This window comes from Helicobacter pylori NQ4053 (genome assembly GCF_000274605.1).
Taxonomy (GTDB): Bacteria; Campylobacterota; Campylobacteria; order Campylobacterales; family Helicobacteraceae; genus Helicobacter; species Helicobacter pylori_CV.
The window spans coordinates 403,701-461,371 of sequence record NZ_AKNV01000006.1 but is presented as its reverse complement, the minus strand read 5'-3'; the positions used below and the strand labels follow the sequence as shown (position 1 = coordinate 461,371).

Annotated in this window: 42 protein-coding genes, 1 tRNA gene and 5 pseudogenes (2 of these 48 cut by a window edge); 20 read left to right on the top strand and 28 right to left on the bottom strand. The window is 38.5% G+C overall.

Going from position 1 to position 57,671, the window contains the following annotated elements:
* The 3 genes in view from AYS37_RS07360 to AYS37_RS07350 are tightly spaced (at most 13 nt apart) and all read right to left on the bottom strand, a layout consistent with a single transcriptional unit that may run on beyond the window.
* Positions 1-209, bottom strand: the 5' portion of a protein-coding gene (locus AYS37_RS07360) for an NFACT family protein (protein ID WP_000667868.1). The gene continues 1,099 nt to the left of window position 1, outside the view; only the first 209 of its 1,308 coding nucleotides appear in the window; the start codon lies at positions 207-209; the stop codon falls past the left edge of the window.
* A 2-nt stretch (positions 210-211) separates the two neighbouring features.
* Positions 212-1,780: a DNA repair protein RecN gene (locus tag AYS37_RS07355; RefSeq protein WP_001204485.1), complete on the bottom strand. Its 1,569-nt coding sequence runs from the start codon at positions 1,778-1,780 to the stop codon at positions 212-214.
* A 13-nt stretch (positions 1,781-1,793) separates the two neighbouring features.
* Complete coding sequence (locus tag AYS37_RS07350; RefSeq protein ID WP_001874794.1) at positions 1,794-2,648, bottom strand: NAD(+)/NADH kinase; 855 nt, start codon at positions 2,646-2,648, stop codon at positions 1,794-1,796.
* 185 nt (positions 2,649-2,833) lie between these two features.
* Here AYS37_RS07350 and AYS37_RS07345 point away from each other — a divergent pair, with 185 nt between their 5' ends.
* The gene (locus tag AYS37_RS07345; RefSeq protein WP_000713155.1) at positions 2,834-3,562 is read left to right on the top strand and encodes an outer membrane protein; all 729 of its coding nucleotides are present in this window, start codon (positions 2,834-2,836) and stop codon (positions 3,560-3,562) included.
* A 10-nt stretch (positions 3,563-3,572) separates the two neighbouring features.
* On the opposite strand, the gene AYS37_RS07340 is transcribed toward AYS37_RS07345, so the two are convergent.
* Positions 3,573-5,279: a DUF262 domain-containing protein gene (locus AYS37_RS07340; protein ID WP_001062386.1), complete on the bottom strand. Its 1,707-nt coding sequence runs from the start codon at positions 5,277-5,279 to the stop codon at positions 3,573-3,575.
* A 121-nt stretch (positions 5,280-5,400) separates the two neighbouring features.
* A complete protein-coding gene (locus AYS37_RS07335) occupies positions 5,401-6,543 on the bottom strand; it encodes an alanine dehydrogenase (protein WP_000152140.1) in 1,143 nt (380 codons plus the stop codon).
* A gap of 203 nt (positions 6,544-6,746) precedes the next feature.
* Between AYS37_RS07335 and rocF the strand changes: the two genes are divergently transcribed.
* Positions 6,747-7,715 carry an arginase gene (rocF, locus tag AYS37_RS07330; RefSeq protein WP_000604435.1) on the top strand — a complete coding sequence of 323 codons (969 nt, stop codon included), beginning with the start codon at positions 6,747-6,749 and terminating at the stop codon, positions 7,713-7,715.
* A gap of 349 nt (positions 7,716-8,064) precedes the next feature.
* Positions 8,065-10,590 (top strand): TonB-dependent receptor family protein, encoded by a 2,526-nt coding sequence (locus AYS37_RS07325; protein ID WP_000549154.1) that lies wholly within the window; start codon positions 8,065-8,067, stop codon positions 10,588-10,590.
* Positions 10,591-10,677: 87 nt separating this feature from the next.
* Here AYS37_RS07325 and AYS37_RS07320 read toward each other — a convergent pair whose 3' ends face one another.
* Together AYS37_RS07320 and AYS37_RS07315 are read right to left on the bottom strand one after the other, a co-directional pair.
* Positions 10,678-11,385, bottom strand: coding sequence for a YgjP family zinc-dependent metalloprotease (locus AYS37_RS07320; RefSeq protein WP_000995251.1), 708 nt, complete (start codon positions 11,383-11,385; stop codon positions 10,678-10,680).
* Positions 11,385-14,362: pseudogene (locus AYS37_RS07315) on the bottom strand (type I restriction endonuclease subunit R). Before AYS37_RS07315 ends, AYS37_RS07320 begins: the two are co-directional and overlap by 1 nt.
* A gap of 69 nt (positions 14,363-14,431) precedes the next feature.
* Here AYS37_RS07315 and AYS37_RS07310 point away from each other — a divergent pair.
* Together AYS37_RS07310 and AYS37_RS08380 are read left to right on the top strand one after the other, a co-directional pair.
* Positions 14,432-16,899 (top strand): annotated as a pseudogene (locus AYS37_RS07310) (type I restriction-modification system subunit M).
* 34 nt (positions 16,900-16,933) lie between these two features.
* Positions 16,934-17,467, top strand: a pseudogene (locus AYS37_RS08380) (restriction endonuclease subunit S); the annotation flags it as partial.
* Between the two features lie 81 nt (positions 17,468-17,548).
* Here the strand turns inward: AYS37_RS08380 and aapA3 are convergent.
* The 5 genes from aapA3 to AYS37_RS07285 form a co-directional block, all read right to left on the bottom strand.
* Positions 17,549-17,641 carry a hypothetical protein gene (aapA3, locus tag AYS37_RS09095; RefSeq protein WP_000042563.1) on the bottom strand — a complete coding sequence of 31 codons (93 nt, stop codon included), beginning with the start codon at positions 17,639-17,641 and terminating at the stop codon, positions 17,549-17,551.
* Positions 17,642-17,790: 149 nt separating this feature from the next.
* Entirely contained in the window at positions 17,791-18,417 is a 627-nt protein-coding gene (thyX, locus tag AYS37_RS07300; RefSeq protein ID WP_000451923.1) for an FAD-dependent thymidylate synthase, read from the bottom strand.
* Positions 18,418-18,438: 21 nt separating this feature from the next.
* The gene (gene glmS, locus AYS37_RS07295) at positions 18,439-20,232 is read right to left on the bottom strand and encodes a glutamine--fructose-6-phosphate transaminase (isomerizing) (protein WP_000334414.1); all 1,794 of its coding nucleotides are present in this window, start codon (positions 20,230-20,232) and stop codon (positions 18,439-18,441) included.
* Positions 20,233-20,472, bottom strand: coding sequence for a DUF2443 domain-containing protein (locus AYS37_RS07290; protein WP_000461837.1), 240 nt, complete (start codon positions 20,470-20,472; stop codon positions 20,233-20,235).
* Positions 20,473-20,516: 44 nt separating this feature from the next.
* Complete coding sequence (locus AYS37_RS07285; protein WP_000922967.1) at positions 20,517-21,059, bottom strand: phosphorylase family protein; 543 nt, start codon at positions 21,057-21,059, stop codon at positions 20,517-20,519.
* 152 nt (positions 21,060-21,211) lie between these two features.
* On the opposite strand from AYS37_RS07285, the gene dnaA reads away from it, so the two are divergent.
* Together dnaA and AYS37_RS07270 are read left to right on the top strand one after the other, a co-directional pair.
* The gene (dnaA, locus tag AYS37_RS07280) at positions 21,212-22,585 is read left to right on the top strand and encodes a chromosomal replication initiator protein DnaA (protein ID WP_000380639.1); all 1,374 of its coding nucleotides are present in this window, start codon (positions 21,212-21,214) and stop codon (positions 22,583-22,585) included.
* Positions 22,586-22,813: 228 nt separating this feature from the next.
* A complete protein-coding gene (locus AYS37_RS07270; protein ID WP_000748986.1) occupies positions 22,814-24,241 on the top strand; it encodes a hypothetical protein in 1,428 nt (475 codons plus the stop codon).
* 1 nt (position 24,242) lies between these two features.
* Here the strand turns inward: AYS37_RS07270 and AYS37_RS07265 are convergent.
* Positions 24,243-24,318 (bottom strand) — tRNA-Phe (locus AYS37_RS07265).
* Between the two features lie 101 nt (positions 24,319-24,419).
* Between AYS37_RS07265 and AYS37_RS07260 the strand changes: the two genes are divergently transcribed.
* Positions 24,420-25,172: an exodeoxyribonuclease III gene (locus tag AYS37_RS07260; RefSeq protein ID WP_000767532.1), complete on the top strand. Its 753-nt coding sequence runs from the start codon at positions 24,420-24,422 to the stop codon at positions 25,170-25,172.
* Here the strand turns inward: AYS37_RS07260 and AYS37_RS07255 are convergent.
* The gene (locus AYS37_RS07255; protein WP_000668061.1) at positions 25,169-25,804 is read right to left on the bottom strand and encodes an outer membrane protein; all 636 of its coding nucleotides are present in this window, start codon (positions 25,802-25,804) and stop codon (positions 25,169-25,171) included. The two genes, AYS37_RS07260 and AYS37_RS07255, sit on opposite strands and share 4 nt — an antisense overlap.
* A 3-nt stretch (positions 25,805-25,807) precedes the next feature.
* Positions 25,808-26,155 (bottom strand): hypothetical protein, encoded by a 348-nt coding sequence (locus tag AYS37_RS07250; protein ID WP_000837073.1) that lies wholly within the window; start codon positions 26,153-26,155, stop codon positions 25,808-25,810.
* A gap of 76 nt (positions 26,156-26,231) precedes the next feature.
* On the opposite strand from AYS37_RS07250, the gene recG reads away from it, so the two are divergent.
* The 6 genes and pseudogenes from recG to AYS37_RS09070 all read left to right on the top strand — a co-directional run bounded on the left by recG (position 26,232) and on the right by AYS37_RS09070 (position 36,853).
* Positions 26,232-28,103 (top strand): ATP-dependent DNA helicase RecG, encoded by a 1,872-nt coding sequence (recG, locus tag AYS37_RS07245; RefSeq protein WP_001874788.1) that lies wholly within the window; start codon positions 26,232-26,234, stop codon positions 28,101-28,103.
* 44 nt (positions 28,104-28,147) lie between these two features.
* Entirely contained in the window at positions 28,148-29,464 is a 1,317-nt protein-coding gene (locus AYS37_RS07240; RefSeq protein ID WP_001179847.1) for a site-specific DNA-methyltransferase, read from the top strand.
* Positions 29,465-29,468: 4 nt separating this feature from the next.
* Complete coding sequence (locus AYS37_RS08850) at positions 29,469-30,056, top strand: site-specific DNA-methyltransferase (RefSeq protein WP_001874787.1); 588 nt, start codon at positions 29,469-29,471, stop codon at positions 30,054-30,056.
* Between the two features lie 2 nt (positions 30,057-30,058).
* A pseudogene (locus AYS37_RS07230) lies at positions 30,059-32,973 on the top strand (restriction endonuclease).
* Between the two features lie 118 nt (positions 32,974-33,091).
* Positions 33,092-36,223 (top strand): annotated as a pseudogene (locus tag AYS37_RS07225) (type IIG restriction enzyme/methyltransferase); the annotation flags it as partial.
* Positions 36,224-36,319: 96 nt separating this feature from the next.
* Positions 36,320-36,853 (top strand): TaqI-like C-terminal specificity domain-containing protein, encoded by a 534-nt coding sequence (locus tag AYS37_RS09070; protein ID WP_000948577.1) that lies wholly within the window; start codon positions 36,320-36,322, stop codon positions 36,851-36,853.
* Positions 36,854-37,649: 796 nt separating this feature from the next.
* Here the strand turns inward: AYS37_RS09070 and nusA are convergent.
* From nusA to plsY, 6 genes are all read right to left on the bottom strand, one after another.
* Entirely contained in the window at positions 37,650-38,837 is a 1,188-nt protein-coding gene (nusA, locus tag AYS37_RS07215; protein ID WP_000411632.1) for a transcription termination factor NusA, read from the bottom strand.
* Between the two features lie 95 nt (positions 38,838-38,932).
* Entirely contained in the window at positions 38,933-40,105 is a 1,173-nt protein-coding gene (locus AYS37_RS07210; RefSeq protein ID WP_001284221.1) for an aminotransferase class V-fold PLP-dependent enzyme, read from the bottom strand.
* A gap of 228 nt (positions 40,106-40,333) precedes the next feature.
* Complete coding sequence (locus AYS37_RS07205) at positions 40,334-42,925, bottom strand: TonB-dependent receptor (protein ID WP_000945808.1); 2,592 nt, start codon at positions 42,923-42,925, stop codon at positions 40,334-40,336.
* A gap of 167 nt (positions 42,926-43,092) precedes the next feature.
* Positions 43,093-43,419, bottom strand: a complete 327-nt coding sequence (locus AYS37_RS07200) for a hypothetical protein (protein ID WP_000643738.1) — start codon at positions 43,417-43,419, stop codon at positions 43,093-43,095.
* Complete coding sequence (locus AYS37_RS07195) at positions 43,403-43,756, bottom strand: FolB domain-containing protein (protein WP_000850912.1); 354 nt, start codon at positions 43,754-43,756, stop codon at positions 43,403-43,405. The genes AYS37_RS07200 and AYS37_RS07195 overlap by 17 nt, the downstream gene beginning before the upstream one ends.
* A complete protein-coding gene (gene plsY, locus AYS37_RS07190) occupies positions 43,753-44,415 on the bottom strand; it encodes a glycerol-3-phosphate 1-O-acyltransferase PlsY (RefSeq protein ID WP_001874782.1) in 663 nt (220 codons plus the stop codon). The genes AYS37_RS07195 and plsY overlap by 4 nt, the downstream gene beginning before the upstream one ends.
* Positions 44,416-44,520: 105 nt before the next feature.
* Between plsY and ccoG the strand changes: the two genes are divergently transcribed.
* Complete coding sequence (ccoG, locus tag AYS37_RS07185) at positions 44,521-45,897, top strand: cytochrome c oxidase accessory protein CcoG (protein WP_000894868.1); 1,377 nt, start codon at positions 44,521-44,523, stop codon at positions 45,895-45,897.
* Positions 45,898-45,906: 9 nt separating this feature from the next.
* Here the strand turns inward: ccoG and AYS37_RS07180 are convergent, their stop codons facing one another.
* Positions 45,907-47,106, bottom strand: a complete 1,200-nt coding sequence (locus AYS37_RS07180; protein ID WP_001874781.1) for a saccharopine dehydrogenase family protein — start codon at positions 47,104-47,106, stop codon at positions 45,907-45,909.
* 85 nt (positions 47,107-47,191) lie between these two features.
* Between AYS37_RS07180 and gltS the strand changes: the two genes are divergently transcribed.
* Genes gltS through AYS37_RS07160 form a run of 4 tightly spaced genes read left to right on the top strand, consistent with a single transcriptional unit; the run spans position 47,192 to position 52,508 of the window.
* Positions 47,192-48,418, top strand: a complete 1,227-nt coding sequence (gltS, locus tag AYS37_RS07175) for a sodium/glutamate symporter (RefSeq protein ID WP_001156058.1) — start codon at positions 47,192-47,194, stop codon at positions 48,416-48,418.
* Positions 48,415-49,449 (top strand): bifunctional diaminohydroxyphosphoribosylaminopyrimidine deaminase/5-amino-6-(5-phosphoribosylamino)uracil reductase, encoded by a 1,035-nt coding sequence (locus AYS37_RS07170; protein ID WP_001242033.1) that lies wholly within the window; start codon positions 48,415-48,417, stop codon positions 49,447-49,449. The genes gltS and AYS37_RS07170 overlap by 4 nt, the downstream gene beginning before the upstream one ends.
* On the top strand, positions 49,431-50,147 hold the full coding sequence (locus AYS37_RS07165; RefSeq protein ID WP_000375296.1) for a tRNA1(Val) (adenine(37)-N6)-methyltransferase: 717 nt from the start codon (positions 49,431-49,433) through the stop codon (positions 50,145-50,147). The genes AYS37_RS07170 and AYS37_RS07165 overlap by 19 nt, the downstream gene beginning before the upstream one ends.
* Before the next feature lie 9 nt (positions 50,148-50,156).
* Positions 50,157-52,508 (top strand): heavy metal translocating P-type ATPase, encoded by a 2,352-nt coding sequence (locus AYS37_RS07160; RefSeq protein WP_000650168.1) that lies wholly within the window; start codon positions 50,157-50,159, stop codon positions 52,506-52,508.
* On the opposite strand, the gene AYS37_RS07155 is transcribed toward AYS37_RS07160, so the two are convergent.
* Positions 52,505-52,942 carry a CopD family copper resistance protein gene (locus tag AYS37_RS07155; protein ID WP_000338889.1) on the bottom strand — a complete coding sequence of 146 codons (438 nt, stop codon included), beginning with the start codon at positions 52,940-52,942 and terminating at the stop codon, positions 52,505-52,507. The two genes, AYS37_RS07160 and AYS37_RS07155, sit on opposite strands and share 4 nt — an antisense overlap.
* Positions 52,943-53,123: 181 nt before the next feature.
* On the opposite strand from AYS37_RS07155, the gene AYS37_RS07150 reads away from it, so the two are divergent.
* Positions 53,124-54,287 carry an outer membrane protein gene (locus tag AYS37_RS07150; RefSeq protein WP_025445984.1) on the top strand — a complete coding sequence of 388 codons (1,164 nt, stop codon included), beginning with the start codon at positions 53,124-53,126 and terminating at the stop codon, positions 54,285-54,287.
* Positions 54,288-54,333: 46 nt separating this feature from the next.
* On the opposite strand, the gene AYS37_RS08680 is transcribed toward AYS37_RS07150, so the two are convergent.
* From AYS37_RS08680 to AYS37_RS07130, 5 genes are all read right to left on the bottom strand, one after another.
* The gene (locus tag AYS37_RS08680) at positions 54,334-54,507 is read right to left on the bottom strand and encodes a hypothetical protein (protein ID WP_000659691.1); all 174 of its coding nucleotides are present in this window, start codon (positions 54,505-54,507) and stop codon (positions 54,334-54,336) included.
* 77 nt (positions 54,508-54,584) lie between these two features.
* Positions 54,585-55,502, bottom strand: coding sequence for a phospholipase D-like domain-containing protein (locus AYS37_RS07145; RefSeq protein WP_000100137.1), 918 nt, complete (start codon positions 55,500-55,502; stop codon positions 54,585-54,587).
* A gap of 120 nt (positions 55,503-55,622) precedes the next feature.
* Positions 55,623-56,690 (bottom strand): LptF/LptG family permease, encoded by a 1,068-nt coding sequence (locus AYS37_RS07140; RefSeq protein WP_001236166.1) that lies wholly within the window; start codon positions 56,688-56,690, stop codon positions 55,623-55,625.
* A gap of 9 nt (positions 56,691-56,699) precedes the next feature.
* Positions 56,700-57,260 carry an aminoacyl-tRNA hydrolase gene (gene pth / locus AYS37_RS07135; protein ID WP_000174021.1) on the bottom strand — a complete coding sequence of 187 codons (561 nt, stop codon included), beginning with the start codon at positions 57,258-57,260 and terminating at the stop codon, positions 56,700-56,702.
* A 9-nt stretch (positions 57,261-57,269) separates the two neighbouring features.
* Positions 57,270-57,671, bottom strand: partial view of a 50S ribosomal protein L25/general stress protein Ctc gene (locus tag AYS37_RS07130; protein ID WP_000889309.1) — the 3' portion only. Its footprint extends 135 nt past the window's final position; 402 of the gene's 537 nt are visible here — the last part of the coding sequence; the start codon falls outside the window, past its right edge; its stop codon occupies positions 57,270-57,272.

Sequence of the window (57,671 nt, the reverse complement as noted above, 5' to 3'; positions counted from 1 at the left end):
CAAAAATCTAACGCTAGGGTGTTTTTTAAAACGCTCTCTGGGGGTTTTTTTGACAAACCGATATAAGGCGCGCTCAAATCCACAACAAAGGCGTGTTTTTCTTTAGAAAAAGTTTCTAATAAAAAGCTGGACGCGTTCAAGCGTTTGAGGTTAAAATGCGTTTGGGTGTTTAAAAATTCGCTGAATTTCTTTAAAAGAAAAAACTTCATCATCACACCTTTAATTTTTCCTTAGCGAAAGAAATTGCGCTCTCTATATTCTCGCTCCCCCCTATCATGCGCGCGATTTCTAAAACCCTCTCTTCGTTATTAAGGGTTTTTGCAAGGCTTTTGTGGTTTTCTTTAAACACCAAAATATGGTTTTTAGCAACGGCTGGGATATGGACTTGGTGCGAAATGGCAAAGATTTGTGAATGGCTGCTTAAGGTTTCAAGGGCTTTAGAGACCGCCAAACTCTCTTCACCGCTCAAATTGGAATCCATTTCATCTAACACCAACACGCCTTTAAAATCCTTTAAAAACTCCATTTCTAAAAGCATGAACGCCAACCTCAAACGGCTGTATTCCCCGGAGCTTAAGGTCTCTAATTGGGAATTTTGTAAATGTAAAACGAGTTTTTGAGCGCCTTTTTCGCTCATGGGGGCTTCTTCTAAGATCAAACTAGGGCTTTTTAAAAGCAAATCTTTAGCCTTAACGCTTAAAAGAGCGTTAAAACCAGCTAAATACTCTTTTCTAAAGCCGCTTATTTCTCCGCACAATTTCAAGCATTCAGTTTTTAATTGTTCTATTTCTTTGTGGTAAGTTTCGCAATAATTATCAATTTCTTTTAGGTTATGCAATTCGTTTTTAACATGCCCTAATCGTTCTTTAGCATGCATAATACTCCCGTAATCCTTAATGATCCCGCTTAGCATGCCAAGCCTTTCTAGCACTTTTTCAATATCCAAACACTCGCACTCTTCTAATTTAGCCTGCTCTTTTTCTAACAAAGCGCCTGCTTCCATTAAAGCGCTTTTTAAAAACTCCGCGCTATGGCCCACGCTCTCTAAAGCATGCGTGATTTTATGGGTATTTTCTAGCACCTCTAACGCCAGAGCGATTTTATCGTTCAATTTTTCCTTACTAGAGAGCAATTTTTTTTGCTCTAAAAGGCGTTCGTATTCATCTTCTTTTAAATCCAGCCTCTCTAATTTCATTTTTTCAAAATTCAAACGCTCTTCTAAATCCTTTTGAAAACGCTTTTTATCCTCTAACGATCGCCTTTCTTTTTCCAGCTTCTCTAAATGGGTGAATTTTTCTTCAAGTGCACCTAAAAGGGGGCTAAACGCCTGGTTTTCGTTTTGAATGTAGCCATCTAGTAAGGAGAGCATTAAAATATCATTGAGTTCATTCTGGCTGAATCTGTCGTTAGATAAGCGTTTGATCAAACCTTTTAATAACGCTTTGAGCGTGTTTTTAGACAGGCTTGTTTGGTTTAAAAAATAGCGCGTTTTTTCTTTTTTAATCACGCTGATGACTAAAGGTTCGTGGTTATCTTCTCTAAAAATGCCGTATTCTTCCGTGTCTAAAAAAGGCGCGATCAATTCCACTTCAATGTTTGAAGCGTTGCTCTCTTTAAGCCCAAACGCCCCTAAAAGGCTCGCAATAAGAACGCTTTTTCCCACCCCACTAGCCCCACTAATCGCACTCAAGCCGTCTTTAAACTCTAGATCCAATTTTTCAAAAACAGCGTTTTGACGCACTTTTAAGCGTGTGATTTGAGCGTTATTGAAATCTCGCATGTTTTTTACCCTTTTATCTTTTTTTGCTAGGGCTTTCCCCCCATAATAGCTTTTCTTTAAGCACTTTAAAATAATCCCTTGAATTTTTTTGTAAGAGTTTGGTAGTCGTGGGGCTTTTTTGAATGTATAGAGGTTGGTTGGCTTTCAAATCATAGGTGGCTTGCCCATCAATGACCACAAGAGCGTCTTCATGAGCGCAAAAATTCAAACAAAATTCCGCTCCTAACACTAAAGGGCGTTGCGTTAAAGAAAAATCGCACAAGGGCGTTAAAATATAACTTTGGCTTAAAGCATGCACAATCGGCCCATGAGCGCTCAAATTATAAGCGGTCGAGCCTAAGGGCGTGGCAATGATAAGCCCATCGCCTTTATAGGTGTTAAAGGGCGTATGGCCTGCATAAGCTTGGATGTCTAAAACCCCTAAAGCTTTTTTTTTAGCGATCACGATTTCATTGATCGCATAAAAAGAGGTGTTTCCAATACGGCCCTCTAAAGCCAAATGCTCTTCTAATTTGATCCTATCTTGCTTGAGATCTTGTAAGAAATCTTTCAAGCCGTTCAATTCAACCGCACTCAAAAACCCTAAATTCCCAATTCTAACCCCAAAACATGGCTTGTTGTAAGAATGCGTCATTCTTAAAGCCCCTAAAATCGTGCCATCGCCCCCTAAACACAAAAACGCGTAAGCTTTTTCTATCAATCGCGCATCTTTTGCCCCATCAAGGCTATCAATCATAAAGCTTCCAAACCCCTCATCTTCTAAAAGCTTTAAAACCCATTCTTTAGCCTGCTCTAGCTCTTCAAAAAGGGGGTTTTGATAATGGGTAGGCCGCACAAACACGCCGATAGTTTGATGTGAATCTTTCATGCGTATATTGTAGCTTAAAGCTTGAAACAAAATTTTAAAAAAGGGGGTTTTAATTGCTTTTTTATCATCTTGTGTAAAGTTCATGAAAAGTTTTTATTTTCGCTATGTTTCATTTTTCAAACTTTTTTAATTGTTTTTTGGGTATTCTTTTTAAGTAACAAAAAATTATTTTTAAGGAATCATAAATGAAAAAATTTTTTTCTCAATCTTTATTAGCTTTGATTGCTTCTATGAACGCGCTATCAGCGATGGATAATAATGGCGTTTTTTTAGGAGCGGGTTATTTGCAAGGACAAGCCCAAATGCATGCGGATATTAATTCTCAAAAACAAGCCACTAACGCTACTATCAAGGGCTTTGATGCGCTTTTAGGGTATCAGTTTTTCTTTGGGAAATACTTTGGCTTACGCCTTTATGGGTTTTTTGACTACGCCCACGCTAATTCTATTAGGCTTAAAAACCCTAACTATAACAACGAAGTGGCGCAATTGGCGGGTCAAATTCTTGGGAAACAAGAAATCAATCGTTTAACGAGCCTTGCTGATCCTAAAACCTTTGAGCCAAACATGCTCACTTATGGAGGGGCTATGGATGTGATGGTCAATGTAATTAATAACGGCATCATGAGTTTGGGGGCTTTTGGTGGGGTGCAATTGGCCGGCAATTCATGGCTTATGGCGACGCCGAGTTTTGAGGGCATTTTAGTGGAGCAAGCTTTGGTGAGCAAAAAAGCCACTTCTTTCCAATTTTTATTCAATGTGGGGGCTCGCTTAAGGATCTTAAAACATTCCAGCATTGAAGCGGGCGTGAAATTCCCCATGCTAAAGAAAAACCCCTATATCACTGCAAAAAATTTGGATATAGGGTTTAGGCGCGTGTATTCGTGGTATGTGAATTATGTGTTCACTTTTTAGGGGTGTGTCCCTAGAGCGTTAGAACGCTTTCAATGCGTTTAATCAACTCTTCTTTTCTTTTTTCTAAGCTTTTGGGCGTCCATTCTGTGTATTTGTGTGCAATGTCTATGGTCATCTTATAGCAAGTCATCACATTAGAAGGTTTCTTTTTGTTTAACTTGATTTCTTCCCCCATGTAGATTTTCTGTTTATCTTTGAAATCCAAATTTGAAGCTTGAGAGTTTTTCGTGCCCCCTAAAAGCGTGAGGTTGGCTAAAGAATGCGTGTATAATTCCCTTTCTTCTTCGCTAAAGTCTTTAACCCATTGGCTTGAAGGATTGGGGTTTTGGGGTAAGATGTGTTCAACATGAAAATCGTTCTTTTCAATGCGTTTAGGTCTGGGATCATCGCTCATGAAATATTCCACTAAAATGAAAACGGGTTTGAGCCATGAATTTTTTTTGACGGATTTACCAGCGAAGTAGAATTTTTCATACAATTTGCTGTCTTGCAGGTTTTCTTTAAAGCGTTGCGTGATATTTTTATCCTTAAAATATTTTTTCACAATAGAAGCGATGTTCTCTACGCTTTTCTTTTCTTTTAGGGCATTAATGATGTTGCAACAAGTTTGGCTGCGTGTGGTTTTTGTCTGCCCTGCAACCCAATCTTGGTAATAAAACTTGACCAACAATTCTTTTAAAGCCTCTATCTCGCTTTCTCTATAGCGGTGCAACAAACTGGCACACAACATAACGCATAAATGATCATCGTCTTTATACGAGAGCAAATGAGCGTGTCGGTCTTGCATTTCTAACACCTCACCATAAGCGTTATAGAAATTTTCTATGCCCTTAAGGTATTCTAAAGGGGTTTTGTTAAGATTTTTAAACCAAGTAACGAGTCTTTTTTCCATTTTTTCTTTAGAAGTTACCGGATCGAGATAGGTCAAATGCCAGCTGAATAATGTCTCCATTGTTAAATCATTATCTGAGCATTTTTGGCTTAAGGCGTTCCAACGAGACACAAGCTTTTTTTGATCCTCTTCTTTAGCCAATTCTTTTAACAACTCTCCCTTAAAAATATCTGTCGCATTCAAAGGCAAACCCCTAGCGTTTAAAATACTAAAAATCCTTAACGCCTTGTCTATACTTGGGCAAATAATGGTGATAAATTTAACATTAGAATACAGCCACTCAATGAAATCGTTAATGTTTTTAATCTCTTTTTTCCTGATATAGTCTTTTAAACAAACCGCATTTTTTAAGTAATTGTTTTCATCATTTTTACTTACATGATGAGGGTCATCAAAAAAATCTAATGCATCTTGAAAATCATATTCAGCGTTAGACCCTATAGTGTTAAAACTCAGTCGTTTTCTTTCTGTATGCCTATCTTTCCAACCCTCTTGTAAATGTTCTAAATTCTTAGGGTCTAAACAATCATTATAAAGATCGGCTAAAACTTTTGCCAACAGAATGAAAGTGCTTAAGCGTTGCTGGCCATCCACAATATCATAGATTTCGGTTTTGGAATTGGGATCGGATTTGACTAAGACTAATGAGCCGCAAAAATAATCGCTTTCTCTATCCTCTTCATAGTCTTCAAACAAATCGTCTAAAAGCTTTTCGCAGTTTTCTCTAGTCCATTGATAAGGGCGTTGGTAGATAGGGATTTGGTAATAGAATTCTTCTTTTAAAGTATTTTTTAGATACCACTCATAGCTATCAATTTTTGCCATAAAAACCCCTTGTATGATTTAGGGTAGATTATAACATTAAAAAGTGTTTTTTTTTTTTTTGAAATATTTCTACGCATGAAGATGCATGGTTTATCGCCATGCTCTTTTTTAAAGCTTATTTTTAAAGCTCCTTTAAAACCTCTAAAGGCGATTTGAACGCTAGATTGAAAGCTTTAGCGATGCCTTCTTGGGTGATATAGCCGTTATAAGCGCTCAAGCCTCCAAGCGTGTTCGCCACGATTTTAGTGTTGGCTGTTAAAAAACCCTTCAAGCCATGCTCTAAATAATACAACAAATACGGCACGCTCGCATGGCTATAAGCCGTAGAGCTCGTTTTAGCGGCAATCCCTGGCATGTTCGGCACGCCATAATGCAACAAATCCTCTTCCACATACACCGGGTTAGAATGGCTTGTCTGGTGTATGGTCTCTATGCACCCCCCTAAATCGCAAGCCACATCAATGACTACCCCTTGTTTTTGCATGTATTTTAAATGCCTTCTTAAGATCACTTTAGGGGTTTGGCTCGCTGTAACCAGCACCGCTCCCACTAGCCCCACCGCCCCATTTAAGGCTTGAATAATATTGGCTTCATTCACGCTTAAAACTTCTAAATCATACAAATGGTAATAGGGGTGGTTTTGTAATTTAGCGTAGTCTAATTCTAAAATCGTTACTTTAGCCCCCATTTGGCTTAAGACTTTCGCGCTCTCCATGCCAACCACACCGCCCCCAACCACAACGATTTTAGCCCTTTGCGCGCCCGATAAACCCCCAAGCATGACCCCCTTACCCATAAACCCCTTAACATGCTCTAAAGCCAATAAATAATGCTGGACTAAATGCGCGGCCAACCTCCCAGCCACCACGCTCATAGGTGCTAAAATAGGGTAGTCGTTTTTAGGCCCGGCAATGGTTTCAGTGCAAATAGAAGTGATTTTTTTATCTATAAACATTTCGCACAAGCTTTTTTGATACGCTAGATCCAAATAACTAAACAGCGTGGCTTTTTCTTTCAACAAAGGGTATTCATGCTCTAAAGGCTCTTTGCATTTGACCACCAAATCCTGCCCCCACGCCGTTTTAGAATCCACGATTTTAGCCCCCACGCTTTCATACGCTTCGTTACTATAACCGCTATTAGCGCCGGCATTATTTTCCACCAAAACCTCCACGCCCTTTTGAACGATTAGCACCACATCATCAGGCACCAAAGCCACTCGTGATTCTAAATCCATGCTTTCTTTAACTAGCCCAATAGTCATGTTAATCCTTTAATATAGTAGTGTCAGTTATGATTATACTCACTCCATTAAACGATTGGGTATCTTTCTTTTAAAAAGCTAAATAGTCTTACTCTTTTACACAATGAAATTGTTCTATTTATTATCCATTTGCTTATTAATAATTGATTGTTGATTTTAGTTTAGAATAAAAAATATGAGTGGGGATTTAAAGGAGTTATAAAATGATTTTAGTAGGATTAGAAGCGGAATTAGGAGCGTCAAAAAGAGGCACCGATAAAGGGGTTAGGCGTTTGAGAGAAGCTTTGAGCGAAACGCATGGCGATGTGATTAAAGGCATGCAAACGATCACTCAAGAGCGGTGCGTGCTTTATAAAGAGTTTAGATACGCTAATAATTTTGAAGATTACTACCTTTTTTGTAAAGAAAATCTGATCCCTTGCATGAAAGAAGTGTTTGAGAAAAAAGAATTCCCTTTGATTTTAAGCTCAGAGCATGCGAACATGTTTGGGATTTTCCAAGCCTTTAGGAGCGTTCATAAAGACAAAAAAATAGGGATTTTGTATTTAGACGCGCATGCGGATATTCATACGGCTTATGACAGCGATACAAAGCACATTCACGGCATGCCTTTAGGCATGGTTTTAAATCGTGTCCGTAGCGGGGTTAATCGCATGAGCGAGAGCGAAGAAAAGGCATGGCAAAAGCTTTGCTCTTTGGGGTTAGAAAAGGGAGGGTTAGAAATTGATCCTAAATGTTTGGTGTATTTTGGGGTAAGAAGCACAGAACAGAGCGAAAGAGATGTGATTAAGGAATTGCAAATCCCTTTATTTAGCGTGGGCGCGATAAGAGAAAACATGCAAGAAGTGGTTCAAAAAACTAAAGAATTGTTAAAAGCGGTGGATATTATTTACCTTAGCTTGGATTTAGACATTATGGATGGCAAGCTTTTCACTTCTACCGGCGTGCGTGAAAATAACGGGCTGAGTTTTGATGAATTAAAGCAATTACTGGGCTTGCTTTTAGAAAGTTTTAAAGACCGATTAAAAGCGCTTGAGGTAACCGAATACAACCCCACGGTGAGCGCTAAACACACCGATGAAGAAGAAAAGCAGGTTTTAGAAATCTTGGATCTCATCATCAATCGCTGTAAAATTAAAGACAAGGAGCGATCTTTTACAATGAGTCGCTGATCGCTTTTCAAACCAAACGATAAAAAATTGAAAAAAGGGGCAGTGTTTAGATGGAAAATTAAACCGCTTTGAGCGTCAAAAAATGTCTTGTGCGTTTTGAGAACGCATGCAAGCTATCTGTGTGTCAAAAATGGGTATTTTTTACTAGAGATTGAGCAAAATCAGCAAAATCAAAAAAAAAGATTTTCATAGGATTAATAAAAATTTAAGAATTTTATCATAAAATCCTGCATGTTATTAAGTTTTTTTAGTTTTTATTACCTACGACTGCTATTGGCGTTTGCGTAACTATACTCAAAAAACTTAAATAATTTAGCATTTTAATCTCTCAAAATACAAGGAGTTTGCGTTGCACAAAAAAGTTCTGTTGGCTTTAACTGCCAGCTTGATTTGCCAAGAGTCTTTGTTCGCTAAGGATAAAGACTACACTTTGGGCAAGGTTTCTACTGCCGGGAAAAAGGATAAATCTGATTATTCTGGGCAGGTCAATTTGGGTTATAGCGGGATTACCGCGCCTAAGAGTTGGCAAGATGAAGAAGTGAAAAAATACACAGGAAGCCGCACGGTGATCTCTAACAAAGCGCTCACCCAACAAGCTAACCAAAGCATTGAAGAAGCTTTACAGAATGTCCCCGGTCTGCAAATTAGGAATGCCACAGGCGTAGGGGCTATGCCTACTATCCAAATCCGTGGCTTTGGAGCGGGGGGTTCAGGGCATAGCGATGCGACGCTGATGTTAGTTAATGGTATTCCTGTTTATATGGCCCCCTACGCCCACATTGAGCTAGACATTTTCCCCGTTACCTTTCAAGCCATTGATCGCATTGATGTGATTAAAGGTGGAGGCAGCGTGCAGTATGGGCCTAACACTTATGGGGGTATTGTCAATATCATCACTAAGCCCATTCCTACTCAATGGGAAAACCAAGCGGCTGAAAGGATCACTTATTGGGCTAAGGCTAGAAACGCCGGTTTTGCCGCTCCCCCTGATAAAACCGGCGATCCTTCTTTCATCAAGTCTTTAGGCAACAACCTCCTCTATAACACTTATGTGAGGAGCGGAGGGATGATCAATAAGCATGTGGGTATCCAAGCGCAAGCTAACTGGGTTAGAGGCCAAGGCTTTAGGGACAATAGCCCCTCTAGTATTTCAAACTATTGGCTGGATGGGGTCTATGACATCAATGAAAGCAATGGGATTAAAGCCTATTACCAATACTACGATTTTGCTATCGCCCAACCGGGATCGCTCAGCGAGCAAGATTACAAAATAAACCGCTTCGCTAATTTGCGCCCCTTAAACCAAAAAGGCGGGCGTTCACAACGCTTTGGGGCTGTGTATGAAAACCGCTTCGGGGATTTAGACAGAGTGGGCGGGACTTTTAGCTTCACCTACTATGGGCAGTTGATGACTAGGGACTTTCAAGTGAGCTCTAGCTACAATAGCGCTAACATGGTTACTTGTTTTAGCGAAGCGGCATGCAGGGCGGCGGGACTTCCGGCAGGGTATAACTTGGCTGTGCCTTATTATGCCACTAACTACAATGGCTGGGCGGAGGTAGAAAACCCTGTGCGCTCCATTAACAACGCTTTTGAACCTAAAGTGAATCTGATCGTCAATACCGGGAAAGTCAAGCAAACCTTTATCATGGGCTTGCGTTTCATGACCACCACCTTTTTACAGCGCCAATACTTAAACACCAATGAATGCGCCACCAAAACGAGCGGTGAGGGGTCAGGATTCTTGTGTGAGGGTCCTAATGTGATGAGCGGTTGGAAACCCCACATCAAGCATGGCGTTTATAGAAACTGGAATAACTGGCGCAACAATTACACAGCAGTTTATTTGAGCGATCGCATTGAAGCTTGGGACGGGCGCTTTTTCATCGTGCCTGGTTTGCGCTACGCTTTTGTGCAATACAACAACGAAAATGCGGCTAATTGGGCGCAAATCCCTGAGAAGGATTTAAGAAAAATCAAGCACATGAACAATTGGATGCCCTCAACCAACATTGGCTTTATCCCTGTGCAAGGCGATCACAATGTGCTTACCTACTTCAACTACCAACGCTCTTTCGTCCCGCCTCAATTAGACGTTTTGAGCTATGGAGGAGCGGAGTATTTCACCCAACACTTTGACACGGTGGAAGCAGGAGCACGCTACACCTATAAAGATAAATTCAGCTTCAATGCGGACTACTTTAGGATTTGGGCACGCGATTTTGCCACCGGGCAGTATTCAGTCTATACAAGCGGCCCCATGAAAGGTAATGTGCGCCCCATTAATGGCTATTCTCAAGGCGTGGAGCTGGAATTGTATTACAGGCCTATTAGAGGGTTGCAATTCCATGCCGCTTTCAACTACATTGACACTCGTGTAACCAGCCATGGCCCTTTAACAGACTTGAACGGGGATGTGCTAAAAGGGACTAGCTATAACAAGCATTTCCCTTTTGTAAGCCCTTTCCAGTTCATTCTTGACGCTCGTTACAATTGGCGTAAAACCACCATTGGTATTTCTAGCTATTTTTATAGCCGTGCTTATAGTGGGATTAGCAACAGCGCAGCAGGAGGCTATTATGGGATGCAATATTATAGTGGGGGGAACAACTATGAAAGCGTTCTTAATAGCGGCTATCAATGCGAAGCTTGGTGTATGACCCAGCATGAAGGGCTCTTGCCTTGGTATTGGGTGTGGAATATCCAAGTGAGCCAAATTTTTTGGGAAAACGGACGACACAGAGTTACAGGAAGCTTGCAAATCAACAACATCTTCAACATGAAGTATTATTTTACAGGGATTGGCTCTAGCCCTGCAGGCTTGCAACCCGCGCCTGGAAGATCGGTTACAGCGTATTTGAACTACACTTTCTAAAGGCTTTAAAAAGGAGGGGGATTGTTGAGCGATGATGAGCCGCTCAAATCAGCCGCTTAGCGGTTTCATTGAGATGATGGAGTTTATTTAAGAATATTCCAAATAAGTTTCTTTGAGGCTGGCCTTAGCCCTTTGCCAATTAGGCAAATACAAACTCAGCAAATCCCTAAAGTATTCGTTGTGGTGGCGTGCTTTGAAATGCAATAATTCATGCACAACCACATATTCAATGCCCTTTCTAGGTGCTTTAGCCAATTCCAAGTTAAAAAGCAGGGTGCGTTTAGCAATATTACAACTCCCCCATATCCGTTTCATTTTTTGGATTTTAAAGCTCTGTATGCTCTCGTTTAAAATCTTTTCGTATTGGTTGATATAGGTTTGTATTTTTTCTCTTAAAACTTGTCTGTAATAGTTTTCTAACACTTTTAAGCGGTTTTCTAAGCTTGTCTTTTGATGGACATGCAAGATTAAATATTTAGGGCTTTGGAGGACGAAGTGTTTTTTTATGGTGTGTTCAATCTTTAATAAATAGCGTTTCCCAAAAAGATAATGGCTTTCTCTCTCTAGCATTCCTCTTTGGCTCTGTCTGTTTTGGTTTAAAAAATTTTGTTGCTGTTCTTTTATCCAAGGGAGTCTTTTAATCAAAGAAAGCCTAAGGCTCTCATCGTTTAAAGCTAGGGGGCAAGACACACGCACAGAGCCATCAGGCGGGCAAACGCTAATGTGTAAATGCTTAATATCCTTTTTTTCTATAGCGATGTTGGTATTATTTAAAGTCAAACAATAAGCGTTCATTAGCGATACTCCTCTATGTGTTTGGCTAAATTAAAAACATTTTCTAACAAACCCTCATCGTTTATGATTTTTCTTAAAGCGATTTTAAGGTTTTTTTCTTTTTGATTATGCCCCACCCAACCATCTTTTTTATTATCCCTTATGCATGCGTCTGTTTCTAGGGCTAAGGCTTCATTTTCATCTAAATTATCATAGAGGGTTTTTAAAGCGTTAGTGTTGATCTTTTTAGGGTAATTTCTATTTTCTTTATTAATAACTTTTTTGGCTAAGTCGTGGATTTGTTGCAAGTATTCTAAATAGGTTAATTTCTTTTCCCTAAACTGGAGAATCAAATCGTTTAAAAGCGAAGATAATTTTTCGTAATACTTAGGATCGCTCGCTTCTTTTTCTATAATGCGTTTTTTAGTGTTGTTAGCGATACTTTCTGCCATAGAGCTTTCATTTTTAAATACTTGAGATAACGCCTTATTAAAATCATTAATATTCATTTGGGCTAAAACTTCACACAGCCCTTGATCTTCTATTTTGATTAGCGTCTTGCTATCCGTGGTTTTAATGTAAGCGTCTAAAATCCGGCGCATGTCTTCGCTATAGCTTTTTAAATCCACGCTATCCCCACTACTCAAGCCAACCGCTTTTTGTAAATGCCTATAAAATTCCGCTTCTTGTTTGATTTTTTGCATTTCTTCTTTAGAATAAATGGGCTTTTCTAAATGATTCAATTCCACAAACATTCTTAAAAACGCGCCAACAAGCTGGTAAAACAACCGCCTTTTTTGAGTGTTTTTTTCTAAATCGCTCCCACAAAAATAAGCGATATAATCCATTTCATCTTTTGGCTCTTTCACGCTTTCACAAAGCGATTTTAACTGATCTCTAGTTTCTTCTAATCTTTTCTTAATCTTTTGGGATTTGTCAGAGATAAACCCTTGAATGTCTTCTCTTTCATAGTTTTCAAACGCTTTATTGGTGTAATCGCTGTGCGCTTCTTGTAGGCTATCAAACAAATCCTTATAGTCTATGATACAGCCAAAATCCTTATCTTCGCTATCTAATCTATTCACCCTGCACACCGCTTGAAAAAGCCCATGATCTTGCATTTTCTTATCCATGTATAAATAAGTGAGGCTTGGCGCATCAAAACCGGTCAATAGCTTATCCACCACGATCAATAGCTTCATTCTAGCAGGCTCATTAATGAAACGCTTTTTGACTTTTTCTTCAAACTCTTTAATTTGATTAAGGGCTTTTTTCCCATCTTTTTCATTAAAAAAGTTTTGCAACATTTTGCAATAAGTGCGGTATTTATAACTCTCTTCGCTCTCATTGCTCCCGCAATCTTTCAGATCAGCGATATTGGGTTCATAGCTTGTGATCACAGCCACCTTATCCTTTAATTCTGTTTCTAAAAAGAGTTCAAAATACTGGCATGCGTTATACACGCTTTCAGCCACCAGCATGGCATTCCCCTTTCCATTCCTTAATCGTGGGAGTTTTGCCATATCCAATACAATATCTTGCACAATACGAGCCAATCTGTCTTTAGTGGAAAAAACCTTTTGCAAATTAACCCATTTCTTTTTAAGCTCTGTTTTAGCCGCCTCATTCAAGTTTTGGGTTTTTAATTCAAAATACTCGTCTAGCTTTTCAGGGCTACTGACATATTGATCCACGCTCCTGGCTTCATAGTTTAAATCTAGCACCACCCTATCGCTAACGGCTTCATTAAATTTATAGCAGTGGATATAATTCCCAAACACTTCCTGGCTTGTCTTTTTATCTTGTTTCAATAAAGGCGTGCCGCTAAAGCCTATAAAAATCGCATTAGGGAGCAGGCTTTTCATGGCTTTATGCAATTTAGCGCTTTGGGTTCTGTGGCATTCATCCACTAAAACAACCCATTCTTTTAAAACAGGTTGCTTTTTTAAGTCTTCTAAGTCGTTGTCATCAAATTTATGCACAAGCGCTCCAACCAAAAATTCCTTATTTTCAAACAGCACGCTCAATAAATCCTTCTTGCTGTCTGTGCGATAATAATTAGACTCGCCTATTCCTTCAAACACGCCTTGAATTTGAGCGTCTAATTCCCTCCTATCCGTAACGATTAAAATCCTTGCTTGTTGGATATTCCTTCTTAGCCATTGAGCGAACCACACCATAGTCAAGCTCTTACCGCTGCCTTGCGTGTGCCAAATAATCCCCCCTTCTTTTCTTTGGATAAATTCTTGCGTTTTTTTAATTGCAAAATATTGGTGGAACCGGGCGCATTTCTTTTGCCCCTTATCAAAAATCAAAAAATCATGGATAAATTCTAAAAACCTTTCTTTTTTAAAAAGCATTCAATCGTCTCAAACAAATTTTTTAAAACGCCCTCTTCTTTCCAAGAAAGGTAGTATTTTTCTTTAGTTTCTATGACGCCATATCTTAGCCCTTGACTTTCATTGCCCGCCATAACCAATTGGATCGTTTTAAAAAAATCTCTAATAAATTCTTTCTTTTGGTTGTCTAAATTTTGCCTGATACCGCTTTCCACGCTCACGCTGGATTTTTTCAATTCTAGCACCCCTAAAGCGATCCCATTAACATAAAGCACCACATCCGGCCGTTTCGTGTTTAGCCCTTTAACGCTCACTTCTTCAGCCACGCTAAATTCATTCTTAGAAACATCTTTCCAATCAATGAGCCAACTTGTTTGGGTTGGTTCATTCTGGCTTATTTTGGTTTTCACGCCATAAATTAAAAGCTCGTAAAATTTTTGATTCGCTTCGTATAAATCGTTTTTTAAAGCCTCATGGATTTTCTGCTCAATTTTATGCCACCTTTCATTATTGATTTTTTGGTTTTTAACTAGCCATGCTTTCAAGCTTTCTTTATTAATGTTTTCATTATCGCTCTTTGTTAAATCCCCTAAATACGCATAGCCCATGCTTTTAAAAGTTTCTATGACTTGTTTTTGAACTTCTCTTTCTGTTTTCATTATAAACCCCTTAAGAACGCTTTTTACCGCTTTATATTATAATCCTAAAAACAAAATAGGGCGATTAAAATGGCGATCAAAAAAAGCGAATTGTATAGCTCTTTATGGGCTGGGGCGGATAGTTTAAGGGGCGGAATGGATGCGAGCGAGTATAAAAACTATGTTTTGAACCTGCTTTTTTTAAAATACATCAGCGATAAAGCCAGAAATGACGCTAAAAACAATACTTATAGCGAAATAGAAGTGCCGCAAGGGTGTTTTTATGAAGACATTCTCGCTTTAGAGGGCGATAAAGAAATAGGCGACAAGCTCAATAAAATCATCGCAGAAATCGCAGAGCGAAACGACTTAAAAGGCGTGATTGACAGCGTGGATTTTAACGATAACACTAAGCTTGGCGAGGGTAAAGCGATGATGGACACCCTTTCTAATTTGGTTAAAATCTTTGCGGATTTGAGTTTGGGCGCGCATGGGGCTTTAGACGATGATTTATTGGGTGATGCCTACGAATATTTAATGCGCCATTTCGCCAGCGAATCCGGTAAATCCAAAGGGCAGTTTTACACCCCTAGCGAAGTTTCGCTTTTATTATCCCTTTTGCTTGGCATTGATGAAAACACCAGACAGGATAAAAGCATCTATGATCCCACTTGCGGGAGCGGTTCGTTACTATTAAAAGCTTCTAGTTTGGCCGGCAAAAAAGGCTTAACTATCTATGGTCAAGAAAAAGACATTTCCACCACAGCCCTTTGTAAAATGAATATGATTTTACACAATAGCGCTACTGCTGATATTGCTAAAGGGGGTTCTAGCACCCTTTCTAACCCCCTTTTTATTGAAAATGGCATGCTAAAAACCTTTGATTATGTCGTGGCTAACCCTCCTTTTAGCTTGAAAAATTGGACTGACGGGCTGAGCATAGACCCTAAAAGCAAGCAAGTCATTAACGATCATTTCAATCGTTTTGAAGACGGCACGCCCCCTGAAAAAAATGGCGATTTTGCTTTTTTGCTCCACATCATCAAATCCTTAAAAAACACAGGCAAAGGGGCAGTGATTTTACCTCATGGGGTGCTATTTAGGGGGAACGCTGAGAGTGCAATCAGAAAAAATCTTTTATTAAAAGGCTATATTAAAGGCGTGATAGGCCTAGCCCCTAATCTTTTTTATGGCACTTCCATTCCTGCATGCGTGATCGTTTTAGACAAAGAAAACGCGCGCGCCAGAAAGGGCGTTTTTATGATCGATGCGAGCAAGGATTTTAAAAAAGACGGCAATAAAAACCGCTTGAGGGAGCAAGATGTCCAAAAAATGATAGACACTTTTAACGCTTACAAAGAAATCCCTTATTATTCCAAAATGGTGAGCCTAGAAGAAATCAGTCTAAACGACTATAACTTGAATATCGCGCGCTACATTGCCGCCAAGCAGGAATCAGAAAAAGACTTGTTCGCTTTAATCAACAGCCACAAGGCGAGTTATTTGCCCAAAAACGAAATAAAAGCCTACGCCCCTTATTTTCAAGTGTTTAAAGAGCTTAAAAACACGCTGTTTAAAAAGAGCGATAAAGAGGGTTATTACGCTTTAAAAACAGAATGCGAAAACATCAAAGAATTAATCATTCAAAGCTCAGAATACCAAACCTTCCACGCTTCTGTTTTGAGCGCTTTTGACCGATTGGAATTATTTGAAACTTTTAATGATTTAGAGCCAGGTTTTAACCCAAAAACCCTAATAGAAAGCAAAGCGTTTGTCAAAAAGTTTTAAAAGAATTTGAAAAAATAGAAATCTTAGACAAATACGGCGTGTATCAGCTCTTCAAAGATTACTATAACGAAGTTTTGCAAGACGATTGGTTCCTCATCTCATTCAATGGTTTTATAAGCGCTAAAGAATTAAGGGAATTAAACCCCCTAAAAGACAAAAACAAAAAAGCCAATTATTTAGAGGAGCCGGATTTTGTCATTCAAAAAACCTACTACAAAAGCGATCTAATCCCTAAACATTTAATCAAACAACGCTTTTTTGAAAAAGAAACGAAAGAATTAGAAGAATTAGAAAACGCCCTTAATGAAAACGAGGCCCTTTTAGATGAATTTATAGAAGAGCATTCTAACGAAGAGGGGCTTTTTGATGGATTGAAAATCAATGAAAGCGTTTTGAAAAAAGAGCTAAAAAACGCCACCGATTTAGAAGATAAACAAATCCTAAAAACCGCTTTAGAATGGCTAGAAGCTAAAAACAAGGCGCTAAAAATGAAAAATAAAGCTTATGAGGAGCTGGAATTAAAAGCGTTCCACCAGTATAAAAACCTTGAAATCAATGAAATTAAAGATCTCATCATCAAAGACAAATGGCTCAACAGCCTAAAAAACGCCCTAGAAAACAAAATTTTAAAACGCATCAACGCTTTTATTAGCGCTCTTAATGAAATCATTTTAAACTACTCTAACAGCTTGTTAGAACTAGACAAAGAAGTCAAAGAGAGCGAATCAAAAGTTTTAGAGCATTTGAAAGATTTGGGGTTAATGGGGTGATAAACGCATGGACGCATTAGCACTGCCCTCAAATTGGCAAAGAGTGAGAATTGGGGATATATGCGAAATTGTTAAAGGACAACAAATAAATAAAATTAGCCTAAATAATACAGATAAATACCCCGTTATAAATGGTGGCATTGACTTTTTGGGCTACACAAATAAATTTAATGTTTCAAAGAATACAATAGCAATTAGTGAGGGTGGCACATGCGGATATGTTAGGTTTATGAAAAGCGATTTTTGGTCAGGAGGGCATAACTATTCCTTACAAAAAATTAGCAATAAGGTAAATAATTTATGTTTATACCACATTTTAAAAAGTTATGAAAAAGATATTATGAAATTAGGAGTTGGGTCTGGATTAAAGAATATTCAATTAAAAGCCTTAAAAGATTTTGAAATCCCCCTACCCCCCCTAAACGAACAAATCGCTATCGCTAACATTTTAAGCGATTTGGATAATGAGATCGCAAGCCTTAAAAACAAAAAACGCCAATTTGAAAACATCAAAAAAGCTTTAAACCACGATTTAATGAGCGCTAAAATCAGGGTTTTAGAAAAATAAACACCCCAAAAGTCAAGGACAAACCCGCTTTTTAAAGGAAACCCCTAAGCTTTTAAACTCAGGGGAACGCTCTTGAAAAAATCAGCGTTTCACAGAAACGATCACTTTAAGCCCTAAAAAAGCAAACTCAAAGTATAATGATCTCCAAGAGCGTTTGTTATGTGGCTTTGACATAACATGCTCCTTTATGTGGTTTGCCCCATAATGCAACTATGGGGCGTGGTGAGATTTTACAACAAACCCCCTTAAAATCTCATCTAATCAAAAACAAGGCGTTTTTAAAACATTAAAGAATGAGCGTTATTAAGCGGTATTGTTTAAAACTAATGCTTCAAACAATCTTCAAACAAATACTGATGCTCGCCAGGTAAAGCGTCAAATAAGGCTTTGGCTAAATCTTGCATTTCTTTTAAGGCTTTATTACTGCTTCTTAAAGTCAATAAATTTTGCAAGCTCCTAGCGTTAATGCTATAGGCTAAATGCGTTTTATAGCTTTCAGGCATGGCGTATTTGGCTAAGTCGTTTTTAATGTTATGCTCGCTCAATAAAACCCTTAGATTTTCCAAAGCTAAAACGCTCATTGCATTCACTTTTTCATTATCCACAAACACTAAAAACTCTTTCGCTCTTTCTAAATTCGTTTCATTAAGGGGTAAAAAGCTCTCCACTTCTTTCAATTCCCTTAAAGTGTAACGGCTTGACTTCACGCTCAAGCTCGCTATTCTATGCCGGCTCAATTCTTGCAACGCCCCCCTGCTCAAGCCCTTGATTTCAAAATTGTAATAAAGATGCTCTAAAGTGGAAGAATGCCTAAAAATATTCCCCACCCTGTGGATAAGTTCCTTATCCTTACAACCGCCATCATCGCTGTATTCAAAACTCTGCCAACAAGTGCGGATCGCTTGGCTTGCAATGTCTAAAGGGGTATAATGCTTACAAATCACTTCCATTATTTGACTCCTAATCGCTTTTTATTCCACGGTAACGCTTTTAGCTAAGTTTCTTGGGTGATCCACATCGTGATTTAGGCGCATAGCGATTTCTAAAGCTAAAAGCTGCATCGCTAAATTCATGCGGAAAAATTCTTCCATGTAGCTTTCGCTCTCTTCTAATTGGATAAAATCATCAGCGATCTCTAAAATTTCAGAGCTTAACACGCAAATCGTAGAATCCCTAGCGCTCAATTCTTCAATATTGCTTTTGGTTTTATCAAATAACAAGTGCTTAGACAATAAAGCAATGGTAAAAAGGTTAGAATCCACCAACGCAATAGGCCCATGCTTCATCTCCGCGCTCGCATACCCCTCAGCATGCAAGTAGCTGATTTCTTTAAGTTTCAACGCTCCTTCTAAAGCGAGCGGGTAAAACACATCACGGCCAATATAAAAAAAGCCATGCCCATGCAAGTAGCGTTTGGATAAACGCTTGATTTTTTCATGCAATTTAGGCTCTACTTTCATCGCCTTCACGCTATTGAGCATGTTTTTGGCTTGGATTCTTTCTTCTTCTTTAGAGATCGTCCCTAGCTGTTTGCCTAGATACACGCTCAAAAGCCATAAAAGCATCACTTGCGAAGAAAACGCCTTAGTGGATGCCACGCTCCTTTCTACCCCCGCTCTAATCAAAAGCGTGTGATCACTAATGCGGCTCATCATGCTAAAAGGGGCGTTACACAAGCTAATGGTTTTAAGCCCTTGGGCTTTGGCTAATTTTAAAGCTTCTAAAGTGTCAGCGGTTTCACCGCTTTGAGAAATCGCTATAAAAAGCTCGTTAGGGTTGCTTTTAAAATGGGCGTAGCGGTATTCGCTCGCTAAAATGGCCCTCGCTCTTATTTTGGCTAACCTTTCAAACAAATACACGCTCGCCAAACTCGCATGGTAACTGCTCCCGCAAGAACACAGCGTGATCTCGCTCACGTTTTCTAAAAATTCAGGATCAATCTCACAATACACATTCAAGGCTTCCAAGCGCCCCTCTAAACACTCTAACAAACTGCTGTGCTGCTCATAAATCTCTTTTTCTAAATAATTCCTAAAATCCCCTTTAGAATGATCTTTATTCTCAAAAGCGTAATCTTTCATGTTTTCAATGTGTTTTAAATCTTTAAAATTTTCTAAAGAAATCCGCCCCACGCTGTTTTCTTCTAAAATGACAAATTGATCCACTTTAGGGGCTAGCACGCTCAAACTGGACGCAAAAAACACCCCCTCTTTGCCCTTGCCCACGATTAAAGGCGAAGAAGATTTAGCGTAAAAGAGACTCTCTTTAGCTCTTTTATGGAGCATTAAAATCGCATAACTCCCTTTTAAAAGGCTGATGCTTTTTTCAAAGGCTTTCAATAAATCGCTCTCGCTTTTAAGCGTTTCTTCTAATAAATGCGCAATCACTTCCGTGTCCGTTTGGCTTAAAAACGCATGCCCTTTGTTTTCCAATTCTTTTTTCAAGCTTGCGTAATTTTCAATGATGCCATTATGCACTAAGGCTAAATTTTCTGTAAAATGCGGATGGGCGTTCGCGCTGCTTGGTTTCCCATGCGTCGCCCATCTCGTATGAGCGATACTCACGCCAAAATTTAAAAACTCTTTATCTTTAAGCTCTGATCTAAGGTTTTCTAATTTCCCTTGAGTTTTAAACACTTCCAAATAATCATTGCTCAATACGGCTAAACCCGCACTATCATAACCTCTGTATTCCAATTCCTTTAAGCCCTCTAAAAGAATGGATTTTTTCTCGCTATCCCCTATATAACCTACAATCCCGCACATTTAAAACACCAATAACCCTTTTTTGATTTTATTTAAAGCGTTAATAAGCTCCTTCAATCGCTCCACTTCTTCGCTTAGTTGCGTAAAAAACGCTTCATTCACGCCCTTTGGCATGTCCATGCTCCCTCTTTTAATTTCAATAAAATCCCCCAAACTCAAATTCGCTAATTTTAAAAGCATTTCAATTTCATTTTGCGAATCTTCAATATCCGCTAAAATCTTGCGTATTTTTTCAAACATGTGATCGCCTTTAATTTAGAATGCTCCATGATACTCCATGATAGCTAAACTATTAAATTATCAATGATGTTTTCTAAAATCTGTTTGACTTTGGCGTGGTTTTCTTTAAATTCCTGATGCGCGTTAAGTCCCACATGATTACTCACGCAAAAAATCCCTTTAGCCTTTAAAGAAAAAATTTTAGCCACGCTTAAAACGCTAAAAAACTCCATGTTTTCTAATAAAACGCCCTTTTGAACCATTTTTTTAGCAAACATTTCGCTGGTGTGGATATAGTTACTGCTATTCACGCACACCCTTTCAAAAAGAGCCTGATCTTTAGTTTCTATGTGAATGAAATTATCTAAAGGCGTGTAGCTGTTTAAATGGCTAAAACTCTCTTCAATTTGATAGCCTTGAGTGCTTTCAAACACGCTCAAAAGCTCCATTTCTGGGCTATAACTCCCCGCGCTCCCTATAAAAATAAAGCTCTTAATATCAGGGTTTTTTAAACACATTCTCGTTAAATTAATCGCGCTTCCTATCAAACCCACACCAATAGGCGTCGCCCCTTTTAAAGTCTCATTCCTTCCCGCGCAAAGCAGCATGAAAATCCTTTTTTCGCATCTATTAGCTTATTATAAAGCAAGCATTATAGACAAACCCTTAAAAGAAACACCTTAATTTTAGGGCTTCATTCACATTTCATTCACATGCCATTCCTTTTTCATTCACCACTTATTCACGCTATAATAACGCCATGGATACCAACAACAATATTGAAAAAGAAATCTTGGCACTAGTCAAACAAAATCCTAAAGTTAGTCTCATAGAATATGAAAATTACTTTAGCCAACTCAAATACAACCCTAACGCGAGCAAGAGCGACATTGCCTTTTTTTATGCCCCCAACAAAGTCTTATGCACCACGATTACGGCTAAATACGGCGCGTTGCTTAAAGAAATTTTAAGCCAGAATAAAGTCGGCATGCATTTAGCCCATAGCGTGGATGTGCGTATTGAAGTGGCGCCTAAAATCCAGGTTAACGCCCAATCTAATATCAATTACAAAGCGGTAAAAACGAGCGTCAAAGACTCTTACACTTTTGAAAATTTTGTCGTAGGCTCATGCAATAACACCGTTTATGAAATCGCTAAAAAAGTCGCCCAAAGCGATACCCCCCCTTATAACCCGGTGCTTTTTTATGGCGGCACAGGGTTAGGCAAAACGCACATTTTAAACGCTATCGGTAACCATGCCCTAGAAAAGCATAAAAAAGTCGTGTTAGTGACTTCAGAAGATTTTTTGACAGACTTTCTAAAGCATTTAGACAACAAAACCATGGATTCTTTTAAAGCAAAATACCGCCATTGCGACTTTTTCCTATTAGATGACGCTCAATTTTTGCAAGGAAAACCCAAACTAGAAGAAGAATTTTTCCACACTTTCAACGAATTGCACGCCAACAGCAAACAAATCGTATTGATTTCAGACCGATCGCCTAAAAACATCGCCGGCTTAGAAGATCGCTTAAAATCGCGCTTTGAATGGGGGATAACCGCTAAAGTCATGCCCCCTGATTTAGAAACCAAGCTCTCCATCGTCAAACAAAAATGCCAGCTCAATCAAATCATTTTGCCTGAAGAGGTGATGGAATACATCGCCCAACACATCAGCGACAATATCCGCCAAATGGAAGGTGCGATCATTAAAATCAGCGTGAACGCAAACTTGATGAACGCTTCCATTGATTTGAATCTCGCTAAAACCGTTTTAGAAGATTTGCAAAAAGATCACGCTGAAGGCTCAAGCTTGGAAAATATCTTGCTCGCTGTCGCACAAAGCCTGAATCTCAAATCCAGTGAAATCAAAGTCTCTTCGCGCCAAAAAAACGTCGCTTTAGCGAGAAAATTAGTCGTGTATTTCGCCAGGCTTTATACCCCTAACCCCACGCTCTCACTCGCCCAATTTTTGGATTTAAAGGATCATTCAAGCATTTCTAAAATGTATTCTAGCGTTAAAAAAATGCTTGAAGAAGAAAAAAGCCCTTTTATTTTAAGCCTTAGAGAAGAAATCAAAAACCGCTTGAACGAACTGAACGATAAAAAAACCGCTTTCAATTCAAGTGAATGAAAAAAGGCTTATGAAAAAGCGTTTCATTCACTTTTTTTCAAATCCTACAACCCCCCTAAAAACGCGCACCTCTAAAGCTTTTTATTGTTTCATTCCATCCATTCACGCCCCTACTACTGTTACTAATTATTATTAATTAAAGTGTTACCTATCTATAACTTATCTATAACTTTTATTAAACCTCTTTTTAAGATATAATCCAAAAATCTAAAATAAAAAGGAATAAACATGAAAAAATCCCTTTGTCTGTCTTTCTTTCTGACTTTCTCTAACCCTCTTCAAGCCCTTGTCATTGAGCTTTTAGAAGAGATCAAAACTTCGCCGCATAAAGGCACTTTTAAGGCTAAAGTCCTTGATTCTAAAGAACCAAGACAAGTTTTAGGCGTTTATAATATCTCCCCACACAAAAAACTCACGCTCACAATCACTCACATATCCACTGCAATCGTCTATCAACCCCTTGATGAAAAACTTTCTTTAGAAACGACCTTAAACCCTAATCGCCCTACTATCCCTAGAAACACCCAAATTGTTTTTTCTTCAAAGGAATTAAAAGAATCGCACTCAAACCCAATACCTTCTTTAAACGCACCCATGCAAAAACCACAAAACAAACCCCATTCATCGCAACAATCTCCTCAAAACTTTTCTTACCCAGAGCCCAAACTAGGCTCTAAAAACTCTAAAAACAGCCTTTTACAGCCTTTAGTAACTCCTAGCAAAACAAGCTCCGCTAATGAAGTTAAAACGCCAACAAACGACGCTAATCCCCCTTTAAAGCATTCTTCAGAAGATCAAGAAAACAACCTTTTTGTAGCGCCACCCACTGAAAAAACGCTCCCTAACGCTGGTATTGATGAAAACAATGAAAGCAATGAGAATAAAGATAATATGGAAAAACAAGCCGTTAGAGATCCCAATGTTAAAGAATTTGCATGCGGGAAGTGGGTTTATGATGATGAAAATTTACAAGCCTACCGCCCAAGCATTTTAAAACGCGTTGATGAAGACAAACAGACTGCGACAGATATTACCCCTTGCGATTACAGCACCGCTGAAAATAAAAGCGGTAAAATCATTACCCCCTACACTAAAATCTCCGTTCATAAAACAGAGCCTTTAGAAGAGCCACAAACTTTTGAAGCTAAAAACAATTTCGCCATTCTTCAAGCCAGAAGCTCTACGGAAAAATGCAAAAGGGCTAGAGCAAGAAAAGACGGCACGACTAGGCAATGCTATCTAATAGAAGAGCCTTTAAAACAAGCATGGGAAAGTGAGTATGAAATCACCACGCAATTAGTGAAAGCCATTTATGAACGCCCCAAACAAGACGACCAAGTAGAGCCAACTTTTTATGAAACCAGCGAATTGGCTTATTCTTCCACACGAAAAAGCGAAATAACGCAAAACGAATTGAATTTGAATGAAAAATTCATGGAATTTGTGGAAGTATATGAGGGGCATTATTTAAACGATATAATCAAAGAAAGCAGCGAATACAAAGAATGGGTTAAAAACCATGTGCGCTTTAAAGAAGGGGTGTGCATGGTTTTAGAAATAGAAGAGCAACCACGAGCCAAAAGCACGCCTTTGAGTATTGAAAACTCTCGTGTTGTGTGTGTCAAAAAGGGGAATTATTTATTCAACGAAGTTTAAATGGTGGCTTGAGGCGGAATCGAACCACCGACACGAAGATTTTCAGTCTTCTGCTCTACCGACTGAGCTATCAAGCCAAGCAACAGACAATTATTACATAAAAAAGGTAAAATAAAGCTTAATTTTTAAAAAAATGACTAAAAAGATATAATTCACTCAAAATCAAACAAGGATTAAAATGAAATTGATCTCATGGAATGTGAACGGGTTAAGGGCTTGCATGACTAAGGGCTTTATGGATTTTTTTAATAGCGTTGATGCGGATGTTTTTTGCATTCAAGAATCTAAAATGCAGCAAGAACAAAACACCTTTGAATTTAAAGGGTATTTTGATTTTTGGAATTGCGCGATTAAAAAGGGCTATTCTGGGGTGGTAACTTTCACCAAAAAAGAGCCTTTAAGCGTGAGCTATGGCATTGATATGGAAGAGCATGACAAAGAGGGGCGTGTGGTAACTTGCGAATTTGAATCGTTTTATTTAGTGAATGTTTATACCCCTAATTCCCAACAAGCCCTATCCAGGCTCAGTTATCGCATGAGTTGGGAAGTGGAATTTAAGAAATTTTTAAAAGCTTTAGAGTTAAAAAAACCGGTCATTGTGTGCGGAGATTTGAATGTGGCCCACAATGAAATTGATTTAGAAAACCCCAAAACCAACCGAAAAAACGCCGGCTTTAGCGATGAAGAGAGAGAAAAGTTCAGCGAGCTTTTGAACGCTGGTTTCATTGACACTTTCCGTTATTTTTACCCCAACAAAGAAAAGGCTTACACCTGGTGGAGTTATATGCAACAAGCAAGGGATAAAGACATTGGTTGGCGCATTGATTATTTTTTATGCTCTAATCCTTTAAAAACGCGCTTAAAAGACGCTTTAATCTATAAAGATATTTTAGGGAGTGATCATTGTCCGGTGGGGTTGGAATTAGTTTAAAGGTAGAAAGTGTGCGAAATAAAGACGGAAAAAAGCCTTACAAAGGGTGAGTCGTATTCAAAAGTAAAAGGCCATTTGACTCCCACTTCAATACTAGCGTCATGGTGGAATAGCACGGTTTGGAATTTAAACCCCACTAAACCTAGCATCCTAAAATTGGAAGTTTTGAGCGAAAATCCTTGAATGCTGCGCCAATCGTCAATGATGAAATTCGCGCTGTGTTTGGAAATCGTCCATGTGTTTTCAGCAACCTGCATGCCATAAAAAAGAGAAAATACATACAAGGGGTTTTTATTGTATTCTACGATCAAATCCCCTCCAAAGCCATAAGTGAACATGTTCGCTTGAGCACCCGTTCTTTTATTGAGGATGACATTCCCATAATCCATAAAAAAGTAATAGCGAGAATAAAACCAATAATTAGTGGGGTTAATCTCCCAGCCTAAAGAAAAGCTCGCCCCTTCAATCGTGCGTTTAAGATCGTTGTATTTTTTCATAATCATTTTCCCTACCTGATACTGAGAAGCCACATAAAAACGGCTTTTGGCTTGCGTAAGGGTGGGGTTTAAAAAATAAACGCTTAAAAATAAGGGGGTTACTTTTTTAAATAAATCCTTTGAAAAAAATTTCACACTTTAATACTTCCTGTTGAGCGGGGAGTTAAGATTGTCTTGGTGGTTAGTGGCTCGTTGCAAAACATTGTTCGTTCTTTTTTGCGAAGGATCAGCGTTTTCTTCATTATTGATTTCATCAATTTTATTTTCGTTATTGATCAGATCATTCACCTCTTTAGTGACTTTTTCATCTTCTTCTTCATGCTCAATTTTTCTTATATCCTTATTCGCTTGATTGATTGGATTGTTTTGAGTGGTTTTAGTGTTGTTTTGGTGCGATTGGGACGATTTTTTAGGCTCGTCTTTGCATGCGCTCAACACGCTTAAAACAAAAGAGATAACGATAAAATGAGTGATTTTAGATTTCATCAATTAAATTTCCTTAAGTCAATGTATAATTTGCTTATTTTATCATAAAAACGATTAAGGATTGACTAAGAACAAATTGCAAGAAACAGATGACTTATTAAAAACATTGAACGTGAAATCGCTTTTAGAAGCTTTGCTTGTTTATACGCCTAAGGGTTATAAGGATTTAAGCTTGTTAGAGCGTTTTGAAACAGGCTTGAGTGGCGTTTTAGAGGTGGGTATTTTAGAAAAAAGGAACTACGCCAAAGTTTTAAAGATTTTCGCCTATTCCAAACGATTTTATAAAAATTTAGAGCTTGTTTTTTTTAATTACAGTGCGTTTCATTACAACCAGTTTAAAACCGGCGAGAGTTTGTTCATTTATGGTAAATTAGAGCAAAGCTCTTTTAATCAAGCTTATATCATTAACACGCCTAAAATCCTTACTGAGTTTGGCAAGATTTCTTTAATTTTCAAAAAAGTTAAAAACCATAAAAAAATACAAGAAAATTTACAAAAACTCATTTCGTTAGAAAATTTAAAAAAGGAAGGTGTTAAAGAAAATATCGCGCATTTATTGTTAGAAATCTTTTTCCCCACGCCGCATTTTGTCAAGGATTTTGAAACGAATAAAAATTTTCCTTCACAACATTTAAATGCATTAAAATACATTGAAATGCTTTTTTATATGAAAAATTTAGAGCGCAAGAAATTGCAATTCAGTGCTAAAATCGCATGCTCCAATAACAGCGAACGCTTGAAAGCGTTTGTTACTTCTTTACCCTTTCAACTCACCAACGACCAACAAAACGCCATTAAAGAAATCCAAAGCGATCTTGCTAGCCCTATAGCGTGCAAGCGTTTGATTATAGGCGATGTGGGGTGCGGGAAAACGATGGTGATTTTAGCGAGCATGGTATTAGCTTACCCTAATAAAACCCTTTTAATGGCGCCCACTTCCATTCTCGCTAAACAGCTTTATAACGAAGCCTTAAAATTTTTACCCCCTTATTTTGAAGTGGAATTATTGCTTGGCGGGAGCCACAAGAAGCGATCCAATCATTTGTTTGAAACAATCACTCATGTGGTTATCGGCACGCAAGCGTTGTTGTTTGATAAGCGCGATTTGAATGAATTCGCACTAGTGATCACTGATGAGCAGCACCGATTTGGCACCAAGCAGCGCTACCAATTAGAAAAAATGGCAAGCAGTAAGGGCAATAAACCCCATTCTTTGCAATTTTCCGCTACCCCCATTCCTCGCACTCTGGCTTTAGCCAAAAGCGCGTTTGTGAAAACGACCATGATTAGAGAAATCCCTTACCCTAAAGAAATTGAAACTTTAGTCTTGCATAAAAGAGATTTTAAAATAGTGATGGAAAAAATCAGCGAAGAAATCGCTAAAAACCACCAAGTCATTGTCGTCTATCCGCTGGTGAATGAAAGCGAAAAAATCCCGTATTTATCGCTCAGTGAGGGGGCAAGTTTTTGGCAAAAACGCTTTAAAAACGTTTATACCACTTCAGGGCAAGATAAAAATAAAGAAGAAGTGATTGAAGAATTTAGAGAGTCTGGGAGCATTCTTTTAGCGACTACGCTCATTGAGGTGGGCATTTCTTTACCACGATTGAGCGTTATGGTGATTTTAGCGCCCGAAAGGTTAGGCTTAGCGACTTTGCACCAGTTAAGGGGGCGCGTGTCTCGTAACGGCTTGAAAGGCTATTGTTTTTTATGCACGATCCAAGAAGAAAACGAACGATTGGAAAAATTTGCTGATGAATTGGACGGCTTTAAAATCGCTGAATTGGATTTAGAATACAGAAAAAGCGGGGATTTACTCCAGGGAGGGGAGCAGAGCGGGAATAGTTTTGAATACATTGACTTAGCCAAAGATGAAAACATTATCGCTGAAGTGAAACGGGATTTTTTAAAGGCCGCTAGCGTTTCACGGGGAACATTTGAAAATTAAGGTGGAATTGGATAATTTAAATCATTATAAAATAAAGGATAGAGATGCAAAATAAAGAAATTGGTGGAGAAAAAAGCGTTAATGAAAAAAATGTAGAGGTTTTCAATCGTTATTTTCCCGGTTGCTTGAGTATAGAAAATGATAACCAACTCACGCTGGATACAAAAAAATTAAAAGCGTTACTTGGGGATTTTAGCGAGATAAAAGAAGAGGGCTATGGGTTGGATTTTGTGGGTAAGAAAATCGCCTTAAATCAAGCTTTTAAGAAAAATCATAAGATTTTAAAGCCCTTAAACGAATCCACTAGCAAGCACGTTCTCATCAAGGGCGATAATTTAGACGCTCTCAAAATCTTAAAACAAAGCTATAGTGAAAAAATCAAAATGATTTACATTGATCCGCCTTACAACACGAAAAACGAGAGTTTTATCTATGGCGATGATTTCTCGCAATCCAATGAAGAGGTTTTAAAAACATTGGATTATTCTAAAGAAAAGCTGGATTACATCAAGAATCTTTTTGGGTCAAAATGCCATAGCGGGTGGCTTAGTTTCATGTATCCCAGATTGCTGCTCGCTAGAGATTTGCTCAAACAAGACGGCGTGATTTTCATCAGCATTGACGATAACGAATGCGCCCAACTCAAACTTTTATGCGATGAAATTTTTGGGGAGGGGAATTTTGTTGGAGACTTTATCCGTAAAACAAAATCCACAACAAATGATGCAAAAATCGGATTAAATTACCAGCATGAGTTTTTACTTTGCTATGCTAAAGATAAAAATTATACAAATCTCTTGGGCGGAGAAAAGAATTTAGAAAATTACAAAAACCCCGATAACGACCCTAATGGAGCGTGGATTAGTGCTGACCCTAGTGCAAAAAGCGGGAACATGAAAACAGGGTATTTTGGAGTTACTAACCCTTACACAAACAAAGTGGATTATCCGCCTGTGAGTATGTTTTGGCGTTTTTCACAAAATACGATACAAAAACACATTGATGAGGGGCGGATTTGCTTTAAAAAAGAGCATAAAGATAATGAAAGGGGTTTTATTTACAAACGCTATTTGAAAGATTTAAAAACCACGCAAAAAACTTTTGATAGTTTGATATTTAGCGATAATTGTTATATGAACCAAGCGGCGACTAAAGAGCTTTTAAATTTGGGAATGGGAGAATATTTTCCTTATCCAAAAGGCGTAGAATTTATGAAAAAAATCATTCTGCATTCAACTTCTACAAATTCAGGCGATCTCATCTTAGACTTTTTCGCCGGGAGCGGGACAACCGCGCATGCCGTGTTAGAGAGTAATAAGAGCGATTATCAAAAATTAAGTGAGGGGGGGGGGGTTATTTAATGGCTTGAACGCCGCATTTAAAGAAAGGCGCTTCATTCTCGTCCAATTAGATGAAAAAATTGATCCCAAGAAAAACAAAAGCGCTTATGATTTTTGTTTAAACACCTTAAAATCCACCTCCCCGAGCATTTTTGACATCACCGAAGAAAGGATTAAAAGAGCGGGGGCTAAAATAAAAGAAGCTTGCCCCGATTTAGATGTGGGGTTTAGAGCGTTTGAAATCGTTGATGATGAAACGCATGCTAACGATAAAAATCTGGGCGAAGCCCATCAAAAGGATTTGTTCGCTTATTCTAACCCAAAAAAAAGAGAAACTCAAACGATTTTAATCAAGCTTTTAGGCTGCGAGGGTTTGGAACTCACCACCCCTATAATTTGCTTGATTGAAAACGCCTTGTATCTGGCTTTAAATACGGCTTTCATTGTGGGGGATATAGAAATGAGCGAAGTTTTAGAAAACTTGAAAGATAAAGGGGTGGAAAAAATCAGCGTGTATATGCCCGCTATCAGTAACGACAGGCTGTGTTTGGAATTGGGCAGTAATTTGTTGGATTTGAAATTAGAGAGCGGCGATTTAAAGATTAGGGGGTAGAGATGAAAATCAAATTCAAACGATTGGATTATCAAGAAAAATGCTTGAATCAAATTTTAGGGGTGTTTAAGGGGATCTATTTGAGAGAGCCAGAAAATGACGCTCAAAGGATTTCTAACCCTATTTTTGAAATAGAGGCGATCAAGGATGTTTTATTAGAAAATATTGAGAATTTGCGATCCGAGCAAAAAATAACCCAGGGAAGCGTGGGGATTGATAAGTCGTTAAACTGCGATATTTTAATGGAAACAGGCACCGGGAAGACCTTTTGCTTTTTGGAGTGCGTTTATGCCTTGCACAAAAACTACCATTTGTCAAAATTCATCGTTTTAGTGCCAAGCAACGCCATTAAATTAGGGGTTTTAAAGAGTATTGAAATCACCAGAGAATTTTTTAAAAGCGAGTATTCTAACACGCATTTAGAAAGCTATGAAGATGTAGAAAGATTTATTCTAGCGAGCAACCATAAATGCTGCGTGTTGGTGATGACTTTTTCTGCTTTTAATAAAGAGAAAAACACTATTAATCAATCATGCTTAGAAAACACGAATCTATTCAATGGTGCAAAAAGTTACATGCAAGCTTTAGCGAGTATGCGCCCCATCGTAATCATGGACGAACCGCACCGATTTTTAGGCGATAAAACAAAAAAATATTTGGAACAATTAAACGCTTTAATCACGCTCAGGTTTGGGGCGACTTTTAAAGATGATTATAAGAATTTGATTTACGCGCTAGATAGCAAAAAAGCGTTTGATTGCGCCCTAGTGAAAAGCATTAGCGTGGCGTCTGTGGGGGAGAGTAACGAGTGTTTTTTAGAGCTTAAAGGGGTTGTAAAGACACAAAACGACTATGAAGCTGCAATTAACTACACGGATTTAGAAAATAAAACTCAAAGCGTCAAGGTCAAAACGCATGATAATTTAGGCGCGCTAACTCAAATCAGCGCTTTAGAAGATTACATTGTAGAAAATATCACTAAAACTGAGGTTCGTTTTCTCAATGGCTTTAATTTGTTGCTGGATCAAAAAGAGTCTTTTTCTCATCTTTTAGAGGGCGAGCAAGAAGTGATGTTGAAAGAAGCGATAAAAAGCCATTTTGAAAGAGAAGAAGGGCTTTTTAAAAAAAGGATTAAAGCCTTGTGCATGGTGTTTATTAGCGGGGTGAATAGCTATTTAAGCGAAAATGAAAAGCCGGCTAAATTAGCCCTTTTATTTGAAAAACTCTACCAACAAAAGCTTGAAGAAGTCTTAAAAAAGCCTTTAGATGAAAATTATAGAGCGTATTTAGAGCGCACCAAAGACGCTATTTACAAAGTGCATGGAGGGTATTTTGCTAAAAGCAAGAAAGAGAGCGATGAAGCCCAAGTGATCGCGCTCATTTTAAAAGAAAAAGAAAAATTGCTGAGTTTTGATTCCGATCTTAGGTTTATTTTTTCGCAATGGGCGTTGCAAGAGGGGTGGGATAACCCTAATGTGATGACGATTTGCAAATTAGCCCCTAGCCATTCCAATATCACTAAATTGCAACAAATCGGTAGGGGGTTAAGGCTCGCTGTGAATGATAAGGGCGAACGCATCACTAAAGAGCATGCTGATTTTGATTTTGTCAATGAATTGGTGGTGATCGTGCCGCAAGTTGAGGGGGATTTTGTGGGAGCGATCCAGCAAGAGATAAGCGAACACAGCTTGATCAAACAAGTATTTAGCGCAGAAGAGCTAGAAAAAAGCGGCATGGTTAAAAAAGGGTATTATGGGGTTTTGTTTGAAACATTGGAGGGTTTGGGTTTTGGAGAAAAAACAGATGATGAAAACTTTAAACTCACTCTTAATCAAAACGAATTTTTAAAAAAAGAGCCGGAACTAGAAAATTAAAAGATGAAAAATACCTGGATTTTGAAAAATTAAAAGATTTTTTAAAAGATCGCTTGATTGGTAATTCCAGAGTGAGGAATAAAAACGAGCGAAAAACTGAAAAAATCAAAATCAATAAAGAAAATTTTAAAAAATTTGAAACCTTATGGGCGGGTTTGAATCATCAAGCTAGGATCGCTTATGCTATGGATAGCGAGAGCTTGATTGAAGAGATTGTCAAAAAAATCAATGCTTCTTTTAAGGTCAGTTCAAAAAAGGTTTCGGTTACGATGCATAAAAAAGTAGAGACGATGGGAAATAACTCTATTACAAATACTATTGATCGAGAAAGCGCATGCGTGTGGAGTCTGCATGAATTTGTCAGCGCCTTGTCTAATAAGGTGAAATTGAGTTTTAAAAGCGTGGCTAAAGTGTTAGAAAACATTGATGAAAACAAGTTTAATGAAATTAAAAAAAACGAACAAGAGGGCTTAAGGCGGTTAGAAGAGCTGTTTTTGGAAATCATTTATCAAAATATTGAAGATAAAATCTCCTATCAAATGCGCGAAACGATGATTAAAAACAGAAAAAACGATGCGTTTTATGATGAAAAAGGAGAAATCAGAGAATTTTTAGACGGGAGTTTGGGGGTGGATAAATATGAGATTAAAAATTCAAGCGCACGAGAAAAATGCCTGTATGAAAATTTCATGCAAGTGGAGAGCGAGATTGAAAAAGACACGATTGAAGAATCTAACGACACTAAAATCATTGTTTTTGGTAAGCTCCCTAAGGTTAAAATCCCGGTAGGGTTAAATCAAACTTATAGCCCTGATTTTGGGTATGTGGTTGAAAATAACGATAAAAAAGTGTTGTTAGTGGTGGAAACTAAGGGGGTTGAACATGAAAACGAATTGCGCGATGAAGAAAAGCGGAAAATTTCAACCGCTAAGAAATTTTTTGAAGCTTTAAAAAAGCAAGGCGTGAATATTGAATACGAAACCAAGTTAAATAAAGATCAATTAAGTGCGTTGATCAATGAAGTTTTAAATCGTAAAGATTAGAGTTAATAAGTTCAATTACCCCAATGTTTCACATGGAACAATTTTAAAGAAAAGCGTTTTATTTAAAATTCATGGCGCTTTTGTTATAATCGTTTTTATCCCATTTCAAAGGCGTTTTATGATTAAGTTCGCTCACATCCCGCTCAAAGATTTTATTAAAAAATACAATCCTCAAGAACCCAAAAAGGAAACTATAGAAAATTTTGAAAAAGAAATAAACAGCTTATTAGAAAACGCAAAAGGACAAGATAATGAAGAGACTCAAAAAAGTGAAATCAATTCCTTTTTAAAAAATACCTATGGCTATGAATGCAAACCCTACGAAAAAGTGGATAGTGCGATCTATGTGGATGGAAAAGCTTGGGTGTTTATTGAAGTCAAAGCCTTAAATAATAGGAACGAATTCCCCAAAGACAGAGAAAACCCGCTCAGTAAAGCCTTTTGTCAAATGGTTTTTTATTTTTTAAAAGAGATAGAAAAAAACAACTCCCTAAAACACGCCATTATTTGCAACGCGCATGAATTTTTCCTCTTTGATTGTAAGGATTTGCTCTTTTTAAAAGACGATAAACGCATTACAAAACTCCATAAAAATTGCACTAAAAAAGAAGGCACAGACTCTAGCACCAAAAAATTCTACAGCGATTTAGAGGAATATTTAAAAAAGGATTTTAAAGGCGAACTCCGCTACACTCACTTTAATTTGAACGATGATTTTAAAGAACTCATTTACCAAGTTTTAAGCCACGAAGTCCTTTTAAAGCAAAGGAAAACCCTTGACGCTAACACGCTTAACAAAGATTTTTATGAAGAATTGCTTTACATTTTAGGGTTAGAGGAGAAAAATGAAAAAGGGAAAATTTTAATCAAGCCCAGCCACACCAAAAACTCCCTAAGCGATGCTTTAAAAAAAGAATACAATAATTTAGACGATGAAGAAGTCATGGCGTTACTCATCGCTTGGAATAACCGCATCTTGTTTTTACGGCTTTTAGAAAGCCTTTTAATTTCTTTCAAGCATTTTGAAGAACCTTTCTTAACCACAGAAAACTTTAAAGATTTTAACGCCCTAAACACCCTCTTTTTTGAAGTTTTAGCCAAGAAAAATAACGAGCGTTCCTTAGAAAAAGAAGACAAGATTTTAGGAAAAATCCCTTATTTGAATTCCAGTTTGTTTGATAAAACGCCTTTAGAATCAAATGGGCATGAAATCAAATTACTCAATAACAAACCTTTAGAGATTCACCCTAAATCCATTCTCAAAAAAGACAAAGACTACCAAAAAGAAAAAGCTCTGCCCTTGCTGGAATACCTTTTTAAATTTTTGCATTTTTATAAATTCACCACCACCCCTGAAGACATTAAAGATAATAAGGATACCAGCGAAAGCCGTTTGATTAACCCTAGCGTTTTAGGGCTTGTTTTTGAAAAACTCAACGGCTATAAAGAGGGGAGCTTTTATACCCCAAGCTTTATCACAAGCTACATGTGTAAAGAGAGTATCACGCCAATCGTGTTGGATAAATTCAACGCTATTTATGAGTGGGACTGCAAAGATCTAAAAGCGTTGCGAGGAAAAATAGACAGAAATTTTTCAGATCAAAACGCTAAAGAATACTTGCAACTCCTTCTCACTTTACGCATTTGCGATCCGGCGGTGGGGAGCGGGCATTTCTTGGTTTCAGCGCTCAATGAAATGGTGTGGATTGCTTATGAGCTAGGGCTTATTACTTCCTTGTATCGCCACTCTCTCAGATTAGAAAACGATGAAATCATCATTCAACACACGCAAACGGGTGAAATCTTTAACTACACCAAAGCGCATAGCGAAAACGACCCCCACCACCACATCCAAAAAGAACTTTTTGAACTTAAAAAATCCATCATTGAAAACTGCCTTTTTGGCGTGGATATTAACCCCAATTCTTGCGAAATCACCAAGCTTAGGCTATGGATAGAGCTTTTAAAATACAGCTATTACATTTTTGAAGAGGGCAAGAACACTAACGCGCTTGAAACCCTCCCCAACATTGATATTAACATTAAGTGCGGTAATTCGCTCATCTCACGCTTTAGCTTGCATGACGATCTCAAAAAGATCCCCAATATCAAGCAAAAAATCCAAGAATACAAAGATCTAGTCGCCCAATACAAAGACCCAAACCCTCTCTATCCCTTAAATAAAGCAGATCTTATCAACAAAATCCAAGACTTAAAAAACACTTTTTCCCTCACGCTCAAAGACCCTAAAACCAAAGCAGAGCTTGAAAAGACTATTGAAAAACACATCAAAAAATACAATTTCTTTGCCCTAGACGATAAGAGTTTGCTAGATGGGTTAAATTATGTTATCCCAAGTCTTTTTGGCACGCCAAAATTAAGCCCCAAAGAAGAGGAAGAGGCTTTTGCTTCTTATGGGCGTATTAGAGCTTTAAGAAAAAAGCTTGATGATGCCTTAAGTGGTAGAGAGTATCAAAATGCGTTTGAATGGCGTTTTGAATTCCCTGAAGTGTTAGACGATGAGGGGAATTTTTTAGGCTTTGATTGCATTATAGGTAATCCGCCTTACATCCGCCAAGAACACATCAAAGACTTAAAGCCTTTATTAGAAAAGCAATACCAGGATTTCTATAACAGCTCAAGCGACATTTACACCTACTTTTTTGCCCTGGCTTACCACCTTTTAAAAGAAAAGGGGTTTAGCGCTTTCATCACTTCCAACAAATACGCGCGAGCCAAGTACGGCGCTAAATTAAGAGAATTGCTGCTCAAAAAAACCACCCTTGTCAGCTACATGGAATTAAACGCCCTAAAAGTCTTTGAGAGCGCCACAGTGGATACCAGCATCATGAATTTCATCAAACAAACGCCCCCTAAAGAGAACAGCTTTAAATATTACGAACCCACCCCAAACGATAAAGACGATTTGAAAAGCACCCCCTCCCTTTTGATGAAACAAAACGCGCTTTCAACAGAAAGCTTTATTTTTGCCAACGCCACGCTTTTGGACTTAAGGGACAAAATAGAGAGCGTCGGCGCCCCGCTTAAAGACTGGGGTATTCAAATCAATTACGGGATTAAAACCGGCGCTAACGAAGCCTTTATCATTCCCACTGAAAAAAGAGAAGAGATTTTGAACGCTTGCAAGACGCCAGAAGAAAGGGGGTGCACAGAGGCTCTCATCAAGCCTATTTTAAGAGGGAAAGACATTAAAAGGTATTCTTATGAGTGGGCGCATTTGTGGGTTATTTTTATACCTTGGCATTTTCCAAATACTGATAACCCAAAAAACATGGAAGAAAATGAATAAGATTTTTCTATCCATTATCCTATTATCTATGCTCACTTGCTTTCACATAAAGATAAACTTTTAAAACGCAATAAAGATGAAACCGGAAAGAGATATGAATGGTATTGCCTACAAAGGTGGGCGGCAAGCTATTTGCAAGATTTTGAAAAAGAGAAAATTGTGTATCCTTGTATTATGGCTAAAGAGCCTTGTTTTGTTTATGAAGAAAAAGGATTTTATGCTCCAGCACCTGCAAATATTATTACAGGCGATAAGATAGAGATAAAATACCTTACAGCTTTACTAAACTCTAAATGCATTTATTTTGCTATGCGTAAGTTTTATATGGGAGGGGGTATTGAGGGCGAGTTAAAAACAAATAATTTAGAAAAAATACCCATTCCTAAAATCACCGAAAAAAACCAAGAATTAGCCGATAAAATCACCGATTACGCAGAGCAAATCCTACAATCAAAAGAAAAAGACCCTAAAGCCAACACCCAAGAATTAGAAAAGGAAATTGACGCCTTAGTCTATCAGCTCTACAACCTCACCGATGAAGAAATTAAAACCATTGAAGAGGGGCAGTGAAAAGCTGATTTTCCACTTAAGGATGACCCCCTAATCTAGGGGGCAACTCTTTTTAAGAATTAGCGTTTAATCACTAAATCAAACTTTAAACCCAAAAAACTGATTTTTAGGTATAATTCTTTCCAAGAGTGTTTACTACGATGATTTTTCATAGTAAGCTCCTAAAAGTGGATTTTACCCCCTAATCTCTAGCAAAATAAAAACTAGGGGGTGAGCGTGATTTTATCCTAATCTCACAAAAACGATTTTTATAAAAGCTACAAATTACTCATTTAAAGTCGCATTAAAAAACTTTTCTTCCAAATTTTTGAATTTAGTTATATATTTGTTCAATACCGCAAATTTTTAACTTAAAGCTTATTTTTAGAGCTTAAGTTATTGACCTTACTTTTTTCTTGAAAAATATCTTTATAAATAAAGAAATTAAAATCATTGAAGATTGGCAAGAAATAAAAAGCGCTTTACCTTAAAGGAAACCCCTTAAATAGGGGAAACCTTTGGCTTAATGGGTTTTTTTAACAACGATTTTAACCCTATACTTAAAAAAAGGTATTTTTAAGTATAATACAACCAAAGGCTTTTTACCATGTTTTTTGGACATAGTAATCCTTTGAAGGTAATTTACCCCCTAATCTCTAGCGAAAAACTAGGGGGTGAAGCGTTATTTTATCCTAATCTCACAAAAACGATTTTTATAAAAGCTGCAAACCACTCATTTAAAGTCGCATTAAAAAACTTTCTTCCCAATTTTTGAATTTAGTTAAAAGCTTTTTTAGAGATTGAATTTTAGATACCCTTAATTCTTAAACAAAGATTCTAAAGCTTCTACCCCTACTTTTTGCGTTTCTTTTTCGCTTTCATTTTCTGCGTTTTCTTTGACGCTAGGAATGGTTTCAAACTCTATGTGATAGCCTGTAAGCATGGACGCTAAACACACATTCACCCCGCCTTTACCGATAGCCTTAGATTTTTCAATGTCCAATAAACGCACTTTAGCCTTTTGCAAATGGTTATTGACAATAAAACGCTCTTGAACGGATTCTTTTTCTTCAGCACTCAATTCTTCTATAGGGATTTTTTTAATTTCAACGCTTAAAATTTTGGCTGGAGCGAGCGCTAAAGTGGTATAAATTTCAGGCACATTAGAATACTCTATGCAATCAATGTTTTCTTTATTCAATTCGTTACTGATCGCATTAATGCGCACGCCCTTAACCCCCACAGCCGCGCCTATGGGGTCAATCCTAGCGTTATGGGAAAAAAAGCTCACTTTCGCTCTGTTGCCTGGGATTCGCGCGCAATGGATGATTTCAATTTCTTTATCTTTAATTTCAGGGACTTCTAATTCCAACAAAGCTTCAAGCATTTTAGGGGTGGTGCGGCTCAGCTCTAGTAATAAGCCCTTTTTCGTGCGCTTGACTTGCGTTAAAACTGCCTTGATGCTATCGCCTATTTTAAAACTCTCGCCCTTGATGCGATGGCGCATGGAAAGAACGCCCTGGAATTGCTGCTCAATCTCAATAAAAGTGTTTTGATTTTTATCCACTAAAATCACTTGCCCCATTAAAACGCTGTTAAGACGCTTTTGAAACGCTTCAAAGTGGCTGTCTTCTAACGCTTTTTCTAACTGGTATTGCAAATCTTTAAAAAGGCGGTTGATCGCTCCTTGCTTCATGCTCTCCAAACTCAAGCTATAGGACAATTTGTCTTTAATTTTAACGCTTGGATCCATTTCTTTGGCTTTAGACAGGCTGATGTATTTAGAAGGATCGTTAATTAACCTTTCATCATCGTCTTCTAAAACTTCCACCAACTGGATAAGCTGGAGCTGCTTGTTTTCTTCAACCACCAAGTAGCGCGCTAGGGGGTCTAACTCATTTTGCGCCATTTTTAACAAACAGCCTTGAATCACTTTTGAAATCATCTCTTTAGGCAAATTTTTTTCATACGCAATGCATTCTATAAGATCGCTGATTTTTTCCATTCTTAAGTTCCTTTAAATTGATTTTCTGTCGTTTTCTGTCATTCTCTATTGTGGGGGAGCGGCACGTTTAAAAGAAATTTTATTATAGCGAATTTTTAAGCCTTATTAAGAATTTCTTCTAAAACCAGAGCGATTCTTTCCAAATCTTTTTCATTCAGGCTAAAGACTTCAAAACACACAAATGCGCATGAAATCCTTGCGATAACGCCTTTTTGAAAAAGCTTTAAATAAAGTTTCTCACCATTTAAAGCGCGGGTGTTTTTGGGCTGGATTTTCACGCAAAAGGATTCTAATTCTTTGTCGGGTAAATTCCCTATTTTAGAAAAGCTAGACGCTATGCTCACGTTCAATTCTAAAGGCTTTAAAAGGGCGTAGAGTTTGAGGGCTTTTTGCAATAAGGCGTCTTTAGTTTGGTTCAATAACGCATGAATTGCAATTTCTTCTTGATGATTGACCCATGCTTTTAGGCTGCAAAAAAGCAAGGTGAGCGTGATTTTACCCACCCTCAAGGCTCTATAAAGGGGGTGGTTTTTTAACGCTTCAACCCATTCTTTTTGCCCCATAATAATACCGGCTTGAACGCTGTTAAAGCATTTATCTGCGCTAAAGCTTAAAAGCGATGGCTTTAGGGCTAAAATTTCTTCTAAAGCCGCTCTGTTTAACAAATCCACATCCCCTAAATTGTAATAATCAATCAAATCATGCTCTTTAGCCAGAGCTTGTAAATCTTTAAAGGGCGTGTCTTTTTTGAAAGTGGGGTTGTGGGTTTTAAAGAGCATTTTGCTGTTTTCATTCAAGGCTAAGCGGTAATCCCTTAAATAAGCGCGACTAGTATTCCCTACTAAATGCAGCCTAGCCCCACTATTTAATAAAATATCTTTAAGGTTAAAATCCCCCCCCACTAATTCGCCATAAGAAACAACGATTTCTTTTTCTTGCGCTAAAGCGTTAGCGATGAGGAATACCGCGCTGGTGTTGTTATTGACAATCAAAATTTCTTCGGTGTTAAAACACGCCTTAAAAAGCTGTTTTAAAGGGGTTAAGCGATTCTTTTTTTTAGCGGTGTTGAGATCGCATTCTAAATCAATGGGATGGGTTAAAACTTCTTTTAAATAAGGTTCAATTTTTTCATAAAATTGCGCACTAAAAAACGATCGCCCATGCTTTTCATCAAAAACGCTCGTGCTCGCATTGATGATTTTTTGATAAGGGTTTTTCAAAAGATCCGGGGTTATTAGGAGCGTTTCTTTAGTCGTGATGTTAGCCATGATGAAAGCGCGTTTGCTTTTCCTTTTTGAGAGCTAAAATAAGCGTTATTTTAAACTAAACCCGCTAAATTTTTGATAAAACTATTTTTTTAAAATCCTTAAGAGCGTCTTAATGAGTTTGTTGAGCGAGCGGAACTTTTTCCATAGAGTTTGGCGGTTTCTATAGGGCTTTTTCATGTTTGTTCCCATGTTTAAAATTCAAAAAGAAATCCTAAGATTTCTTTCATTTTAGAACTGATAGGATACCTCAAAACGCGCGTTAAATCCAGGAGCTGGAAGCGCCATGCGTTTATTTTTAGGAATCATATCGCTTGCTGGAGCGTCCGCGCTCGCTTGCCAAACGGAAGCCTGGCTGACATATTGCTTGTTTAAGATATTGTTAAACACAGCTGAAATCCTTAAACCCTGCCATTTTTTAGAAGTGGGGGTCCAGTTGATAAAGACATTATGCACACCATACCCAGGCTTATGGATTTTCATCAAGCCGTATTGAGGGTAGTAGATAGAATAGCCTTCATAGAACATGTTGGTTACAAAGCGTGAGAGCCAAGTTAAAGTAAGCCCCCATTTGTGGATATTGTAATCGGCTTTTAGGATAAACACATTCCCAGTCGTTGCAGCTAAAGCGTAAGTATCGGCTAATAAATGCCCCCTAGCTGTCGGCCAAGAGCGAGCCACTGAGAAAGTCCCTACGAAATTTTTATATTGCACATTCCCTGAAACTTCATAACCATAAATATTAATGGTTTCGGGTAAATTCCCTGACATGTTTTTTGCGGTCGCGTTACCCCCACCATTTTTAGAAGTGTCTTGCCCGTAGCTGTTGATGAAATTATTGATGACTTGATAGAACGCTGCCCCGCGCACATTGAAATACTTGCTGTTGTAATCCACATTGAATTCCACATTTTGACCGATCGCAGGGCGTAAATTCCTTTGATAAATCACCGTGGGATCGCGCATCAAAACGCCATCGCCAGGCAAAGCCCCCTTAGTCACATACGCATAGCTCACTTTCAAGCCAATGCTTTCAATGGGGTTATAAAGCACGGTCGCAGAAGGCGAAAAGCCAGAAGTTACATGCGTGCGGCCGTTTTTGTCTAGCAAGGTGTAAATATCATAACGAGTTCCCGCGCCCACGATCACATTGCTTAAAATATTGTAGTTCGCTTGCATAAACCCTCCGATGATATTACCGATCGCATGCGAATTTTGGGGCATGTTACGATAAAGCGGGTTAGGCGCGTTTAGATTTTGGGGGTATTGAGAGCTTTGATCGGTGTAATAATGGCGGTAAGGCAAGCCCGGCCCATTAGGGTCGTTAGGGTCAATATTGTTTTTATAATAGCCGTTTTTGCCTTTATCCAATCCAGAAAAAACGCTCAGGTTTTGATAAATCATGCCGTATTCAAACACGTTCCCATAATCTTCGCTAATGGGGTGGGTTACTTTAACATTAACGCCTGAGTTGATTAAGAAAATCCTTCTGGCTAAAGTCCCCTCAGCGTCCGCATTCCCTAAAGTCCAATCGTTCGCGCTAGGGTTTTGAGCGTTAGGGGGGGTCATGTCATAATCAGGATTTTTAGGGACAAGCCCATGATAAATATTAGATCCTGTGGAAATTGCAGAAGCACCTTGCCAATTGATATTGCCCGGCTGCCCATAGCCTATTTGATAGCCTCCATTAGAAGGCCTGATAGCCCCTTGCGTGCACTGGCTGATATTGTCCGGGTTGTTACACCAATCTTTAACTTCAGGGATGTAATCCGGGTTAGCCGGCTCATTAGAATTGTAAGCGAAAGGATTCACCACAGGGTTATAATCGCCCCCCCTTACCCCTAAAAAGGCGGTGGATTCAACGCGCGGCTGACTAAAACTAGTGCCTCCATCATGCTTGTATTTCAGACTCAAATTGTGGTTGAAGTTGATCGTATGGGCTAATTCTTTCCCAAAGTCAATCACAAAAGGCGCTGGCTGGCTTCCTGGGTCATTGGCTTTGGAGAGGGCTGAAGTGGTGTTAGGGCGTAAAAGCCTGGTGGAATTTTCCCTTGTCATGTTGTAGCTTAAGCTGATGGTATCCGTGTCGTTGATATAGCCATTGACTTTACCTAAAACGCTATTGACTTCACTCGGAGTCCCTACGCCAATGTCGCTATTGCTCGGATCTTGCAAGTCAAAAGTAGGGTGGAAGAGATCCCTAAAAGCGTTGTTCCCGTCTCTGTAATAAAAAATATTTTGATGGTTGTAATAAGCGAGTATATCCCAATTCTTCCCACGATAGGCTGCAGTAGCGTTCATGCGATACCCGAAGTTGGTATAAAAGCCCGCTTCCGCTTTAGCCCCATAAGTTTGATTCTTTCTTAAGAAGTCGTTAGCGTCAATCGTGGTGAAAGACAATTTACCCGCAACAGCACCAGGACCTGCTGAAGCGTTTGCTGCTCCTTTAATCACTTCCACTTCTTTAATCATATTGGGATCGATTACGGTGTTAGCGTCATGGTGGAAAATGTTACCATTTTGAGCGACGCCATCTATCGTTACCCTTAAAAGACGGCTCTCAATCCCCCTAACATAGATTTTTTGCGCCATCAAGCCCCCACTGGCCACATTCACATCCGCCCGAGTTCTAAAAATATCACGGATTTGGTTGCTTTGGCGTTGTTGGAGCTCTTTCCTGTTAATATACATTTTATTGTTGTATTCAAAGGTCCTTTCACCCTTAGTGGTTACCTTACCCAAAGTGTGGGTATTTTCTTGAGCTTGCAAACTGCTAGCGACAATACAAGAGACAAACACGATACGAAATTGATTTCTAAGCATTTCTTTTAGCCTTTTTATTTACTTTTTTCTAAAAATTTAGTCAAGTTTTAAACCTAAGGTTATTATTACATTATTCTATTTAATAATACCTTAAATTTGTTTTAGGATTAAGAAAATATGAAGAAAAATGTGATTAAAAAAGTTTTAGCATTTTACTGAGCGGTTGATTACTGAGCGGCCGAATCGATCACTATGCGTGAAGAAGCGCTGCTGATCCCTCTTAAAAAAGTTTGAGAAGACACATTGATTTCAGCGTTCTGGCGGAAAATATCGCTTGGTTGGTTGCTTTGGCGTTCTTCTAAATCATGGCGTTTGATGATAATGGTATTCCCCCATTGAAAAGGTCTATAAGCGCGCTTTTTTTTAACGACAAAATGAGGTTCTAGATTTAAAAATTGCGCATAACTCGGGAAATATAGCGGCTCTAATAAAGGGTTTATGGGGTGCGCTTTTAAAACCATAACGAGGAAAAAGAGGCTAAAGATTGCTTTCATAGCAAATTTTCACGCTCGCTCCCACTTGAGAATTGGGAGAAATTTCTAACTTGCTGATTTTTAAATAAAGTTCAGAGATTCCACTATAGCGTGTTTTTAAAATTTGGCTCAAATCTTTCAAGGCGTCTTCAATGAGAAGGTATTGTTTTTCTCGCATGGTGTTTTGAATGATTTCTTGGATTTCCATGTAGTCTAAATAAGCCTTATTGGGTAATTCCGTGTAGAAAAGATCCACATTTACGCTTATTTTTTGGGGTTTTAAGCGTTCAAACTCTAAAATCCCTAAAATCGTTTCAAACACCAAGTTATGGATATGGACGCCTTGTTTAGTTTTCATAAGACTTTCTTTTCTTTGCCGGTCAATAAATTGAAAATATTGCCTGCATGCTTGATAAGGGTAAAAATAAAAATAAGTACCATCGGCGTTTGCGTGCCGACTTCTTTAAGGATATTGACGCTGTCTGGGATATGCATATAAGGCACAAAAAAGATAAGAACAGTCGCTGTGCCTACCCCTAGAATGCTAGCGAGTGAAGAGATTTTAAGCACCTTACCCACAAAAAACCACACCGTTAAACCGATGAGGCTTTCAATAGGGATGAGCAACACCACAGAGCCCATGATCGTAGAAACGCCCTTGCCTCCATTGAAATTCAAAAAAGGCGAATAACAATGCCCTAAAATGCTAGCGATAGCGACCATCCATTGCAAACTATAATCCAACCCAAACAATTTGCTTAAAAAAACCGCGAACATGCCTTTGAATAGATCCAAGATTAAGACTAATAAGGCCATTTGTTTAGCGTTGCTCACGCCCTTACTTTGTAAAGCGCGTAAGACATTCGTCGCGCCAATACCGCCCGATCCGATTTTAGTAATATCCATGCCATAAAAGATTTTCATTAACGCATAGCCAAAAGGAATCCCCCCAATCAAATAACCCAAAAGGGTGAAAATCACATTGATATTGGTTAGGAAATTTAAAACGCTTTCCATAAATACCCTTTCAAATAAAATAGCGATCATTATAACATGTTGCTTTTTAAGTGAAAGCGTTAAGTTGTTAGGGTATAGTGGCTTAAAAATTTTAGGATATTGAGAATGCTTGAAACTTCTAGCCATTTTTTAAAATCGTTCCGCTTGAAGCGTTATATAGGGTTTTTATTGATTTCTTTAGCGCTACTGATCACGCCCTTTGTTCGCATTGATGGGGCGCATTTGTTTTTGATCTCCTTTGAACATAAGCAATTGCATTTTTTAGGCAAGATCTTTAGCGCTGAAGAATTGCAAGTCATGCCTTTTATGGTTATTTTGCTTTTTATAGGGATTTTTTTCATCACCACTAGCCTTGGGCGTGTGTGGTGCGGGTGGGCTTGCCCGCAAACCTTTTTAAGGGTGCTTTATAGAGATGTGATTGAAACCAAGATTTTCAAACTCCATAAAAAGATCAGCAACAAACAAGAAAGCCCTAAAAACACCCCAAGCTACAAGGCGCATAAAGTATTGAGCGTTTTGTTGTTCGCTCCTGTTGTTGCGGGGCTAATGATGTTGTTTTTCTTTTATTTCATCGCCCCAGAAGATTTTTTTATGTATCTTAAAAACCCTAGCGATCACCCTATTGCTATGGGTTTTTGGCTTTTTAGCACGGCTGTGGTGCTATTTGATATAGTGGTGGTTGCGGAGCGTTTTTGCATTTATTTATGCCCTTACGCTAGGGTGCAATCGGTGTTGTATGACAATGACACCTTAAACCCTATTTATGATGAAAAGCGCGGCGGAGTACTTTATGACAATCAGGGCCGCCTTTTTCCCTTACCCCCCAAAAAACGCAGTGCGGAAAACGAATGCGTGAATTGTTTGCATTGCGTGCAGGTTTGCCCCACGCATATTGATATTAGGAAAGGCTTGCAATTAGAATGCATCAATTGCTTAGAATGTGTGGATGCATGCACGATTACCATGGCTAAATACAACCGCCCTTCACTCATCCAATGGTCTTCAACTAACGCCATTAATACGCGCCAAAAAGTGCGCCTAGTGCGTTTAAAAACGATCGCTTACATGGGGGTTATCGCTATTGTGATAGCCCTTTTAGCCATCACTTCGTTTAAAAAAGAACGCATGCTCTTAGACATTAACCGCAACAGCGATCTGTATGAATTGCGATCTAGTGGGTATGTGGATAACGATTACGTGTTTTTATTCCACAACACGGACAATAAAGACCATGAGTTTTATTTCAAAATTTTAGGGCAAAAAGACATCCACATCAAAAAGCCTTTAAACCCTATCGCCATTAAAGCCGGGCAAAAGATTAAAGCGGTGGTGATTTTAAGAAAACTCCTAAAAAGTAACGCCACAGAATACAAGAACGCTAAAGACGCTCTCATCCCCATTACAATACAGGCTTATAGCACGGATGATAAGGATATTACGATAGAAAGGGAATCGGTGTTTATTGCACCAAGTGAAGATTGAAGCCTAAAACTAGCGCTCAATCACTTCATAAGGCAAGCCTTGTTTGATCAATTCTTCCATGAAAGGATCGGTGTTTAATTCTTCTACGTTAAATACCCCGGCCCTAAAATGATCCACGCTCCAAGTGTCGTTGCAAATCATTTTAGCCGCGCACATCGCTGGCACGCCGGTGGTGTAGCTTATGGCTTGCGAACCCACTTCTTCATAGCATTTTTTGTGATCGCACACGTTGTAAATGTAGAGCGTTTTGTCTTGGTTGTTTTTAATGCCGGTCATATAGCACCCGATATTGGTTTTGCCGGTAGTGTCTTTAGCTAAGGACGCTGGATCAGGGAGTAAGGTTTTTAAAAATTGTATCGGCACGATTTTTACGCCTTGATGCTCTATTTCTTTAATGCCTAGCATGCCGACATTTTCCAAGCATTTCATGTGGGTTAAATAATTTTGAGAGAAAGTCATAAAAAACCTCGCCCTCCTCAAGCCTTTAACGTTTTTGACTAACGATTCCAATTCTTCATGGTATAAAAGATACGAATCCATTTCGCCAATCTGCGGGTAAGCCCACACTTGCTTGATTTCTAAAGGCTTAGTTTCAATCCATTTGCCATTTTCATAATAACGCCCTTTAGAGCTGACTTCCCTTAAATTGATTTCAGGGTTAAAATTCGTGGCAAAAGGGCGTTTGTGATCCCCAGCGTTACAATCTAAAATATCTAAAGTGTGGATAGTGTCAAAATGGTGTCTTTGAGCATGAGCGACATAAGCGTTGGTAACGCCCGGATCAAACCCAGCCCCTAAAATCCCTAAAATCCCTGCTTCTTTATAAGCCTTATCAAACGCCCATTGCTCTTTGTATTCAAACTTCGCTAAATCCGGGTGCTCGTAATTGGCGGTATCAATGTAATGCGTTTTAGTCTCTAAACATGCTTGCATGATCGTTAAATCCTGATAGGGTAACGCCACATTGATAACGACTTTAGGCTTGTGTTTTTGGATTAAAGCGACTAAGGCTTGCGTATCATCGGCATCCACTTGTTCAACGCCAATTTCCCCCAAACCCTTTTTGAGCATGCTTTCTTTAATCGCATAGCATTTGTCTAAACTCCTGCTCGCTAAAATGATATTTTTAAACACATCTCTGTTCATGCCCATTTTGTGCGCTACCACACTGCCTACGCCACCAGCTCCAATTTGTAATACTGTATGCAAGGAACACCTACTTTCTAACTGATCTCGTTCTTTTAGGGGGGTATTATATTATAATAAGATAAATTTGATTAATAAGGATGCAAGCTTGCAAGAAATTAAGTTGGATATTTATGCCACTTTGGTGTGCATGGTTTTAGTGCTGCTTTTGGGGCGTTATGTGATTTCTAAAGTCAAGTTTTTACGCGATTATGATATTCCAGAGCCTGTTGTGGGCGGGGTCTTAGTCGCTTTTTTTATCATGTTAGTGCGTCAGTTTTACAATTTTGGCTTGCAGTTTGATTCTTCTTTAAAAGATCCTTTAATGCTGACTTTTTTTATCACCATTGGTTTGAGCGCGGATTTCAAATCTTTACAAAAAGGTGGGAAAATGCTTGCGGTCTTTTTGCTGGCTGTGGCGGGGTTTGTGGTGTGTCAAAATGCAGTGGGGATTTCTATCGCTAGCCTTTTAGGGGTCAATCCTTTAATGGGGCTTTTAGGGGGATCTATCGCTTTAGTGGGAGGGCATGGCACTAGCGCGGCATGGGCTAATTTTTTCACCCAACCACCTTATAATTTTAGCTCTAGCTTAGAAGTGGGCATGGCATGCGCGACTTTTGGCTTGGTGAGTGGGGGGATTATTGGAGGGCCTGTCGCTAAATATTTGATTTCTAAATACAAACTAGAGCCTAAAGACACTAAAGAAAAAGACACTTTAGAGGGCGTAGTGTCTAAAGGCTTTGAAACCCCTAAAGAGCAACGCCTAATCACCGCATCCAGTTTTGTAGAAACTTTAGCTTTGATTGCGATCGCTTTATTAGTGGGGACTTTTTTATCGCACTTGATGCCTAAAAGTTTCACCTTGCCGACTTTTGTGTGGTGCTTGTTTGTGGGGGTTATTTTAAGAAATGCCTTGTCGTTTTTTAAAATCCATAGCGTGTTTGACAGAGAGGTTTCAGTTATAGGGAACGTGAGCTTGAGCCTGTTTTTAGCCTACGCTTTAATGAGCGTGAATTTATTGGAATTGTTAAAACTCGCTGTGCCTTTAGCGGTTATTTTGAGCGTTCAAGTGGTATTTATGATCCTTTATGTGGTGCTTGTAACCTTTAGGGTATGCGGGAAGGATTATGATGCGGCGGTGTTGTGCGCGGGGCATTGCGGTTTTGGGCTTGGAGCGACCCCAACGGCTATGGTGAATATGCAAACCATCACCAACCACTATGGGCCATCGCATGTGGCGTTTATCGTCGTGCCTTTAGTGGGAGCGTTTTTTGTTGATATTATTAACGCTTTAGCGATTAAAGGCTTTTTGCTCTTGCCTTTTTTCCCATCATGAGACTTTATGAAAGTTTATTAGAAATGTGCTTGAATAAGGCATGGGAGTATCAAACCCTAGCCTTAGAAAATCCGAGCGTGGCTTGCATGGTGCTAGATAAAAACCATGAGATCTTGAGTTTAGAAACCCACAAAAAAGCCAAAACCCCGCATGCAGAAGTCTTAGCCGCTAAATCAGCGTTAAAGATTTTACGCCCCAGTTTGAAAAACGATTTAGAAAAATTAGAAGACCCTAAAACTTTAAGCGATTTTTTAAAAACGCGCCACGATAACGCTTTTACAGACTGCGTTTTTTTAATCACCCTAGAGCCATGCAATTCTTATGGCAAAACCCCAGCGTGTAGCGGATTGTTAGAAATTTTAAAACCTAAAAGAGTGGTCATTGCCACAGAAGAAAACGAAGCTAAAAAAGGGGGCTTAGCAAGGCTACAAAAGGCTCGTATTGAAACAATAATTTGTCGCAATTTAGAAAACAAGGCTAAGGACTTGCTCTTGCCTTTTAGGGTAATGGAACAAAAGGGGCGTTTTAATTTGTTCAAACTCGCTTTAAGAATGAATGGGGATTATTACCATGGCAAGATCACCGGGCAAAAAAGCGTTATTTTTACGCACAACCAGCGAGCAATATGCAACACTCTCATCATTTCTGGGAAAACCATAAGAACGGACAACCCCTTATTAGACTCTCGCTTTTGCGATAGCTTTTATCACAATAAAAACCCTAATATCGCTATTTTATCCAAGCACTCAATTAGCCCCCATTCAAAAGTTTTTTTTGCACCCAATCGTTTGGTTAATATTTTCAACAACCCTAAAGATTTACCCCTAGAGAAAGGGTTTAATTTCATTGAAGGGGGGTGGGGATTGTTTGAGAGCTTGAGGGACAAAATTGATGCGTTGCTTTTGCATTCGCATGCGTCTATGATTAACGAAGCGTTTAGTGCATTCGCTTTAAAAACCCCTTTTAAAGGGCGGTTGTTGCATGCACAAATCTTAGAAAATGAAGCCCTTTTATGGATAGAAAACTCTTAAGATTATACCAGCCCTTAAACGCTTATTCTTACAATAGCGATTCGCTTTTTTTATACGATTTTTCACGCCCTTTTATCAAAAATAGCGGCGCGATTTTAGACATAGGCTCAGGGTGTGGGGTTCTAGGCTTGCTCTGCGCTAGAGATAACCCGCTGGCGAGCGTTCATTTAGTGGAAAAGGATAGCAAAATGGCGTTTTGCTCCCAAAAAAACGCCCTCAAATTCCCTAACGCCCAAGCGTTTGAGGGCGATTTTTTAGATTTCAACCCCCCGATTTTGTATGATGCGATTGTGTGCAACCCTCCTTTTTATGCTTTAGGCTCTATTAAATCTAAAAACAAAGGGCATGCGAGACACCAGAGCGAATTAGACTTCGCTTCTTTAGTGGCTAAAGTGAAAAAATGCCTGAAACCTAAAGGGTATTTTATTTTTTGCTATGAAGCCTTATCGCTTTGCTTGGTCATAGAAAGCCTAAAAAGCGTTAAACTCACGCTAGAAACTTTAAGGTTTGTCCAAAGTTTTAAAGACAAAAACGCCCATTTGATGCTTGGAGCGGCCAGGAATAATTCCAAAAGCGCTCTAAAAGTTCTGCCCCCTTTAATCACGCACCATTCCAAAAACCAAAGCGACAACACCAAAGAAGTTTTAAATATCTATCAAATTTGTAACACCTATTCTATCAAAGTGCCTTTAGATTGAGGATTAAAAATGAAATGTTCGCATTGCCAGTTGGAGTTTAAAGAAAGTGAGCTTTTTAAAGAGACCATTAATCACAAGGAATTGCATTTTTGCTGTGCAGGGTGCGCTAGGGTGTATGCGTTATTAACAGATTTGAATTTAGAGAGCTTTTATGACAAGTTAAACGATTCCACTTTAGCCCCTGTAACGCCCCAAGATCCAATGAATATTTTAGAATTAGAACAAGCCCTTGAAGAAAACAATAAAAGCGATTTTATCCTTAATCTTTTGCTAGAAAAAACGCATTGTAACGCTTGCTTGTGGCTCAATCAAAAGGTTTTAGAGCGCTTAAAGGGGGTTAAAAAAGTGAGCGTGAATTTCACCACCCACCATTTGCAAATCGTGTTTGACAAGTCCTTAAACCCTAAAGAGATTATTCAAAAAATTGAGAGTTTGGGCTATGGGGCTAAAATTTATAACGCAAAAAATTACACCCTGAAAGCCCAAAAAGAGCAACGCTCCTACTTGCTTACTTTAAGCGTGGGGTTTTTTGCCACCATGAATTTGATGTTTATTGCCATTGCCAAATACGCAAGCTATGGCGGTGCGAATTATGGCGGTGGCATGGATAAACTCATGCAAAGGAATTTGGATCTCGTATCGCTCTTTTTAAGCTTGTTGGTGCTAGTGGTGGTGGGGCGTTTTTTCATTAAGGGGGCGTTTTATGGGCTAAAAAATGGCGTTTTGGGCATGGATTTGAGCGTGTCTTTTGGAGCGTTATCGGCGTTTGTTTATTCCGTTTATGCGATGTTGGTGTTTCAAGAGACTTATTTTGAAGCGAGCAGCACGATTTTAACGCTTGTTTTTGGCTCTAAGTTTTTGGAATTAAAAGCCAGGCTGTTTGCGAATGAAAAATGTTTGGCCCTAGAATCGCATGAAATCCATAGCGTGATTATTGTAGAAAACGGCAAGCAGATAGAAAAACACCCTAAAGATGTGGCGATAGGCTCTGTTGTTTGGGTGCCAAGCGGGGCTAAAATCGCACTAGATGGCGTGCTTTTAAATAACGCGAGCGTGGATGCGTCTTTGATCAGCGGGGAGTTTAAGCCTTTGGAATTGGGGGTTAATGATCCAATTTTAGGGGGTTATGTGAATGTGGGCGTGCCTTTTAGCTATCAAGTGAGCGCTAATTTTCAAAACTCACGCCTTTCTAGTTTGTTAGAAACTTTAAAAAAGAGTTTTTTAGAAAAACCCTTAATTGAGAGCAGCGCGAATCAAATCGCGGATATTTTTTCTAAAGCGGTGTTGTTTTTAGCCTTTGTGAGCTTTTTATTGTGGCAATTTGGTTTGGGGGGTAATTTTGAAAAAGCCTTAATGGTGTGTATTAGCGTGTTAGTCATAAGCTGCCCTTGTGCGTTCGCTTTAGCTACGCCCATTGCGTTAGTGATAGGGGTGTTTAAAAACCCTTTGATCGTGTTTAAAGAAGCGTTGTTTTTAGAAACCCTGGCTAAAGTGAAAAAAATCTTTATAGACAAAACCGGCACCCTCACGCAAAAAGAAGTCCTTTTAAAAGAAAAAATCATTCATGAAGAATTTGACGAAAGGCTTTTGAAGAGTCTTTTAAAAACCAGGGAGCATTTAGCCCATAGTGCGATCCTTAAAACTCTAAATGGCGATGAGGTTGATTTAGAAAAGATAGAGTTTTTCGCTCATGGCCTGAAAGCGAATTATCAAAACGAAACCTTGTTAGTGGGGAGTTTGAAATTTTTAAAATCCATGGGGGTTGATTTAAAGGTTAAAGAGAGCGCTAATATCATGGTAGGCTTTGCGAAAAACAAGACCTTATGCGCGTTATTCATTTTAGAAGAGCGTTTGAAAGCTAACGCTAAAGAAGTCATTCAGGCTTTGCAAAATAAAGGTTTGGAATTAGAAATTTTAAGCGGGGATAATGAAAGCTCGGTTAAGGAGTGTGCGAAAAAATTAGGGATTTCTAAGTATCATGCCCATTTGACCCCTGAAGATAAGGCTCAAATCGTCAGCTCTTATAAGGGCGTGTGCGCAATGATAGGCGATGGCAATAATGACGCGCTAGCCTTAAAACAAGCGAGCGTTTCTTTGGGGTTTGAAAAAAGCGCTTTGAGTAAAAGCGCATGCGATATTTTGCTTTTAGAAGAGGATTTGAGTTTGCTAGAAAAAGCGTTTCATAACGCTCAAAAAGTCTATCAAGTGGTGCTGCAAAACATTGTTTTGAGCTTGATTTATAACGCTATCTTAATCCCGGTCGCTATGCTAGGATACATCAACCCTTTAATAGCGAGTTTGAGCATGAGTGGTAGCTCTCTCTTAGTGGTTTTAAATTCTTTGAGGTTGAAACGCTCTTAAACAAACCACATCGTTTTGGCTAAAATGGCGATTAAAAAGCCAAAAGTTAGAGCGATAGGGTGGATATATTTGCCAATAGGGTTTTTCTTACCCAAAAACTTACACGATAAAGAAAAAAGCACCAAAAGAAAAATGCTTAACGCTAAAATCACTTTAAGCATGAGTATCTTTTGAAAAGGAGTTTCACACCAGCCTTTATCGCCCCCCATGTATTGACTAAGCATCATGCCCCCTGTCAAAACAAGCCCTAAAACGCACAAAGGCATGATTTTTACCGCTCTTTGAGTGATTCCTGTATTCGCTTTATTGGCAAACTCTTCGCCAAACATTTTCTTCACATTAGGGAAAATTACCCCATCAAAAAACAAGTAGCCAATAAAAATAATGGCGCACAATAAATGAACAACCAACACATAAGGATAAATCGCATCCATTTAAAATCCTTTATTCATGGGAAAATTAAAGAGTTTTTAATCTACTATAAAAGGGTTTTATTGTCAAGTATCCCACTATTATGGGAATTTTAGGGGTGGTTTTTGTTTGACTTTTAAGATTGCAATTAGCTATAATAAAATAATTAAAAAAGTAACACTTAAGCGGAGACCCTAGAGAGTGATGCTCAATTTTATGACAAAGAAGAAAAATAGAATGCAAGATTGCAAAATGGTTGGTAAAAATTTTAATCGTAAGGAATCTGTTTTGATAGCTCAATCTTTAGATATTTCTAAAAAAGGCTCGGTAATTTTAGGCACTCTTTTGAGTTCGTTATGGCTGACAAACCCCTTAAATGCTCATGAAAAGAATGGCGCGTTTGTGGGGATTAGCTTGGAAGTGGGTAGGGCTGATCAAAAGACCAACGCTTATAAAAACGGCGAGTTGTTTCAAGTGCCTTTTGGCGATGTTTCGGCTAATGATAATGGCAAAGTTCCTGACGGGCAGACCGGTGGCTGTCAGCCAGCTTCAGGGACGCCAGGAACGCCAGGCTATACTAAAGCTAACTGCGTGGTCAATTGGACTTCTCGCACCATGCTAAGCACCAATAAAAACATTCCTGGCCGTAACCAGCCGATGTATGGGCTAGGCGTGATGACAGGCTATAAGCATTTTATCGGTAAAAAAAGGTGGTTTGGGTTGCGTTATTATGGCTTTTTTGATTACGGGCATACCAATTTCTCTAACTCCAGAGCCGCTAACGCTATATCGCCTTTTTATTTGAGCGATCAAAAAGCGGACATGTATACTTATGGTTTTGGCACAGACATGCTTTTTAACATTATAGACAAGCCTAAAGCCACGGCTGGGTTTTTTCTAGGCGTGAATTTTGCGGGTAACACTTGGACCAATAATCGTGTGGGGTATTTTAAGGACGGGTATGTTTATGGCGTCAATACCGACGCTGACGCTTACATGACTAACGCTGATGGCACAATCACATGCGGGGACACGACGCCGGCGAGTTGTGATGTGGGGATTAACCCTAATAGCGTCTATACCACAGGAAAATTAAACGCTAAGGTGAATCACACGATTTTCCAATTTTTAGTGAATGTGGGCATTAGAACCAATATTTTTGAACACCATGGCATTGAGTTTGGTATCAAAATCCCCACGCTCCCTAACCACTTTTTCAAAGGCTCTACTACTATAAGAGCGAAAAAACAAGGCCCGCTAGAGAATGGGAACCCGACTACTATCACAGGAGCAGAAACCAATTTCAGCTTAACCCAAACCTTACGCCGTCAGTATTCTATGTATTTGCGTTATGTTTATACTTTTTAAGTTTGGTAGGGTTTTAGGCAAGGCTTAGAGATGAAAGCTTGACGCTTTAAGCTTTCAAAGCGTCATTGATCTGTAACCATTCTGCGCTGTTTTCTACTTTTTTGATGAATCTGTCATTACCGCACAATGAGTCCTTATGCTGTTGTGGGGATATTTCTATAATGCGTTCTAATTCTTCATCGCTAAAGATATATTCATTGGAGTCAAATTTTTCTTTCAATTCTTTATTTTGATTGATAGATAGCTTTGCAAAGAGTTTAATTAGGCTAGACTGAGCAATATCTAAAATAAATACCTTTAGCGTCCTTTATACAAACGCCCTTTTGGTGTTAGTGCATAAGAAGCTTTTTTTGGTCTCTCAAAAAGTCCCAAGTTATCTTTTGAAGGGTTATCTTTCAGTACATGGTGGTTGAGTTCGCCCCTGATAGTGTTTCTAAAAGTATCGCTTTTGTATTTGTATCCCCACTCTTCTTTTTTTATTCGCTCTTCTAACGCTTGATAAATATCTTGTAATGCTACTTGTTTAACGCCTTTTTCCTCACAAGCGAAAATAAATTCCACTATCATTGCCTTGATAGAGGGGATAGTTCCAGGAAGCAATTTTTCTTGTTTTTCAATCTTTTTAATCTTTTCTTGAATGCTTTTATCTTTTGAGACTTTTTGTTCATTTTTAATAATGGCGCTAAAAACTTCATCATAGCTTTCTAAATACTCTTCATTAGGAGTGAATAAACTATCTGCATATTTTATAGAATTATAAATAGCGTTTAACTGCGTGTAATATAAGGGTTTCTTTTCTGTAAAAATGGTATTGACTTCAAAATTATTCTCCAACCCTCCTTTGGTTAAATTAGTGCTACCTATAATGGAAGTTTTTTCTTTTCCGTTGTCAAACATATAAATTTTAGGGTGGAATACAATATCTGTTTTGTTATTTTCTTTGTCGCCGTAGCAATAAAATCTTAATTTTTTATAAGTTTTATTTAAGTCTAGCAAAAATCGTATGGATTTTGAGTCGGTTGTTTTAAAATCAAGTCCTACAATAATCTCAAATTCTGCCCCCTTTTCTAAAGAATCAATCAAAGCATCTTGAATCACTTCAACCCCACTGTATTTTAAAAAAGCAACTGCAATATGAGTGCTTAAAGAATTTCTTAGCCCTTCGTTAATCACTTTGGGATAATTGAGATTAGATAGGATTTGAACAGAACTCACCAAAAACCTTAATAATTTTTTAGGCTATTTTACAAGTCTTAAGTTAATGTTGCATGGCAAGTTTCTTAATTTAGCCCCCTAATGAGAGCTTGAGTTATCTTGATTATAAGTTTATAAATCTTACAATCTCTTATTAAGCTTTTTAAAATACCAAAGACTAAGAGCTAAAAATACGAAAAAGGGCGATAGCACGCCTATTTCAGGAATGAGTATCCCTGAAATGCTGAATTTCCCTAAAGCAAAGAATAGCCCCCAAACAACGAGCGTGATAATGATAAACTTTAGCCCTAAAAGAGCCAGGTTTTCATAGCGGGCGAGACTGGGTGAAAAATAAGCGATTAAAACGCTTAAAAACGGCACAAAAAAGGGCAAAATCGCAAACACATACAAAAACGAGCGCACTTTTTTCGTGTCCGCGTTTTGGCGCACTAAAGCATGCAAGGATAAAAGAGCGTCTGTGATAGAAACCGCAGGCTTGTTTTGATAAATGGTGTCTAAAACTTTAGGGCGGAAATTTTTGAGCGTTTTAAAGGTTTTTAAACGCGTGGTGCTTAAAGCGTTCGCGCCCAGTTCAAAACTCAAGGGCATCTCATAGATAGTAGTGTCATGCAAGATCCAATACTTGTCTTCAAAAAAAGCTTCTTTAGCTTCAGCGTAAGATTCTAAAGTCTTATCTTTTAGGCGAAAAACCTTGATATTTTGGGCTTTTTGCAATAAGGGATTAATCTTATCAAAATACACATAATCATCGTTATATTTCACTAACAAATGCTCTGAGACGCTCAAAGAATTGTCTTTATAGATTAAATTTTGCGTTTTTTCTTCCATATACACAAAAGGAGTCGCGTTCAACCCCACATAAACAGCCGTGAAAAACAGGCTAATCAAAAAAATAGGGCTTAAAATCTGGCATTTGGAAAAGCCAATGGAGAGCAGGGCGGTGTATTGGTTGGATTTAATGAAGGTGATATAAAATAAAACCATCGCCAAAAGCAAGGAAATGGGCAAGGTGTAATTGAGAGCGAATAAAATATCATAGGTGAAAAATAAAATGATCATGTTCGCAGAATCGGGCATTTTATCGGCGTATTTCAGGCTGTCAATGCCTACAAAAAACAATTCTAAAGCTAAAAGCACGATTAAAAAGTATTTGAAATAATACCACCCCACAAATCTAAACAAACGCACTTTAAACCCCTAACTTTCTATTTTTAAAGGTTTTTTAAGCGTGAAACGATTTTGCATGGCGTTAAAATCATGGCTTTCTATAAAAAATTTTAAGGCATTTTTGGCATGTTCAAATGCAGCGTTTTTTAAAGGCTCTTCGTTGTTGTGGAATTTTGAAAGCACATGCTCGGTGATATTGATCCCTTTAGAAATCCCCACTCTCAAGCGGTAATAAGAATTAGAACATAAGGCATCAATGGATTTTAGGCCGTTATGCCCCCCGTTCCCTCCGCCATTTTTAAATTTCACAACGCCTAAAGGTAAATCCAAGTCATCATGGACGATTAAAAGCTCTTTGGTTTTGTAAAAATTTTTAGTGCTTAAAACGCTCTCGCCGCTCAAATTCATGTAAGTTTGGGGCTTGAGTAAGATAAAATCCTTATAAACGCATAAATAAGCGTTGTGTTTGGGAGAAAAAGTGAAAGAAAGATCCAACTCGCTAACGAGTGAATCTAAAATATCAAAACCAGCGTTGTGTCTGGTGTGATCGTAACGCAAAGTAGGGTTGCCTAAACCCACTAAAAGCGTCATAACTTCAAATCACTTCGCTTTAATCACACCGATCACAGCGATAGAATCATGATCTAAGATCTTAACATTTTCGTGTTTTTCTAAATCGCGTACCAAAATAGACTCATTCACGTCTAAAGGGGCTACATCCACTAAGTAGTGATCGGGCAAATGCTCTGGAGCGCATTCCACGCTGATACGCTTTTTAGAGAGCATCAAAATCCCTTTATTTTTCAAGCCCACTGGAGTGCCTTGGTGTTTGACAGGGACTTTAAACTTAGACTTCACGCCCTTAGTAACAGCGAGTAAATCCACATGGATAAGCTCGTTAGTAACGGGGTTTTTTTGGTATTCTTGAACCACGACTTCAAAAGTCTTATCCCCTAATTTCACCGGGAAAATCAAATGCTTTTTTTCCTTAAGGTATTTAAT

Coding starts and splice junctions, on each gene's coding strand:
- AYS37_RS07355 (WP_001204485.1), bottom strand. CDS start 1,780: ATGCGAGATTTCAATAACGCTCAAATCACACGCTTAAAAGTGCGTCAA.
- AYS37_RS07350 (WP_001874794.1), bottom strand. CDS start 2,648: ATGAAAGATTCACATCAAACTATCGGCGTGTTTGTGCGGCCTACCCAT.
- AYS37_RS07345 (WP_000713155.1), top strand. CDS start 2,834: ATGAAAAAATTTTTTTCTCAATCTTTATTAGCTTTGATTGCTTCTATG.
- AYS37_RS07340 (WP_001062386.1), bottom strand. CDS start 5,279: ATGGCAAAAATTGATAGCTATGAGTGGTATCTAAAAAATACTTTAAAA.
- AYS37_RS07335 (WP_000152140.1), bottom strand. CDS start 6,543: ATGACTATTGGGCTAGTTAAAGAAAGCATGGATTTAGAATCACGAGTG.
- rocF (WP_000604435.1), top strand. CDS start 6,747: ATGATTTTAGTAGGATTAGAAGCGGAATTAGGAGCGTCAAAAAGAGGC.
- AYS37_RS07320 (WP_000995251.1), bottom strand. CDS start 11,385: ATGAACGCTTATTGTTTGACTTTAAATAATACCAACATCGCTATAGAA.
- aapA3 (WP_000042563.1), bottom strand. CDS start 17,641: ATGTCAAAGCCACATAACAAACGCTCTTGGAGATCATTATACTTTGAG.
- thyX (WP_000451923.1), bottom strand. CDS start 18,417: ATGGAAGTGATTTGTAAGCATTATACCCCTTTAGACATTGCAAGCCAA.
- glmS (WP_000334414.1), bottom strand. CDS start 20,232: ATGTGCGGGATTGTAGGTTATATAGGGGATAGCGAGAAAAAATCCATT.
- AYS37_RS07290 (WP_000461837.1), bottom strand. CDS start 20,472: ATGTTTGAAAAAATACGCAAGATTTTAGCGGATATTGAAGATTCGCAA.
- AYS37_RS07285 (WP_000922967.1), bottom strand. CDS start 21,059: ATGCTGCTTTGCGCGGGAAGGAATGAGACTTTAAAAGGGGCGACGCCT.
- dnaA (WP_000380639.1), top strand. CDS start 21,212: ATGGATACCAACAACAATATTGAAAAAGAAATCTTGGCACTAGTCAAA.
- AYS37_RS07270 (WP_000748986.1), top strand. CDS start 22,814: ATGAAAAAATCCCTTTGTCTGTCTTTCTTTCTGACTTTCTCTAACCCT.
- AYS37_RS07260 (WP_000767532.1), top strand. CDS start 24,420: ATGAAATTGATCTCATGGAATGTGAACGGGTTAAGGGCTTGCATGACT.
- AYS37_RS07250 (WP_000837073.1), bottom strand. CDS start 26,155: ATGAAATCTAAAATCACTCATTTTATCGTTATCTCTTTTGTTTTAAGC.
- AYS37_RS07240 (WP_001179847.1), top strand. CDS start 28,148: ATGCAAAATAAAGAAATTGGTGGAGAAAAAAGCGTTAATGAAAAAAAT.
- nusA (WP_000411632.1), bottom strand. CDS start 38,837: ATGGAAAAAATCAGCGATCTTATAGAATGCATTGCGTATGAAAAAAAT.
- AYS37_RS07210 (WP_001284221.1), bottom strand. CDS start 40,105: ATGGCTAACATCACGACTAAAGAAACGCTCCTAATAACCCCGGATCTT.
- AYS37_RS07205 (WP_000945808.1), bottom strand. CDS start 42,925: ATGCTTAGAAATCAATTTCGTATCGTGTTTGTCTCTTGTATTGTCGCT.
- AYS37_RS07200 (WP_000643738.1), bottom strand. CDS start 43,419: ATGAAAGCAATCTTTAGCCTCTTTTTCCTCGTTATGGTTTTAAAAGCG.
- AYS37_RS07195 (WP_000850912.1), bottom strand. CDS start 43,756: ATGAAAACTAAACAAGGCGTCCATATCCATAACTTGGTGTTTGAAACG.
- plsY (WP_001874782.1), bottom strand. CDS start 44,415: ATGGAAAGCGTTTTAAATTTCCTAACCAATATCAATGTGATTTTCACC.
- ccoG (WP_000894868.1), top strand. CDS start 44,521: ATGCTTGAAACTTCTAGCCATTTTTTAAAATCGTTCCGCTTGAAGCGT.
- AYS37_RS07170 (WP_001242033.1), top strand. CDS start 48,415: ATGAGACTTTATGAAAGTTTATTAGAAATGTGCTTGAATAAGGCATGG.
- AYS37_RS07165 (WP_000375296.1), top strand. CDS start 49,431: ATGGATAGAAAACTCTTAAGATTATACCAGCCCTTAAACGCTTATTCT.
- AYS37_RS07160 (WP_000650168.1), top strand. CDS start 50,157: ATGAAATGTTCGCATTGCCAGTTGGAGTTTAAAGAAAGTGAGCTTTTT.
- AYS37_RS07155 (WP_000338889.1), bottom strand. CDS start 52,942: ATGGATGCGATTTATCCTTATGTGTTGGTTGTTCATTTATTGTGCGCC.
- AYS37_RS07150 (WP_025445984.1), top strand. CDS start 53,124: ATGCTCAATTTTATGACAAAGAAGAAAAATAGAATGCAAGATTGCAAA.
- pth (WP_000174021.1), bottom strand. CDS start 57,260: ATGACGCTTTTAGTGGGTTTAGGCAACCCTACTTTGCGTTACGATCAC.